At 69.7% G+C, this 55,431-nt stretch carries 52 protein-coding genes and 1 pseudogene (2 of these 53 cut by a window edge); 31 read left to right on the top strand and 22 right to left on the bottom strand.

The features are described from left to right. The 4 genes in view from TMO_RS29450 to TMO_RS11905 are tightly spaced (at most 58 nt apart) and all read left to right on the top strand, a layout consistent with a single transcriptional unit that may run on beyond the window. Positions 1 to 3,119, top strand: partial view of a hypothetical protein gene (locus TMO_RS29450; RefSeq protein ID WP_014745885.1) — the 3' portion only. It extends 1,048 nt beyond the left edge of the window; the window shows 3,119 of its 4,167 coding nt (coding positions 1,049–4,167); its start codon lies off the left edge, out of view; it ends in the stop codon at positions 3,117 to 3,119. Further along, positions 3,116 to 3,916, top strand: coding sequence for a hypothetical protein (locus tag TMO_RS11915; RefSeq protein WP_014745884.1), 801 nt, complete (start codon positions 3,116 to 3,118; stop codon positions 3,914 to 3,916). Before TMO_RS29450 ends, TMO_RS11915 begins: the two co-directional genes overlap by 4 nt. Further along, entirely contained in the window at positions 3,916 to 4,968 is a 1,053-nt protein-coding gene (locus tag TMO_RS31065) for a hypothetical protein (protein ID WP_014745883.1), read from the top strand. Before TMO_RS11915 ends, TMO_RS31065 begins: the two co-directional genes overlap by 1 nt. Positions 4,969 to 5,026: 58 nt before the next feature. Then, entirely contained in the window at positions 5,027 to 5,488 is a 462-nt protein-coding gene (locus TMO_RS11905; RefSeq protein WP_014745882.1) for a hypothetical protein, read from the top strand. A 54-nt stretch (positions 5,489 to 5,542) separates the two neighbouring features. Here the strand turns inward: TMO_RS11905 and TMO_RS11900 are convergent. Beyond that, positions 5,543 to 5,920: pseudogene (locus tag TMO_RS11900) on the bottom strand (acetyl-CoA C-acyltransferase); the annotation flags it as partial. A 109-nt stretch (positions 5,921 to 6,029) separates the two neighbouring features. Here TMO_RS11900 and TMO_RS11895 point away from each other — a divergent pair. After that, positions 6,030 to 6,836 carry an alpha/beta fold hydrolase gene (locus TMO_RS11895; protein ID WP_051045373.1) on the top strand — a complete coding sequence of 269 codons (807 nt, stop codon included), beginning with the start codon at positions 6,030 to 6,032 and terminating at the stop codon, positions 6,834 to 6,836. Here TMO_RS11895 and TMO_RS11890 read toward each other — a convergent pair. Further along, complete coding sequence (locus TMO_RS11890; protein WP_014745879.1) at positions 6,820 to 7,422, bottom strand: TetR/AcrR family transcriptional regulator; 603 nt, start codon at positions 7,420 to 7,422, stop codon at positions 6,820 to 6,822. The two genes, TMO_RS11895 and TMO_RS11890, sit on opposite strands and share 17 nt — an antisense overlap. Positions 7,423 to 7,564: 142 nt before the next feature. Here TMO_RS11890 and TMO_RS11885 point away from each other — a divergent pair, with 142 nt between their 5' ends. Continuing rightward, entirely contained in the window at positions 7,565 to 7,981 is a 417-nt protein-coding gene (locus TMO_RS11885) for a VOC family protein (RefSeq protein ID WP_014745878.1), read from the top strand. Positions 7,982 to 7,989: 8 nt separating this feature from the next. Here TMO_RS11885 and TMO_RS32770 read toward each other — a convergent pair whose 3' ends face one another. The 4 genes from TMO_RS32770 to TMO_RS11865 all read right to left on the bottom strand — a co-directional run bounded on the left by TMO_RS32770 (position 7,990) and on the right by TMO_RS11865 (position 14,719). After that, positions 7,990 to 9,930, bottom strand: coding sequence for a calcium-binding protein (locus tag TMO_RS32770; RefSeq protein WP_014745877.1), 1,941 nt, complete (start codon positions 9,928 to 9,930; stop codon positions 7,990 to 7,992). 232 nt (positions 9,931 to 10,162) lie between these two features. Next, complete coding sequence (locus TMO_RS11875; RefSeq protein ID WP_228382221.1) at positions 10,163 to 11,569, bottom strand: efflux transporter outer membrane subunit; 1,407 nt, start codon at positions 11,567 to 11,569, stop codon at positions 10,163 to 10,165. 5 nt (positions 11,570 to 11,574) lie between these two features. Continuing rightward, on the bottom strand, positions 11,575 to 13,452 hold the full coding sequence (locus TMO_RS11870; RefSeq protein ID WP_051045510.1) for a MacB family efflux pump subunit: 1,878 nt from the start codon (positions 13,450 to 13,452) through the stop codon (positions 11,575 to 11,577). Positions 13,453 to 13,534: 82 nt separating this feature from the next. After that, positions 13,535 to 14,719: an efflux RND transporter periplasmic adaptor subunit gene (locus TMO_RS11865; RefSeq protein ID WP_014745874.1), complete on the bottom strand. Its 1,185-nt coding sequence runs from the start codon at positions 14,717 to 14,719 to the stop codon at positions 13,535 to 13,537. 258 nt (positions 14,720 to 14,977) lie between these two features. On the opposite strand from TMO_RS11865, the gene TMO_RS11860 reads away from it, so the two are divergent. The 3 genes from TMO_RS11860 (at position 14,978) to TMO_RS11850 (ending at position 19,427) form a co-directional block, all read left to right on the top strand. Continuing rightward, positions 14,978 to 15,667, top strand: a complete 690-nt coding sequence (locus tag TMO_RS11860) for a response regulator transcription factor (RefSeq protein WP_014745873.1) — start codon at positions 14,978 to 14,980, stop codon at positions 15,665 to 15,667. Next, positions 15,664 to 17,013 carry an ATP-binding protein gene (locus TMO_RS11855; protein ID WP_014745872.1) on the top strand — a complete coding sequence of 450 codons (1,350 nt, stop codon included), beginning with the start codon at positions 15,664 to 15,666 and terminating at the stop codon, positions 17,011 to 17,013. Before TMO_RS11860 ends, TMO_RS11855 begins: the two co-directional genes overlap by 4 nt. A 167-nt stretch (positions 17,014 to 17,180) precedes the next feature. Further along, positions 17,181 to 19,427 carry a methyl-accepting chemotaxis protein gene (locus TMO_RS11850; RefSeq protein ID WP_014745871.1) on the top strand — a complete coding sequence of 749 codons (2,247 nt, stop codon included), beginning with the start codon at positions 17,181 to 17,183 and terminating at the stop codon, positions 19,425 to 19,427. Positions 19,428 to 19,449: 22 nt separating this feature from the next. Here TMO_RS11850 and TMO_RS11845 read toward each other — a convergent pair whose 3' ends face one another. Both TMO_RS11845 and TMO_RS11840 read right to left on the bottom strand, forming a co-directional pair. Then, complete coding sequence (locus TMO_RS11845) at positions 19,450 to 20,325, bottom strand: hypothetical protein (protein ID WP_014745870.1); 876 nt, start codon at positions 20,323 to 20,325, stop codon at positions 19,450 to 19,452. A 43-nt stretch (positions 20,326 to 20,368) separates the two neighbouring features. Then, positions 20,369 to 21,007 carry a LysE family translocator gene (locus TMO_RS11840; protein ID WP_014745869.1) on the bottom strand — a complete coding sequence of 213 codons (639 nt, stop codon included), beginning with the start codon at positions 21,005 to 21,007 and terminating at the stop codon, positions 20,369 to 20,371. A gap of 159 nt (positions 21,008 to 21,166) precedes the next feature. Here TMO_RS11840 and TMO_RS11835 point away from each other — a divergent pair, with 159 nt between their 5' ends. Next, the gene (locus tag TMO_RS11835; RefSeq protein WP_014745868.1) at positions 21,167 to 22,624 is read left to right on the top strand and encodes a GNAT family N-acetyltransferase; all 1,458 of its coding nucleotides are present in this window, start codon (positions 21,167 to 21,169) and stop codon (positions 22,622 to 22,624) included. Between the two features lie 7 nt (positions 22,625 to 22,631). On the opposite strand, the gene sbnB is transcribed toward TMO_RS11835, so the two are convergent. Both sbnB and sbnA read right to left on the bottom strand, forming a co-directional pair. Then, positions 22,632 to 23,669: a 2,3-diaminopropionate biosynthesis protein SbnB gene (gene sbnB / locus TMO_RS11830; protein ID WP_014745867.1), complete on the bottom strand. Its 1,038-nt coding sequence runs from the start codon at positions 23,667 to 23,669 to the stop codon at positions 22,632 to 22,634. After that, positions 23,666 to 24,649, bottom strand: coding sequence for a 2,3-diaminopropionate biosynthesis protein SbnA (gene sbnA, locus TMO_RS11825; RefSeq protein WP_014745866.1), 984 nt, complete (start codon positions 24,647 to 24,649; stop codon positions 23,666 to 23,668). The genes sbnB and sbnA overlap by 4 nt, the downstream gene beginning before the upstream one ends. A gap of 286 nt (positions 24,650 to 24,935) precedes the next feature. Between sbnA and TMO_RS11820 the strand changes: the two genes are divergently transcribed. Further along, positions 24,936 to 26,387 carry a GNAT family N-acetyltransferase gene (locus tag TMO_RS11820; RefSeq protein WP_014745865.1) on the top strand — a complete coding sequence of 484 codons (1,452 nt, stop codon included), beginning with the start codon at positions 24,936 to 24,938 and terminating at the stop codon, positions 26,385 to 26,387. A gap of 2 nt (positions 26,388 to 26,389) precedes the next feature. Here the strand turns inward: TMO_RS11820 and hutC are convergent, their stop codons facing one another. Next, entirely contained in the window at positions 26,390 to 27,124 is a 735-nt protein-coding gene (gene hutC / locus TMO_RS11815) for a histidine utilization repressor (protein ID WP_014745864.1), read from the bottom strand. Continuing rightward, positions 27,121 to 28,386 (bottom strand): imidazolonepropionase, encoded by a 1,266-nt coding sequence (gene hutI / locus TMO_RS11810; RefSeq protein ID WP_014745863.1) that lies wholly within the window; start codon positions 28,384 to 28,386, stop codon positions 27,121 to 27,123. The genes hutC and hutI overlap by 4 nt, the downstream gene beginning before the upstream one ends. A 96-nt stretch (positions 28,387 to 28,482) precedes the next feature. On the opposite strand from hutI, the gene TMO_RS11805 reads away from it, so the two are divergent. Genes TMO_RS11805 through hutG form a run of 3 tightly spaced genes read left to right on the top strand, consistent with a single transcriptional unit; the run spans position 28,483 to position 32,212 of the window. After that, positions 28,483 to 29,850 carry a formimidoylglutamate deiminase gene (locus TMO_RS11805; protein WP_014745862.1) on the top strand — a complete coding sequence of 456 codons (1,368 nt, stop codon included), beginning with the start codon at positions 28,483 to 28,485 and terminating at the stop codon, positions 29,848 to 29,850. Continuing rightward, positions 29,847 to 31,403 (top strand): histidine ammonia-lyase, encoded by a 1,557-nt coding sequence (gene hutH, locus TMO_RS11800; RefSeq protein ID WP_014745861.1) that lies wholly within the window; start codon positions 29,847 to 29,849, stop codon positions 31,401 to 31,403. The genes TMO_RS11805 and hutH overlap by 4 nt, the downstream gene beginning before the upstream one ends. After that, positions 31,400 to 32,212: an N-formylglutamate deformylase gene (hutG, locus tag TMO_RS11795; RefSeq protein WP_014745860.1), complete on the top strand. Its 813-nt coding sequence runs from the start codon at positions 31,400 to 31,402 to the stop codon at positions 32,210 to 32,212. The genes hutH and hutG overlap by 4 nt, the downstream gene beginning before the upstream one ends. Positions 32,213 to 32,228: 16 nt before the next feature. Here the strand turns inward: hutG and TMO_RS11790 are convergent, their stop codons facing one another. Beyond that, positions 32,229 to 33,662, bottom strand: a complete 1,434-nt coding sequence (locus TMO_RS11790) for an FAD-binding oxidoreductase (RefSeq protein WP_014745859.1) — start codon at positions 33,660 to 33,662, stop codon at positions 32,229 to 32,231. Positions 33,663 to 33,747: 85 nt separating this feature from the next. Between TMO_RS11790 and TMO_RS11785 the strand changes: the two genes are divergently transcribed. Then, positions 33,748 to 34,179, top strand: coding sequence for a DUF1489 family protein (locus tag TMO_RS11785; RefSeq protein ID WP_041604938.1), 432 nt, complete (start codon positions 33,748 to 33,750; stop codon positions 34,177 to 34,179). Here TMO_RS11785 and TMO_RS29440 read toward each other — a convergent pair. From TMO_RS29440 to TMO_RS11770, 3 genes are read right to left on the bottom strand one after another with little or no spacing between them, the layout of a single operon-like run. Then, positions 34,157 to 35,503, bottom strand: coding sequence for a sensor histidine kinase (locus tag TMO_RS29440; protein ID WP_014745857.1), 1,347 nt, complete (start codon positions 35,501 to 35,503; stop codon positions 34,157 to 34,159). The two genes, TMO_RS11785 and TMO_RS29440, sit on opposite strands and share 23 nt — an antisense overlap. Positions 35,504 to 35,544: 41 nt before the next feature. Further along, positions 35,545 to 36,588, bottom strand: coding sequence for an L-threonylcarbamoyladenylate synthase (locus TMO_RS11775; RefSeq protein ID WP_014745856.1), 1,044 nt, complete (start codon positions 36,586 to 36,588; stop codon positions 35,545 to 35,547). An 11-nt stretch (positions 36,589 to 36,599) separates the two neighbouring features. After that, positions 36,600 to 36,860, bottom strand: a complete 261-nt coding sequence (locus TMO_RS11770; RefSeq protein ID WP_014745855.1) for a hypothetical protein — start codon at positions 36,858 to 36,860, stop codon at positions 36,600 to 36,602. Positions 36,861 to 37,057: 197 nt separating this feature from the next. Here TMO_RS11770 and parA point away from each other — a divergent pair, with 197 nt between their 5' ends. Next, positions 37,058 to 37,684, top strand: a complete 627-nt coding sequence (gene parA, locus TMO_RS11765) for a ParA family partition ATPase (RefSeq protein ID WP_014745854.1) — start codon at positions 37,058 to 37,060, stop codon at positions 37,682 to 37,684. Between the two features lie 4 nt (positions 37,685 to 37,688). On the opposite strand, the gene TMO_RS11760 is transcribed toward parA, so the two are convergent. The 4 genes from TMO_RS11760 to TMO_RS11745 all read right to left on the bottom strand — a co-directional run bounded on the left by TMO_RS11760 (position 37,689) and on the right by TMO_RS11745 (position 40,653). After that, on the bottom strand, positions 37,689 to 38,291 hold the full coding sequence (locus TMO_RS11760; RefSeq protein WP_014745853.1) for a RecX family transcriptional regulator: 603 nt from the start codon (positions 38,289 to 38,291) through the stop codon (positions 37,689 to 37,691). Then, on the bottom strand, positions 38,288 to 39,112 hold the full coding sequence (gene cysQ / locus TMO_RS11755; RefSeq protein ID WP_014745852.1) for a 3'(2'),5'-bisphosphate nucleotidase CysQ: 825 nt from the start codon (positions 39,110 to 39,112) through the stop codon (positions 38,288 to 38,290). The genes TMO_RS11760 and cysQ overlap by 4 nt, the downstream gene beginning before the upstream one ends. 93 nt (positions 39,113 to 39,205) lie before the next feature. Next, the gene (locus TMO_RS11750) at positions 39,206 to 39,916 is read right to left on the bottom strand and encodes a phosphoadenylyl-sulfate reductase (protein ID WP_014745851.1); all 711 of its coding nucleotides are present in this window, start codon (positions 39,914 to 39,916) and stop codon (positions 39,206 to 39,208) included. A gap of 77 nt (positions 39,917 to 39,993) precedes the next feature. Beyond that, a complete protein-coding gene (locus tag TMO_RS11745; protein ID WP_014745850.1) occupies positions 39,994 to 40,653 on the bottom strand; it encodes a bifunctional precorrin-2 dehydrogenase/sirohydrochlorin ferrochelatase in 660 nt (219 codons plus the stop codon). A gap of 234 nt (positions 40,654 to 40,887) precedes the next feature. On the opposite strand from TMO_RS11745, the gene TMO_RS11740 reads away from it, so the two are divergent. The 4 genes from TMO_RS11740 (at position 40,888) to TMO_RS11725 (ending at position 43,490) form a co-directional block, all read left to right on the top strand. Further along, the gene (locus TMO_RS11740) at positions 40,888 to 41,880 is read left to right on the top strand and encodes a 2-hydroxyacid dehydrogenase (RefSeq protein WP_014745849.1); all 993 of its coding nucleotides are present in this window, start codon (positions 40,888 to 40,890) and stop codon (positions 41,878 to 41,880) included. Positions 41,881 to 42,031: 151 nt separating this feature from the next. After that, entirely contained in the window at positions 42,032 to 42,727 is a 696-nt protein-coding gene (locus TMO_RS11735; RefSeq protein ID WP_014745848.1) for a fumarylacetoacetate hydrolase family protein, read from the top strand. A gap of 73 nt (positions 42,728 to 42,800) precedes the next feature. After that, positions 42,801 to 43,052 (top strand): type II toxin-antitoxin system prevent-host-death family antitoxin, encoded by a 252-nt coding sequence (locus TMO_RS11730; RefSeq protein WP_014745847.1) that lies wholly within the window; start codon positions 42,801 to 42,803, stop codon positions 43,050 to 43,052. A 123-nt stretch (positions 43,053 to 43,175) separates the two neighbouring features. Then, a complete protein-coding gene (locus TMO_RS11725; protein ID WP_228382220.1) occupies positions 43,176 to 43,490 on the top strand; it encodes a hypothetical protein in 315 nt (104 codons plus the stop codon). 14 nt (positions 43,491 to 43,504) lie between these two features. On the opposite strand, the gene TMO_RS11720 is transcribed toward TMO_RS11725, so the two are convergent. Then, on the bottom strand, positions 43,505 to 45,430 hold the full coding sequence (locus TMO_RS11720) for a potassium/proton antiporter (protein ID WP_014745845.1): 1,926 nt from the start codon (positions 45,428 to 45,430) through the stop codon (positions 43,505 to 43,507). 191 nt (positions 45,431 to 45,621) lie between these two features. Here TMO_RS11720 and TMO_RS11715 point away from each other — a divergent pair, with 191 nt between their 5' ends. Next, on the top strand, positions 45,622 to 46,881 hold the full coding sequence (locus tag TMO_RS11715; RefSeq protein WP_014745844.1) for a threonine/serine dehydratase: 1,260 nt from the start codon (positions 45,622 to 45,624) through the stop codon (positions 46,879 to 46,881). Positions 46,882 to 46,892: 11 nt separating this feature from the next. On the opposite strand, the gene TMO_RS11710 is transcribed toward TMO_RS11715, so the two are convergent. Further along, entirely contained in the window at positions 46,893 to 47,840 is a 948-nt protein-coding gene (locus tag TMO_RS11710; protein WP_014745843.1) for a hypothetical protein, read from the bottom strand. A 227-nt stretch (positions 47,841 to 48,067) separates the two neighbouring features. On the opposite strand from TMO_RS11710, the gene TMO_RS11705 reads away from it, so the two are divergent. The 10 genes from TMO_RS11705 to TMO_RS31670 all read left to right on the top strand — a co-directional run. After that, a complete protein-coding gene (locus TMO_RS11705; protein WP_014745842.1) occupies positions 48,068 to 48,589 on the top strand; it encodes a DinB family protein in 522 nt (173 codons plus the stop codon). Positions 48,590 to 48,785: 196 nt separating this feature from the next. Next, a complete protein-coding gene (gene terL / locus TMO_RS11700; protein WP_014745841.1) occupies positions 48,786 to 50,192 on the top strand; it encodes a phage terminase large subunit in 1,407 nt (468 codons plus the stop codon). A gap of 38 nt (positions 50,193 to 50,230) precedes the next feature. Then, positions 50,231 to 51,616 (top strand): DUF4055 domain-containing protein, encoded by a 1,386-nt coding sequence (locus TMO_RS11695; protein ID WP_014745840.1) that lies wholly within the window; start codon positions 50,231 to 50,233, stop codon positions 51,614 to 51,616. A gap of 12 nt (positions 51,617 to 51,628) precedes the next feature. After that, entirely contained in the window at positions 51,629 to 52,213 is a 585-nt protein-coding gene (locus tag TMO_RS11690; protein ID WP_014745839.1) for a hypothetical protein, read from the top strand. Positions 52,214 to 52,246: 33 nt separating this feature from the next. Next, complete coding sequence (locus tag TMO_RS11685) at positions 52,247 to 53,224, top strand: major capsid protein (protein ID WP_014745838.1); 978 nt, start codon at positions 52,247 to 52,249, stop codon at positions 53,222 to 53,224. A 22-nt stretch (positions 53,225 to 53,246) separates the two neighbouring features. Further along, positions 53,247 to 53,708, top strand: a complete 462-nt coding sequence (locus TMO_RS29435) for a DnaT-like ssDNA-binding protein (RefSeq protein ID WP_014745837.1) — start codon at positions 53,247 to 53,249, stop codon at positions 53,706 to 53,708. Continuing rightward, positions 53,705 to 54,094, top strand: a complete 390-nt coding sequence (locus tag TMO_RS11675; protein ID WP_014745836.1) for a hypothetical protein — start codon at positions 53,705 to 53,707, stop codon at positions 54,092 to 54,094. Before TMO_RS29435 ends, TMO_RS11675 begins: the two co-directional genes overlap by 4 nt. Continuing rightward, positions 54,094 to 54,522, top strand: coding sequence for a phage tail terminator-like protein (locus TMO_RS11670; RefSeq protein ID WP_014745835.1), 429 nt, complete (start codon positions 54,094 to 54,096; stop codon positions 54,520 to 54,522). The genes TMO_RS11675 and TMO_RS11670 overlap by 1 nt, the downstream gene beginning before the upstream one ends. 15 nt (positions 54,523 to 54,537) lie before the next feature. Beyond that, positions 54,538 to 55,329, top strand: coding sequence for a hypothetical protein (locus TMO_RS11665; RefSeq protein WP_014745834.1), 792 nt, complete (start codon positions 54,538 to 54,540; stop codon positions 55,327 to 55,329). 13 nt (positions 55,330 to 55,342) lie between these two features. Then, positions 55,343 to 55,431 carry the 5' portion of a hypothetical protein gene (locus TMO_RS31670; RefSeq protein WP_014745833.1) on the top strand. The gene runs 64 nt beyond the window's last position, so 89 of the gene's 153 nt are visible here — the first part of the coding sequence; its start codon is at positions 55,343 to 55,345; its stop codon lies off the right edge, out of view.

Genomic DNA, 55,431 nt, shown 5'->3' with positions numbered 1-55,431 from the left:
GGGTTGCCGGTATCCGGCTCGCGGCCATCTCCGTAGACAATCCGACCCGCATTCGTGTGCCCTACACCCACCGATCGAGCCGGGTTCTGGCCATGTCGGCCACCCCGTGGGGTGGCGCGGCTGAACTCGCCGCCGCCGGTTGGACGGCCGAAGCCTCGGCTCAGGGCACCTATGCGGGCGGCTGGCTCTGGTCGCGCCAGGGCGGTGGCTGCGCGCCGCTGGTGATCGATCGATCGGTGGCCTATGCGACCCAGCTGATCGCGGTCGTGGAGATCGAGGCCGGGTGGCCGTCGGCCGACATCGACGGCACCGCCGATCTGGCCCTCCCGCCGGTGCGGGCTGACCACCTTCGCGCCGAGCACTATCGGCCCCGGCCCGACGGTCAGATCGTCGCCGTCTACTACGAGACGTGGATGGACGCGCCGGCCAGCGACGCGCCGGCCGATCTCGACGCCATGCGGCTGATGGCGATCCCGCCCGAGGTCGACATCGTCTACCTGCACACCGCGCTGCCGCAGTGCACTTACAGCGGACTGGACGATGACATCCAGACGACCGTCGGCATCCTGTGGCCGGGGCCGGTCTCTCTCCTCAAGGCGGCCCTTGACCGGTTCCGCGCGAGCCATCCTCGGACCAAGATCATGCTCGTCGTGATGCAGTTGGGGCCCGGCTACACGTGGCTGCCTGAGCCCTATGACCCGGCCGGCTTCGGGGGGCAGACCGAGGCTCACATGGCCGCCCTGCGCCAGCTCGTCGATGATCTGGGCCTGGACGGGGTGGACGTGGACTATGAACTGATGTCGCAGGTCAATGACCTCGCGCACCACTGCTGGACCGATGAGGACGGCGTGCGCCGCTGCTATACCGACGCCGAGCTGGTGGAGGTGATCAAGCGCTTCCGACGCTGGTTTCCGAGGCCCTTTATTCTGTCGTGGGCCGGCGTTCACGTCGGGTGCTACGGCGAGCCGCCGTTCCAGCGAGCCGCGCCCGCAGGGGGCGGCTGGAATGGAGGCTACGCTCTGGCGCTGGCCCGCGATGCGGAGGCTTCAGCCGCCCTCGACCACATCAACATCATGACCTACGACGCGGGCACCGACTACGACCCGGCCGAGGCGTTCGCCGCTTATCGGCATTGGTTCCCGGCCACGACCCTGTTGATCGGCCTGCGGGCTGGCCCCCCGGAATGGGGGCTTGAGCCGCCCTACGAGCACACCGGCGCCAAGAGATCGATCGCCGACTTCCGGGGCTACCTCGCCCACGTCATCGGCGACAATGACGCAGGCGCATTTATCTACGGCTGGAACTGGGATGCTTATCAACCGACGGCGGCCACATATTCGGCTTCCGGCGCCTACGACGATGACTATCCGGACGGCGAGATGGCCGTCGCAACGGCCATCGGCGCACTCGATCGCGGCTACGTGCCGCCCGCTCACCCTCGGACCACCGTCGACAGGGTGGTCACGATCGAGCTTAGGCCCCGGGATTTGACGGCCGAGGCGCCCGCACAGACCCTGCTCGCCCCCTGGGCGGCTCAGGCCTGGGCGACGCTGCCGTCGGCCGATGAGCGGCGGGACGATGGTCTCGCGGTTCTGCGCTTCGCGGACAAGCCGATGACAACCGGGCCGGCCGATCTGCCCGCGCACAGCTGGTGGGATGGCCGGGCGACATCGCCGCTCTCGATCGAGCGAGGCATTCCCATCGCCCCGGAAGCCTCGGATCGGACCTCGGTTGAGCTTGGCCGGGTCGAGCTCGCCAACGCCGACGGCACCCTCGACGACGTGCCCGAGCGCTACGACCTCGGCGGTCGGCAGGTGATCGTGCGGGCCCTTCATCGCGATTTGCCGGGGTGGCGGCACTCAGGTGCCGCGCTGCTGTTCGACGGCCTTGGTGCGGCCTGGGAGGCCGACCGTCAGGCCCTCGCCCTGACCGTCGAGGGGCAGGCAGCTTGGGCGGATAAGCCACTCCAGAGCCGCCTTTATGCGGGCACGGGCGAGGCGGAGGGTGGTGAGGATCTCGCGGGCAAGCCTTTGCCGGTACTCTTCGGCCGGGTGCGCAACATTGAACCCGTCCTCGTCGACCCGATCGGCATCTATCAAGCTCACCACCGGCAGATGCGCAGCGTTCTCGCTGTCAGGGACAAAGGTTTCGCGGTCGAGCCGTCCGGCCTGGATTTTGCCAGCTTCGGCGCCCTCAAGGCCGCAGCGGTTCCGGCGGGTACCTACGCAACCTGTCTGGCTGGCGGCTACCTGCGCCTCGGGACCTATCCACCCGTCGGTGTTCTGACCTGCGACGCCGACGGCGACGCGGTCGGCGGCTGGGCCGCTACCACTGCCGACATCCTGCTGCGGCTGCTGGTCGACCACGCCGCCGTCGATCTTTCGCGGATCGACCTGGAGGCGGTGGCGGGTCTCGCGGTCGCTGTTCCCGGCGTCATTGGTTGGTATCAGGGGACCGAGACCGCAACCGTGGGTGAGGTGATTGACCGGATCACCCGGGCGGCCGGCGCTTGGTGGGGGTCGGACGGCCAGGGGCTGGTCGAGGTGGGCAGGCTCGCACTTCCGCGGGTGACGCCAGATTACGTCCTTGATCACACGATTATATTGGAGACCCCGGAGCGCCTGGACCTTCCTGACAGCATCGCGCAGCCATCGTGGCGCCGCCGAGTGGGGTGGCGGCGCAATTGGAGGGTCCAGGGAGCCGCAGACCTACCAGAGGCGCCGGTAGAACCAGCCCTGCCGCGCGAGTTTCTGAGCGAGGAATGGCGATTGGCGACGTCGGTCGATACCAGCCTTCTCGCCGACCGCCTCCGGGCGATCGACGCCGACGTCATCGAAGCGTGCTTCGACGGGCAGGCCGATGCTCAGGCGCTCGCCGACCATCTGCTCGCACTCTACGGCCGGCCGGCACTGGCGCTGTCCGTGACCGTGCCGCCGTTGCTGGCCGAGGAAGTCGTGGATGGCGCGCCCACTGTTCGGCGGGCTGTTCGTATCGGGTCGACGATCCGGGTGACTTACCCGCGCTATGGGCTTTCCGCCGGCCGAAATCTCGTCCTCGTCGGCGTGTCCGAGGACTGGGCGGCTGGCCGCTGGGTTCTGACGCTATGGGGGCCTTCATGATCTATTCCGGTCAGGGCCGGGGCACCGGCATGATCCTTGACCACCGCAACTGGGCACCGACGGCGAGCGTGACCGCCACGGCGCCGGTCGCCTCCGAACTGCCGCTGTCGCACCTGCTCTCCGAGCCGGTCGCCCGGCCAGCGCGGGTGCTCGCGACCAGCTTCATGCTCGACTTCGACCTGGGGGAGGAGCGGCCGGTCGGCGCCCTGGCGATCGCCGGCGCGACCCTCGCCGCGACGGATACGTGGATCTGGTCCTGCCGCATGGAGCCCGGCGGACCCATCATCTGGCAGACTGACCCGCCCGAGGCGGGTATCCACCCCGCCATCGGCTTCGGCCTGTCTATCCCGGTCCTACCGTCGCCAGTGCTCGCTGCGCGCTACTGGTCTCTATCGGTTTCCGCCCCGTCGCGGGCTGCCCTGGGCTATGTCGATCTCGGGTACCTGTGGATCGGCGCCGGCAGCCGACCGGCCTGGGGCGCCTCTTTCGGGTGGCGGCTCACGACCGAGGACCTGTCGCGGATCACGACCGCTGAGCGGTCTGGCGTCGAGTGGGTCGACCGCGGCCGTCAACGTCGGCGGCTCGAATTTGATCTGATCCTCGACGATGAGGAGCGTGGTGGTGTTCTGGATCGCGATTTCGATGTGGGACAGAGCGGGCCGGTCCTCTGCGTCCCGAACCCCGCCGGCGACTGGGCGCGGGAGGGGCTGATCGGCCGCATCAGCTCCGCCGATCCGCTGACGAAGTCCTATTCGTCATTCTCGGACCGCAGCTATTCAATCAGGGAGATGCTTTGATGCTCGTCGATCGCGGCCTTCAGACTACCGCTACCCAGGGCACGGGCGATCTGGTGTTGATCGCCCCTGACACGGGGCTTCGGCCCCTCACCGCCGCGGGTGACGGCACCCAGATCTTCTATCAGATCCTGACCAGCGCCCTCGCCTGGGAAATCGGCATCGGGACCGTGCACATCGGCCCGCCGGCGACGCTCTCCCGCGATACGGTGCTCGCTTCCTCGATCGGCTCTGCCCGGCTCAATCTGCCCGCCGGCGTCCACAGCGTGTTCAGCGTTCTTCCGTCCGCACACAGTATATATAGGGACGCTGCGGGCACCCCCCGATCTGGCGCCGATGCACTGGCCCTGGCCGCCCGCCAGATCGCGACCTCGTCCGGCCTCGCGGGTGGCGGCGACCTCACCGCCGACCGGTCGCTCTCTCTCGATTTTTCCGCGCTCGGAACCCGCGCGGCCACGGCAGCCGGCGACGAGGTGATCGTCCTCACGGCTGCCGGCGACCACATCCGCATTCCCACCTCAGCCGTGATCGCCGGCCTCGCTCTCGCATCGCGCAGCATCACCGCCGCCGGCCTCGCCACAGGCGGCGGGGACCTCACCGCCGACCGCACGATCGCCGTTCCAGCCGCCACCAACGCTCAGGCCATCGCGGGCACCGCCACCACCGTCGCGATGACACCCGCTGCCACCGCCGCCGCCCTCACCGCCGGCGACCGCCTGGGCGCGTGCTGGACGAGCCCGAACATAGCCATCACCAATGGCGGCGACGACAGCTACAGTCACGGCCTGGGCGCGGTGCCCCGCCTCGTCGCCATGCAGCTCGTCTGCGTCACCGCCGCTCACGGCTATAGCGTCGGGGACGTGATCAATCTGTCCGGCGGCCATATGGCCAGAGGTTCGGGCGAGAGCAGCGGCACGGCGATCTTGACCAGCGCTACCACCATCCGCCTGATCCAGGCCGCCGCCGGGCCGGTCGTGACCTTCATCAGCGCGGGCGGCGGCGTGGTGGACATCAGCAAGTCCAGCTTTCGGATTGTGCTGCGGGCGTGGGCGTAGCAGCCAGCCGGTCAATCGCGGTACGGTAGATCACCACTCACGCACCCGAGAGGCTTCCATGACCCGTCAGATCCTGCTCGTCACCACCGCCCTGACCCTCGTCGCCTGCGCCCAGCAGCCTACCTATTCGCCGTCTCGGCCGACGCCGTCGCAGGCGCTGATCGCTGACTACGCGGCCGACCGCCGCGCGGCAATAGCTGAGATGGCGACCCTGGCTCAGTCCGGCGCGGCCGATCGCACGAGCATGGGCGATGCGGCGTTCGTCACCGGCGTCACCGACCGGCTTCGTCGGGCGGCCAGGGATGCGGAGACTATGCGGATCAAGGATGTCGTTATTGTTGATTACAAAGGCGGTACGATCGTATGCGGTCAGGTGAACGCACGCTCAGGCCTCGGTGGCTATGACGGGTTTCGCCGCTTCGCAGGCACGCCGGCGGCGGTGAGGCTGGAGCAGAGGACCGGACTTGCCGGCGATGACGGGGTAGCGAACGCCGGCATCGATGATGCCTGCGGGCGCTAAGCGAGGGTGACAAATCGGCCCGCAATGCGTGCCAAATCATTTCGCGCGCTACACGCCCTGGGGCACGCGGGTCATGGATTCGACCCCGGCGCAGATGAAGGCCTCGCCCGCGCCGGTCGCGATCTGGCCATGGGCGATGTGGATTGCCGACATCGACGAGCCGCAGAAGCGGTTGACGGTCATGCCGCCGGTTTCGATCGGCAGGCCGGCGAGCAGGGAAGCGATGCGGGCGACATTGTCACCCTGTTCGCCTTCGGGATAGGCGCAGCCCATGATCACGTCCTCGATCAGCCGGGGATCGAGCCCGCTGCGGTCGAGAAGGCCGCGCAGCGTGATCGCAGCCAGATCGTCCGGGCGCATGCCGGCGAGCGCACCCTTGCGGGCGAAGTGGAACGGGGTCCGGACATAGCCGGCGATGACGGTGCGGGTCATGGGGGAGATACCTTCGGATGGGGTGGTGGCCCTTTACGGGAGCGGTTGATGCTGTTAATGATGATGATCATCATGATTGAGTCAACCCGTATCGGAGCCCGTCGTTCCCATGTCGAGCAGCACCCCTGCCACGGCACACTCTGCCGTGCCTGCACCGGCCGAGCTGGCCCGGGCCTTCGTCACCCCCGATCGCAGCCGCGCCCGGCCGGCCTGGGTCGAGCTGCCGCCGGCCCTGCGGGGTGAGCTGGCATTCGACGGCGAGACGCTTGCCCTTTATCAGTGGGGCACTGATGGTCCCGTGGTGGTGCTGGTGCATGGCTGGGACGGCAGCCATGCCGACATGGCCGGCTTTGTGGCGCCCCTGCATGCGGCGGGCTGCCGGGTGGTGGCCTTCGATCTACCGGGACATGGCCGGTCCGGCGGCAAGATTGCACCGATTCCTGTGCTGGCGCAGGCGGTGGCCGCGGTGATCGCGGCGGTGGGGCCGGTGGAGGGGCTGATCGCCCATTCGATCGGTTGTGCGGCCTCTGCCGTCGCCGTGTTGGAAGAGGGCGCCCGGGCGGCGCGGCTGGCCTTTGTGGCGGCTCCGGCGCGCTATCTGGACGGTGCCCGGGCGCTGGCGGCGCAGATGGGTTATGACGAGGCGGCGCGCACCGCGTTCGAGACGGAACTCGACCGCCTGGGCGCCCGTCTTCACGAGATGAACCTGCCGCGCCAGGCACAGGCGGCGACGGTGCCGGCCCTGTTCTTCCATTCGGCCGATGACCGCGTGGTGCCGATCGCGGCGGGACGCGCCTCGGCCGGGGCCTGGCCGGATGCCGTCATGGTGGAGCTGGACGGGCTGGGCCACGCCCGGATCCTGGCCGATGCCGGGGTGATCGCCCGGGCGGTTGATTTCGTCAGGCCGGCCGGCTGATCCCGTCGAGCAGGGCATCGATCGCCGTGGCGATCTCGGCATCGCCGAGCCGGCCCTCGCTCGCCGCCAGCGCCGCTTCGTTGAGCGCGCCCGAGAGCAGCAGCGCCGTGGCCTGAACGGTGAGGCCGGGGCGCAGCCGCCCAGCCTGGGCCAGGGCGTCGAGGCCCGCGATCAGCGTGCCCAGCGCATGGGCGGCATCCACCTCGCGCCAGACCTGCCAGCCGAGCACGGCCGGGCCGTCGATCAGCACGATCCGGCGAATGCCTGGGCGCATACAGGCGGCCACGAAGGCGCGCGATCCCCGGCGCAGGGCGGTGAGGGCATCGGGTGCCGCAGCGGCGGCCGTGTCGATCGCGGCCACCACGTCCTGCTGGGCATCTTCGAGAACCGCCCGGAACAGGGCCGCTTTGTCGGGGAACTGGTGATAGAGCGCGCCGCGGCTGAGCCCGGTGGCGGCGACCAGTTCCGGCGTGCCGGTCGCGGCATAGCCCTTTTCGGCGAAGGCCTTGCGGGCAGCCTGGATCAGCCGGCGCCGGGTTTCTTCCGAGCGCTCGCGATTGCTCCGCCGTCCGTTGCCGCCGGTCATGATCCCCCATCCCCCATCCGGTCCGGAGCTGACGCTACGCGTCCGGGGCGCCGCCCGCAATCGGCATATTTACAAACAGGTTGACTGTTTGTTTAATGAATGCCGGAGTGAGACGCTCCGGCCCGTTCAGGAGGGACAGAGGATGCGCATCGAGAGCTGGTATCCGGTGATCATGACCGATCGCGTGGCCGAGACCGCGGCCTTCTGGCAGACGCATCTGGGCTTCGCGCCGGTCTTCGTCGCGGACTGGTACGTGCATCTGCGCCATGCCACCCATCCCGAGGTGAATCTGGCGGTGCTGGACCATGCCCACGAGACCGTACCGGCCGGATATCGCCGGCCGGTCGGCGGTGTGCTGCTGAACCTGGAGGTCGAAGATGTCGATGCCGAATGGGCAAGGCTGCAGGCAGCCGAGGGGGTCGAAGTGCTTCAGCCGTTGCGCGACGAGGCTTTCGGCCAGCGGCATTTCATCATCCGCGATCCGGCGGGGACGCTGATCGATCTGATCCGGGTGATCCCGACCTCCGACGCCTATGCCGATGCCCGGGGCGAGGGCTGAGCCATTGGTCAGAGAATGAAGTCGGCGCCCACCAGGCTGCCGATGCCGGTGACCAGGATGCTCATATCCGCCGATTTGTCACCGTCGAGGTCGGCATAGACCAGCACGCCGCTGGTCACCACGGCCACCCGCACTTCGCCCCCTTTGCCCGAAAATCCGGCGCTGCCGATATAGGTGAAGGCCTGATTGCCGCTGGTGCCGGTGACGGCATCGATGGCCGAAAGGTCGATCCGATCCCCCTGGGCATGGGAGAAATCCTCGATCCGGTCGCGGCCGGTGGCGGCAACGGTGCTGTCCGATGCTGCGGTGTAGACGAAGCTGTCGCGCCCGGTACCGCCGTTCAGGATATCGGCGCCCTTGCCACCCTGCAGGCGGTCATTGCCGGCGCCGCCATTGACCCGGTCGACGGTCTGCGATCCGATGAAGACGTCATTGCCGGCATTGAGCCAGATCGTCCGGCCATTGGTGATCTTTGTGATGCCGGAGAGGTTGAAGTCGTCATTGCCATCCGTGCCGTTCAGGTCGGCGTCGGCGAAGGCGAGGATTTCGACCGAGGCGGCGGCGTCCAGGGTCAGCGCAGAGGTCTCGGCGCCTGCAACCACCTGCAGGGTATCCGTGCCGCTGCCGCCGCGGATGATGTCGGCGCCGAAATCGCCCTGAACCCGGAAGATGTCGTTGCCGCTGTCGCCGAGCAGCGTGTCATTGCCGCCGCCACCCTCGATGATGTCGTTGCCGGCGCCGCCTTCGATACGGTCGTCACCCTCGCCGCCATGAACGTCGTCGATGGTTCTGGAGCCGGTGAAGACGTCATCGCCATCATTCAGCCAGATCGTGCGCCGGCCGATGATCGTGGTGATGCCGCTGAGGTCGAAATGGTCGTCCTCATCCGTGCCGCTCAGGTCGAAGCCGTTGAACTTCAGGACCTCGACCGATGCGCTGGCCGGCAGCCGCAGGCTGCTGGTCTGTGCACCCCCGACGATCTCGAGCGTGTCGGTGCCGGTGCCACCGCTATAGGAATCCACGCCGAAGGCGCCCTGGACGCGGAAGATGTCGTTGCCATTGCCGCCGTTCAGCACATCGCTGCCGGCGCCGCCTTCCAGGATGTCGTTGCCGTCGCCCCCCAGAAGCCGGTCATTGCCGTTGCCGCCGTCGACCACGTCGCCGGTCTTCGAGCCGTTGAAGCTGTCGGCCCCCGATCCGAGACGGATGGTCTGACGGTTTTCATAGGCGGTGACGCCCGAGAGATCGATGGTGTCGCGTCCGCTGGTGCCTTCCAGCACAGCACCGGTCTCGAAGCGCAGGATTTCGATCGAGGCCGATGCGTTGAGCGACAGATAGCTCAGCTGGGTGCCGCCTGCGATCACCACGCGGTCGGTGCCGGTGCCGCCCAGGATCTTGTCCTGGCCGGTCCGTCCCTGCAGCACGATGCGGTCATTGCCGTCATTGCCGATCAGCGTGTCGTTGCCGATACCGCCTTCGAGGATGTCGTCACCGGCCCCGCCATCCAGGCGATCGTCGCCGGTGCCGCCATGAACGCTGTCGCCGGCGGCCGAGCCGGTGAAGCGGTCATCGCCGTCGTTCAGCCAGATCGTCCGCCGGCCGATCAGGCTGATCACACCCCCGAGATCGAAGACGTCGTCGCCTTCCGTGCCGGTGAGGTCGAAACCGGCGAAATCGATCCGCTCCACCGACGCCTTGGTGCCGAGCACGAAGCTGGCGGTGCTGACCCCGTCGGTCAGCCGGATCGTATCGGTACCGGCACCGCCCCGGAAGGTGTCGGTGCCGGTCGCGCCCCAGATCAGGAAGGTGTCGTTGCCGTTGCCACCGTCATAGAGATCATTGCCCTCGCCGCCATCGAGGATGTCGTTGCCGTCGAGCCCGTAGAGCGTGTCGGCGACATCGGTGCCGGTGAGCCTGTTATTGCCCGAGGTGCCGCGGATGGTTGCCATGGATCTGCCACTTCATGTGAGGCGACGGGAACGTCGGTCGCCATCCTGCGGCAGGCCGTCTGCAAAGTAAATCGCGGAGAGGGTCAGGAAGAAATCTCTCTTGCAACGCAGCTGCCAAGGGGGCGGAAGACTTGCGGAATAAGCGCGGTCCGGCGCTCGGCCGGCGCAGTCGAGGCCAGGGATGAGCGTACGGTAACTCCGGTGTTTTCTGGTTTGGAAACATGACCTCAGGTTATGATGCGGCGGGCGTGGCCGATCCGCCGAGGGCCTGGTAAAGCGTGATCATCGCCCGGATCTCCTCCAGCCGGTTTTCAAGCAGGTTGAGTTCGGCGGTGCGGCGGGTTTCCTGGGAGTCCAGCCAGGACTGGAGGTCGACGGCCCCCGCCCGGTAGCGGGTTTCGTAGATCTGTTCAGCGGCTCGTGCGGCATCCAGGGCCGCCTGAAGACGGAGATCGCGTTCGGCACGCCGCTGCCGGGCCGACAGGGCGTTTTCGGTGTCGGCGAAAGCCTGGTAGAGGGTCTGGCGGAAATTGACCACTGCGGCTTCGTAATCGGCTTCGGACGTGCGGATGGTCAGGTCGCGCTCGGTCCAGTTCAGGAAGGGCAGGGTGAGACCCAGGCCGAGCGTTGCCACCGGGTTGGCGAGCAGGTCGCGGAGTGCGACGCTGCTGCCGCCCAGGCTGCCGGTCAGCGAGAAGGTCGGCAGATAGCTCGCCCGGGTGGCGTCGATATCGGCCAGATTGGCGCGCAGCCTGAGTTCCGCCGCCCGGATGTCGGGCCGACGGGCCAGCACGCCGGCGGGCAGCCCGGCCGGGATCGCCGGGAGCATGCCGTCCGGCAGGCGGTCGCGGGCCAGATCCACCGGCTGGGGCGGGGCGTCGAACAGGATCGACAGCGCGTTGTCGTTCTCGACCTGGCTTTGCAGGATCAGCAGCCGCGCGGCTTCCTGCGATTCGACATTCTGCCGGGCCTGGAGCCGGTCGAGATCCGAGACCGCACCCGCCCGCCAGCGCACGTCGACGATGTCGGCGATCCGGCGCGCGTAGTTCAGGCTGGCATCGGCCAGGGCCAGGCGCTGGGTGAGATAGACATGGGTCCAGTAAAGCTCGGCCGTGGTGGCGGCCAGGCTGAGGGCGGTCGCCTGGCGGTCCTGTTCGGTGGCGGCGGCCTCGAAACGGGCGGCATCGAGCGTGCGCCCCAGCCGGCCCCAGAGATCCAGCTCCCAGCTGACCGTCAGGCTGGTGGAATAGCTGGTGGCGCTGGTGTCGTCGGCAAGCTCGCGGTCGCGCGAGACCTGGGTGGACGAGCCGAGCCGGGGCAGGGTGTCGTCTTCCGCCAGCCCCGCCTGAAGCTGGGCCCGGCGTACCGCGATCGCCGCGGCGGCGAGGTCGTTGTTGCGGGCGAAGGCCCGGTCGATCAGCCGGTCGAGTTCGGGTTCCTGAAAGACCGTCCACCAGGCATCGGCCCTGACCGATGCGGCATCGACGGTCTTCGGCAGGGCTTTGTCGGCGGGACTGCCCTGCTGCCAGCCGGACGGAAGCTGAAGGGCCGGCCGGTCGTAGGACGTTTCCATCAGGCTGCCGCAGCCGGCAAGCGCGGTCGCGACCATGAGGGCGAGGGGGATGCGGAGAGAGGTCATGAAGGTCATTCCCGCGCCAGGGCCTCGACCGGATCCAGCCGTGCGGCGGAGCGGGCGGGCAGGAAGCCGAAGATGATGCCGATCAGGGTGGAGCAGGCGAAGGCGGCGATGATCGAGGTGCCGGAATAGATCATGGCGACACCGTTCTGCTCCAGCAGTGCGCCGATGCCGAAGGCGAGGCCGACGCCCAGCGCACCGCCCAGCAGGCAGACCAGAACCGCCTCGATCAGGAACTGGCGCAGGATATCGCCCTGGCGCGCGCCCACCGCCATGCGCACGCCGATTTCGCGCGTCCGCTCGGTGACCGAGACCAGCATGATATTCATCACGCCGATGCCGCCGACGATCAGCGAGATGAGCGCGATCATCGAGACCAGCAGGGTCATGGTCTGGGTGGTGCTCTCGATCGTCTGGCGGATGGTGTCGGTGTTCATCATGAAAAAGTCCTGCACGCCGTGGCGGCGGGTCAGCAGCGCCTGGATGTTGCGCTCGGCCACGTCGCTCGCCACCTCGTCGGAGACGCGGACGGTGATCCGCTGCAGATAGTTCTGGCCCAGCACCCGGTTCATGGCGGTGGTGTAGGGGATCCAGACATTGAGCGAGTCGGAGCTGCCGAAGGCGCTGTCCTGGGTGTTGGCGACCCCGATCACCCGCACCGGCACGGTGCCGAGGAAGATGACTTCGCCGATCGGGTCGACGCCGTGCTTGAACACCTCGTCGCGGGTCTTGGTGTCGATCACCGCTTCCTGGGCGCGGCGCTCGACACTGGTGTCGTTGAAGATCTGGCCGTCGGCCATGGTATAGCCGCGCACCCGGAAGAATTGCGGCCCGACGCCCGAGACCGAGGCGGTGAGCGAGACATTGCCATAGCGCAGCGTTGCGGAACTTGAGACCTGGGGGGTGACGCTGTCGACATAGGGCTGGCTTGCCAGCGCCTCGGCATCCGAAGGCAGCAGGGTGCGTACCCGGCCGGCACGCATGTCGCCGAAGCTTTCGCCCGGCATGACATCGATGGTGTTGGTGCCGATCGACGAGATGCTTTTCAGGATTTCCTGCTGCGAGCCTTCGCCGAGCGCCACCACCGAGACCACCGAGGCGATGCCGATGATGATGCCGAGCATGGTGAGGAAGGTGCGCAGGCGATGAGCCACCATCGCCCGCAGGGCCATGCGGAAGGCTTCGAGATGACGGGCGATGCCGAAACCGCCGCGTCGGCCGGCCGGTGCCAGGCGGTCGCCGGTGGGCGCACCGGCATCTTCCTTGCGGCGGTCGGCGATGATCCGGCCGTCGCTGATCTCGATGATCCGGTCGGCGATCGCCGCCACCTTGGCATCATGGGTCACGATGATGATGGTGTGGCCCTGCTGATGCAGTTCGCCCAGCAGCTTCAGCATCTCTTCGCCGCTGCGGCTGTCGAGCGCGCCAGTGGGTTCGTCGGCCAGGATCACCCGGCCGCCGTTCATCAGCGCGCGGGCGACGCTGACCCGCTGCTGCTGGCCGCCCGACAGCTGGCTCGGCCGGTGGCCGGTCCGGTCGCCGAGGCCCAGCCGGCCCAGCAGGTCCAGCGCCCGCTCCCGCCGGCTGCGCCGGTCGCCGCCGGCATAGACCGCCGGGATCTCGACATTCTCGACCGCCGTCAGGGTCGAGAGCAGGTGGTAGCGCTGGAAGATGAAGCCGAAATGCTCGCGGCGGAGTTCGGCCAGTTCGTCGGGCTCCAGCTCGCGGGTGTCGCGGCCGGCGATGCGGTAGGAACCGGCGCTCGGCCGGTCCAGGCAGCCCAGAATGTTCATCAGCGTCGACTTGCCCGAGCCGGAGGCGCCGATGATCGCGACCATCTCGCCGGCCTCGATGTCGAGGTCGACGTCCTGAAGCACCGCAACCATGCGGTCGCCGGCCGGGAATTCGCGGCGCAGGCCGCGGACCCGGAGCAGGGGTTCCCTGGCGGTATCGGTTCCGGTCACGGGCTCAGAACCCCATCGGGCCACGGGGGCGGCGCGCCTGCATGTTGGTGCCGACGGTGGCGGTGTTGGTGGCGACCACCCGCTCGCCCTCTTCAAGCCCGGTCAGGATCTGGGCCTGGACGTTGTTGTCGATGCCGACCGTCACCTTGCGGGAGGTGACGGTGCCGTCGGCACCCAGCACCTGAACCATATAGCTGCCGTCCGCGGCACGGGTCCCGAGCGCGGAAGACGGGATGGTGAGCGCATCAGGGGCCCGGTCGATGATGATCGAGACCTGAGCGGTCATGGAGATCCTGAGCTTGCCGTCGGGATTGGGCACGTCGAACAGCGCATCGTAATAGATCGCCGTGCTGGACGAGGACGACGAACTGCTGGAGGAGGACGAAGAGGTGGTGGAGCTGGAGGTGGTGGCGACCGATTCCGGCGCCGGATAGACCGAACGCAGCTTGCCGGTGTAGCGCCGGCCCGGCTCGCCCAGGATGGTGAAATAGACGTCCTGGCCGGGCAGGACCCGGGTCACGTCGGCTTCCGAGACCTCGGCGGTGACGGTCATGGTGTCGAGCTGGGCCAGCATCACGATGGTCGGCGCGCTCTGCACCGCGTTCACCGTCTGGCCTTCCTTGGCGACCACGGCCACGATCGTACCCTCCATGGGTGCGGTGATCCGGGTGTAGCCGAGATCGACCTTGGCCGTGTCGACGGTGATTTCGGCCTGGGCGATCTGGGCTTCCAGCGCGGCGAGTTCGGCGTTTGTGGTGGCGAGCGTCGCCTCGGCGTTTTCGTAATCGGCCCGGGCACCGGCGCGGCCGGCCAGAAGTTCGCGTTCACGCCTGAAGGCGAGTTCCGCCTGTTTCAGCGCGGCCTGTTTGGCGCGATACTGGGCACGGACATTGGCGAGGGCCGCCTCGGCATTGCGCAGATCGTTCTGCTGGTTGAGCGAATCGATCTCGGCGATCAGGTCGCCGGCCTTGACCTTGTCGCCGACATCGACCGCGAGCGTCTTGATCTGGCCCGAGACCTGTGCACCGACGCTGACCATGTTGATCGCTTCCAGCGTGCCGTTGGCGAGCACGGTGTCTTCCAGATCCGCCCGGTGGACGGCAACGGTCGGCGGTGGCGCCGGCGGCGCCTCGGGGAAGGCGTAGCGCCAGATGCCGTAGCCGGCAGCGGCGAGGACGAGGAGGAGCACGGGCAGCCGCAGGGCGCGGAGGCGCCGAGCGAAGCCGGAGGCGGGACGACCGGAGGACGGGGAGGACACGGGATGAACGGCTCGATCCTGGGTGACGCGGAAGAAGTCGGGCTAGAGCATAACCGAGCGGAAGGCCGCCGTCGGTAAGGCCTGTGTGGATGATACGTAAAACCCCGGTAAAACCGACGCGAGCCCCCTCACGCCCGGTCGCGGACCGGTATATCTTCGGCGCAACGTCATGACGGCACAGAGGGATCCATGTCCGGCCCGCGCATCCTGATGATCGACGACGATGCCGAACTCGGTGCCATGCTGACCGAGTATCTGGCCGGCGAAGGTTTCGACACCACCCTCGTCACCACCGGCGATGCCGGGCTGACGGCGGCACTCGGCGGCGGCTATGCCGCCGTGCTGCTCGACATCATGTTGCCGCGGATCGGCGGGCTGGATGTGCTGCGCCGGCTGCGCGCCGCCAGCCGGGTACCAGTGATCATGCTCACCGCCCGCGGCGACGATGTCGACCGGGTCGTCGGGCTGGAACTGGGCGCCGACGATTACGTGCCCAAGCCCTGCTATCCGCGAGAGCTGGTCGCACGGCTGCGCGCGGTGCTTCGCCGCAGCGAGGCAGCGGCGCTGGTGGCGCCTGCCTCGATCGAGGCGGGGCCGATCCGGCTTGAGACCGAGGCCCGGCGGGTGATCGTGGCCGGCGAGATCGTGGATCTGACCGCCACCGAATTCAATCTGCTGGAACGGCTGATCCGCGCCGGCAACCGGGTGGTGGCCAAGGACGAGCTGTCGCGCGAGGTGCTGGGCCGGCCGCATGAGACCTATGACCGCAGCATCGATGTCCATATGAGCCATCTGCGCCGCAAGCTGGTCGAGCGCGGGGTCGACGAGACCGTGCTGGAAACCGTGCGCGGGGTGGGTTACCGGGTGAATCGTGCATGAGCATGCCCGTCCTGGCGGCCGTGAGGGGTCGGCTGTTCTGGAAGATCCTGTTCGGCTTCGGCGTGACCTTCTTCCTGATGGTCCAGACGCTGTGGGTCGCGATCCAGTTGTTCGACGATCCGCCCCGGCCGATCATGCGCCTGTTCGAGGACCGGCTGGCCCCCGTGGAGGTGGCCTCGGCGGCGGCGGCGCTGGAAACCGGCGGCCTGCCGGCCCTGCAACGCATGGTCGCGGCCTGGCCCGCGGATGAGCGGGCGGGGCTGATGGTGCGGCCGGCCGATGCCGGCGCCGTGCCGGACCCGGCGGTGCTCCGCCGGGACGACGTGCTGATCCGCCATGCCCTGGCGCCCGACGGCACGGTTTGGCAGCTGTCGCGCGACCTGTCGGACCTGCGGATACCTCCGCGCCCGGGCGGCCCGTTCAAGATGCCGCCCGAGATCATCTTGCTGGGGGTCGTCGGCGGTCTGGTGTTCAGTGCCGCCCTCGCGCGCTATCTGATCCGGCCGATCCTGCGGCTGCGCCGGGGCTTCGACGATATGGCCGGCGGGGATCTCGGCGTGCGGCTGGGCCCGGCGATGGGGCGGCGGCGCGACGAGCTGGCCGATCTCGCCCGGGATTTCGACGTTATGGCGGCGCGGCTGGAACAGACGGTGGCGGCGCGCGACCGGCTGCTGCACGACGTCTCTCACGAGCTGCGCTCACCGCTTGCCCGGCTGCACATGGCGGTGGGGCTGGTGCGCCAGTCGCCCGATCGGGTGGCGGTGACGCTGGACCGGCTGGAGCTTGAAACGGCACGGCTCGACACGCTGGTGGGCGAGTTGCTGACCCTGTCGCGGGTGGAAAACGACGCCCCCCGCCGCGAGGATTATTTCGATCTGCACGGGCTGGTGGCCTCGGTGGTGGCCGATGCCCGGTTCGAGGCCGGGCCCGCCGGGGTGACGGTGGAGAGCCATGTGACGCCGGCGGCAAGCCTTGCGGCCGGTGCGATGCTGATCAAGGGCAGCGCCGAGCTGATGCGCCGGGCGGTGGAGAACATCATCCGCAATGCGCTGAAGTTCTCGCCCGCAGGCGGGGTGGTGAGCGTGTCGGTGGATGTCGACGAGCGGGCACATCGCCACGTGCTCAGGGTCCGCGACCGGGGGCCGGGGGTGCCGGCGGAAATGCTGGGCTCGATCTTCGAGCCCTTCGTGCGCGGCCCCGACGGCAGCCGCGGCCAGGGCTATGGCCTGGGCCTCGCCATCGCCCGGCGCACGGTCGAGGCTCATGGCGGGCGGATCGCCGCCGCCAACCGGAGGAGCGGCGGGCTGGAGATGACGGTGACGCTGCCCTGGACGATGACCGCCTGACCGGGATCGCTTCCCTGACCGGGATCGCTTCACCGGGATCGCATGACCCGTTCGTTAAATGTCATTGCACCGTCATGCGCATGTCATCGCCACCCTATACCTCTTGGCGAATTGGTCGCCCCGGTTCCGGGGGGCCTGTCGTCAATCGGTTCGGGAGCGCGCGTTCCATGACCATCCGTCGCAAGCTGACGATCGGCTTTGCCGTTCTGCTGGTTCTGGCCGTGGCCGGCTTTGGCGCGGCGGTGGTGGCGCTGGACCGGGCTGGAACCGGGCTTGCCGCCTATAAGGACGATGTCGGCGCCGCCCGCGCCATGGCCGCGGCCGAGGGTGACCTGGCCGCCGCCGGCGCTGCCGCCGATCTGCTGGTTGCGACCGGCGATCCGGCACGGCTGGAGGCGTTCCGCAGTCATGTCCGCTCGGCTGAAGAGCGGATCGACGCTCTGGGACCGGCGGCGGAGCAGGTGGCGGCCGCAACCCGGGCCTTCGCCCGGGCGGTCGAGGAACTGGCCGAGGTGGAGATCGCCCGTGGTGCGCTGTGGCGGGACCGGATGGAGCCGGCCTTCAGGACCTCGGAAGGCGGGCTGACCGACATCATCCGCGAAAGCTATATCGATCAGGACATTCAGTCGGCTTATCAGGCGGCGGTGATCCAGCGCTTCCTGCTGACGGCGCGGGAAGAAGCGGGCCTGTTCATGGCATCCGGCGACATGGCCCATGCCGACGCGATGGATGCGGCGCTGGCCGAGACAAAGCGGGCGGTGTTGTCGCTGGAACTGAAGATGATGCATCCGGGGCGGCTGGAGACGCTGTCGAAGATTTCCGGCCTGCGCAACGATCTGGCCAAAGGGGCAAAGACCCTGCGCGAGCTGGTGGGGCAGGTCGCCGAGCGCCGGACCGAGGCGGTGGAAGTGCTGGGGCCCAGCGCCGCGCAGCTTCTGGCCGACACCCGGCGCAGCCTGACCCAGACCGCCGATGCCCGCGGTGCCGCCGAGGCGGCGGCGACCGCCGATACCCGTTTTGCGATGATCGGGCTGGCCGTGGCGGCGGCGGTTGCGGCCCTGCTTGCCGGGCTGATCATCGGCCGGGCGGTGACGAGGCCGATCGGCGGCATGCGCAAGGTGCTGGCCCGCGCGGCGGAAGGCGATCTGACCGCCGAGCATGACGGCGGCCGGCGCAATGACGAGGTCGGCGCCATGGCCCGCGACCTGGACCATATGCTGGCCCGGCTGCGCGGCGATCTGGGCCGGGTGCGCGATGTCGGCGCCTCGCTGGCGGTGCGGTCGCGCGATCTGGACCGGATGGGTGGCCGGCTGGGCCAGGCCGCAGACCAGACCGAGGGGCGCGCGGCCGCGGCCCGCGACTCGGCCGGTCAGACCATGAACGTGCTGTCGGGGCTGGGCTCGATCGCGGAAGAGCTGTCGGCGAGCGCCGCCGCAGCATCGGATGCGGTGCAGCGGATCGTGATGGCCAACCGCAATCTGGACGGCCATGCCCGGTCGGTGACCGACGCGATGCGCGCCGCCGTCGACGAGGGCCGCGAGGTCGGCCGGATCGTCGCCGACGGCGCCGAGGCCGCCCTGGCCGCGACCCGATCGGTCAACCGGCTGGACGAATCGAGCCGGGGCATCGGCTCGGTCAATCAGGTGATCCTGGACATCGCCCAGCAGACCCACATGCTGGCCCTGAACGCCCAGATCGAGGCGGCCCGCGCCGGCGAGGCCGGGCGGGGCTTTGCGGTGGTGGCGGGCGAGGTGAAGCGCCTTGCCGCCCAGTCGGCCGATGCGGCGGAAGAAATCGGGGCCAAGATCGTCGCCAGCCAGGCGGTGGTGGGCGAGGTGGTCGCCGCCATGGCCGATCTGGAAACCCGCATCGGCCGGATCGAGGCCGGCATGGCCCGGATCGCCGAAGCCGTCGGTCGGGCCGACGGAGCCGCGGTCGCGATTGCCCAGGCTGTGGCGGAACAGGCGGGTGCCGCCGACGAGATTGCCGGCAGCAGCGCCGAGGTCGCCCGGGCGGCCGGCGAGGTGGCCGAGGCATCCGCCCAGGCCCGCGATGCCGGCGATGCGGTGCTGCGCGAGCTGGAGGCGCTGGGCGCTGCCTCGGCCGAGAACCGCATGGCCGCCCGCACCAGTGCCGTGGCTGCGGCCGAGCTGATCGGCGATGCCGACCAACTGGCCGAGATGGTGGCCGGCTTCCGGATCGATGACCGCGACCTGTCGGTGGCGGCCGAGGCCGCGCCTGCCGAAGTGGCCGAGGTGCGGGGTGCTGAAGCCGACGCCGTGGAGCTGGTGGAACCGGCCGGTGCGGCACAGAGGCCCGCCGGCCGGCCCGTGGTGACCGGGCCGTCGCGGCCCCGGCGCAGCAGTGGCCGGACGATCCCGCTGAAAGCGGCAGCGATGCCCGACCGGGACTGACCCTGAAGACCGTTGCGCCGGATCAGTGCAGCCGGTAGCCCTGAAGCAGGGGTTGCGAGCAGAGCTGGTCGATCTGGTGCGCCTCCAGCGTCTTGGAGCGGAACTGTGACGGAACGTCCCGGCCGACCCGCCGCGTGACGCCGGTGAGCGGAACGCCCTCGAAGATCGTCTGATTGGCGATGATCGCCTGCCAGCGATTGCGCAGGCACAGCCGCCAGGCGATCCGGCCCGCCAGCCGGCCGAAGGCGGCCGGATCGCTGGTGTGGATCAACCGGCCGAAGGGTTCGAACCAGCGCCGGCGCACGGTCTTGAACATGGCATAGACCGGCGGGCCATCGGGATCTTCGATCGCGACATGGTGGCAGTCGCGCAGGTCGCGATGTTCCGACAGGATGCGGAGCGAGGCGGGATCGATCCGGTCCGGCACCAGCCGGTTGCCGACCCGATACTCGGGCCGGCCCAGGCTGGTCGGCAGTGGATAGAAGGCGACCACACCGGTTTCCAGATCCTTGAAGCCGAACCGCGCACCGATGTCGTAGACCGTCTGGGTCGGTGTGTGGTTGACGATGGTGCGCTTGCGCATGCCGATCACCGGCAACAGCAGGTTCAGGCTTTCGTCGCGATGACTGTCGCGGACATACCAGCTGTGGATTTCGCAGAAATCCTGGGGCTGGCCGTCGATCTCGCGGGTGGTGAACAGGGTGCCGAGGAAGCCGGTCACCTCGTTGCCGTCTTCCATCAGGAAGCCGTAATAGCCCTCATTGCCGCCCCAGACCGGGCGGAACATGCGCCGCCGGGCATCGAGCGGCAGGTTGCGGGCATTCAGGGTCGATGACCGCAGCAGTTTGTAGACCGCAAACATGTCGCTTTCGACCGCGCGCCGGATCCGGACCGCCATGCGCTTGGACCTCCCTTGGGCGAATGCCGGCGCCGGCCGCGGCTCAGCGGACGTCGACGGCGAGCTTGAGACCGAACAGCACCAGCACCCCGCCGGTCACCCGGTCGAGCCAGGCGACCACGGCCCCGCGCCTCAGAACCGAGGCGAGGCTGCGCGTGGCGAGGGTGAGGGCCAGGAACCAGAGCAGGCCCTCGACGGCATGGATGCCGGCGAAAGCGAGGCTCCAGGTGAGCACGTCGCCGCCTGCCGGGATGAATTGCGGCAGGAAGGTGACGTAGAACACGCCGACCTTGGGGTTGAGCAGGTTGGTGAGCAGACCGCGCATGAACCAGCCCTGGCCGCGGCCGCGTGGCACCGCCGTTGCGGCGGTGGCGTCGAGCGCCGCGCCGCCGGTGCGGGCGCCGCGAATCATCGAGATGCCCATCCAGATCAGATAGGCGGCCCCCACGATCCTGAGTGCGTCGTAGGCGAGCCTGGACACCGCCAGCACGGCACCCAGCCCGACCGCGGCGATGGCACCCCAGGCGAGCACGCCCATGCAGATGCCGGCGCCTGCCTGCATGCCGCGCTTCGGCCCTTCGACCGCAGCCGTGCGCAGCACCAGCGCCGTGTCGAGGCCGGGGGTCAGGGTCATCAACAGGGCGGCCAGGGTGAAGGCCAGGGTGGCATCGATCGGCGTCATACGGATGGGGCTCCGGGCGGAAAGCGCGAGGGGACCGATCGATGATAGCCGCGACCTCTGACGACAGCACGTCGTTTTGTTGATCAACTTAAAGTAGATATGGCCTACAATCTCCGGCAGGTTTTGCAAGGAACGCGACCATCACCGGGGAGGCGTGCCATGACCCTGATCGATCTGCCCGTCACCGGGCGGGCGCCGGAAGCCGCGAGGATGGCGAGTCCGCCGGTCCGGGACCCGGAAGCGACGGCGGGGCTGCCGCCGCCCCATGCCGTGGCGGGCCGTCTTCATGTCGGGGCGGCGCGGTTGAACGGGCGGCTGGCACGTGATGCGACCGGCAGTTGGTGCTTCACCGCCGATGGCGACCACCTGCCCGAAGCGGTGGCCGGGCGGCTGGCCGATCCGGCGACGGCGGTGGCGATGGTGCCGATGGTCGACCGGCGGGTGCTGCGCCGGCTGCGGCTGGGGCCGCTCAGGATGGCGGTCGCCTCGGTCGATGCCGGGCGGGGCCTGGTACGGCTGACCGCGGCGCTCTGCGGCCCAGTGGTCGAGCGGCTGCCGCGCCCGGAAGAACCACTGCCGGCGATGCTGGATGGGCGCAGCCTGAACCGGCGGCGGTTGCCGGCCTGTATTACCGCCATCGGCCCCTACGAAGCGGTGGCGGAGGTGACCGGCCCCGCCGCCCTGCTGGTGCCCGGAACCGTGATGACCCTGACCGTGGCGCGGCCCTGGGCCACGCCTTTCCGCCTGCGTGGCCGGATCATTGCGGTAGAGGCGGGCGCGGGCGATGCCGGGGCACGGATCGTGCTGCGCATGGCCGATCCTGCCTCGGTGGACCGGGCGGCGGTGCTCGCCACCTGCACCGCGCCGGGTTTCGGCATCCATGCGCTCTGGACCTATGGGCTGAAGCCCCGTGGGCTGATGCGGCATCTGCGGGTGGTGCCGGTGGCGGGGCTGGCCGACATGGCGACCGTCTACAGGCTGCGGCGGGACGCCAACCAGTTCTATGGCCGCAGGCCCGATGCCCATGACCCGGAGGCCTGGGCCGATCCGCTCGATGCCTGCTCGATCCTGTTTCTGGGCCTGCTGGGCGACAAGCCGATCGCCACCGCCCGGCTGGTGGTCAATGGCGGCGACCGGTCCAGAAGCGAATTGCACGCCCTGGTGCCGGTGCCGGAGGAATTCTGGGAGGGCGGCTTCGTCGAGGTGTCCCGGCTGGTGGTGCATCCGGATTTCCGCGGCAACCGCATCCGGCTCGACATGTTCCGGGAGGTGGAGCGGCTGGCCCTGGGGCTGGGGGTGCGGTATCTGCTGTTCGACGCCATCCCCAAGCTTGCCCCGCTTTACGAGGCGGTGGGCGGCCGCCGGCTGCCGCTGACCAAGAAGCACCAGGACAGCGACGAGATCGAGCAGGTGATGTATGTCGACATGCGCGCGATTCTGGCCCGGGTGAACCGGTTCTCGGCGGTCTGGCTGGCGGGGTTCGGCGGCACGCTGGGCCGGCATCTGGAGATCGCAGGGCGCGAGCCGACCGATGTGATCCTGGGCCCCGCCCGCCGCAGCCCCGCCGCGGCGGTGATCCGCGGCATGGGCCGGCTGCTGGCGCGGGCCGGAGGGTGAGAGACAGTCAGAGGCCGAGGGTCGCGGTGCGCGGGAAGAAGTCCGGCACAACGACCCCGCCGCCCTGGTCGGTGACCGTTTTCCAGACATCCAGACCCAGGGCGAGGTCCAGGATGCCCATGCCGAAGGGGGAGAAGATCCGGGGACGGCTGCGGTCGGGCATGATCCGGCCACGCACCGCATCGGCGATGGTGCCGGCGACGAAGCCGCGATCGCCGCGGGCCTTTTCGACCAGATGCAGCGAGGTATCGGCCTTGAGCGCGTGATCGACATCGTCGACCAGGTTCCAGGCCGAGAGGATCACCTCGGGCCCCAGATCACGCAAAGAGATGTGAAGCACCGTCGGGGCATGGGCGAAGAGCCCGGCATCGAGCACATGCGGCCGGCCGGCGGTGGTGGCGAAAATCACCAGATCGGCCTGGCTGATCGCCGCGGCGATGTCGGCGGTGGCCCGGGTGGGGATCCGCCGACGCAGCCCGATCGCATCGGCGAAGGCCGTCGCCCGGGCGAGGTCGAGATCATGGGCGACCAGTTCGCCCGCCTGCCAGCCGGTGGCGAACAGCATGTCGGTGATGGCGCGCGCGATCGGCCCGGTGCCGATCACCGCCACCTGCCGGGCCCGCTTTTCAGGACCATGGAGCAGTTCGGCCCCCAACACCGCCGAGGCGGCGGTGCGGGCGGCGCTGATGATCGAGCTTTCGAGGCAGGCGAAAGGATAGCCGGTCTCGGCATCGTTCAGGACCAGCACCGCCGAGGCACGGTCGACGCCGCGAGCGAGGTTGCCGGGAAAGCTCGCGATCCACTTGATACCCGAGACCGGGTCATCGCCGGCGATCGCGGCCGGCAGGGCGATGATCCGGTCGCCGGGCCGGTCGGGGAAGCGCAGGAAGTAGCTGTCGGGATTGACGGTCAGCCCGGCGTCGTGGGCCAGATAGGTGTCGCGCACCAGGGTGACCAGATGATCGGGACGGGCGGCAAGGGCCCGGCGGACGGCCTCGGCACCGATCACGGTGAAGGGGGCCGGCTGAAGCATGCGGTCGGTCATGCGGCAAGGGCCTCGGCAATGTCGGGGGGAAGGTCGGCATAGCGGCTGCCGATCCAGGCGGCGTCGTAGAGGGTGGCGGCATAGCGGTCGCCCAGATCGGGCGAGAGTGCGACCACCGTGGCACCGGGCGGGATGGCGCCGGCGGCGGCATGGCGGGCGATGCCGGCCAGCACGGTGCCGGTGGAGGCGCCGATCAGGAAGCCGTGGCGGCGGCGGAAGCGCCAGCAGGCGGTGACGGTTTCGGTCTCGGGCACGATCACCTGTTCGTCCAGCATGGTCGCTTCGAAAAGCGGTGGCTGCTGGCTGGCGCCGAGCCCCGGCAGATAGCGCCGGCCCGGCGTCTGGCCGAAGGTCACCGACCCGACGCTGTCGACCCCGATCACCCTCGTGTCGGGTGCGTTGATCCGGAAATATTCCGCGCAGCCCATGGCCGTGCCGGCGGTGCCGACACCGACGAACAGGAAATCCGGCCGGTCGACCCGCCGCCGCACGGCAGGGCCGGTCCAGCGGTGATGGGCCCATTTCGCGGCCGGATTGCCGTATTGATTGGTCCAGACCCAGCCCGCATGGCGGTCGAGCAGGGCGGCGATCCGCCGAAGCCGTGTGCCCAGATAGCCGCCATTCTCGTCGGTTTCGGTCACCGGCTCCATCCGGCCGCCGGTGGCCTCGATCATGTCGCGGGTGGCGGGGGATATGTTGGGGTCAGAGACGCAGACGAACCCATAGCCGAGCGCCCGGCAGACGATGCTGAGTGCGAGGCCCAGATTGCCCGACGAACTTTCAACCACCGTGGCGCCGGGCTTCAGCCGCCCGGATCGTTCCATATCGGCGATCATCGCGAGTGCGGTCTTGAACTTGATGGACCCTGCGGGGTTCAGCCCTTCGATCTTGAGCAGGATGTCGACACCACCACCCGCATCGATGCGGACCGGTACGAACACGTCGTCCTGGATCAGGGCTGCGAGGTCTTCTATGTGCATGGCGAACCCTCCGCCGAGGCGCAGGTGGTCGCGGCCGTCCGCGAAGGATGCGCGGACCGTGAGAAATCATGCCGCGTATTGCGGGAAAGAATATCATTCAATGGTTGATTATCAATCGCCAAACAACCCCGCGCCCGGATGCGGAGGGGACGGCGCCGCGGCGGAAACCGATGGAATTTGTCTCGTATCGCAATACGTAATTTTGATTATCAACCGAAAGTGATTATAATTTACAATCAAAAGTATCGTTATTCAAAAGGTTCAGCCGCGGCTGGGGAGGCGCGCCATGACCCTGATCGATCTGCCCGTCAGTGATGCAATGGCCAGGCCTGCGGCAGAGGCGCCGCCACCTGCGCCATCCCCCATCGCGGCGGCCGGTTTGTCGCCGCCGCATGCGGTGGCCGTCTGCCTGCATGCCGGACCGGACCGGCTGAACGGGCGCCTTGCGTGGGATGCCGCGGGCGGCTGGTCCTTCGTGGCGGCCGGCGGGCATCTGCCGGAGGATGTGGCGGAGCGGCTGGCCGATCCGGCCACGGCGGTGGCGGTGGAACCCAGGGTCGACCGGCGGGCGATCCGTCGGCGGCGGCTGGGGCCGCTCCGGCTCGGCTGCCTCTCGGTAGAGGCCGCCCGGGGCATCATGCGGCTGGATGCCGCGATCCCGGCGTCGGTCGTCGATCACCTGCCGCGGCCGGCCGAGGCCCTGCCGGCGATGCTGGACGGCCGGAGCCTGAACCGGCGGCGGCTGCCGGCCCTGGTCACGGCCATCGGCCCCTACGAGGCGCTGGCGGAGGTCACGGGCCCGGCCGCCCTGCTGGTGCCGGGCACGCTGATGACCCTGACCGTGGTGCGGCCCTGGGCCGATCCTTTCCGGCTGCGCAGCCGGATCGTGGCGGTGGAGAGTGGGGCTGAAACCGTGCGCGTCCTGCTGCGCATGGCCGATCCGGCGGCGATCGACCGGGCGGCGGTGCTGGCCGCCTGCACCGCGCCAGGCTTCGGGATCCAGGCGCTCTGGACCCATGGGCTGAAGCCGCGCGGGCTGATGCGGCATCTGCGGGTGGTGCCGGCGGCGGGTGCGGCGGATATGGTAACGGCTCGCGCGCTCCGGCGCGATGCCAACCAGTTCTACGGGCGCCGGCCCGAGGCGCGCGATCCGGCGGACTGGGCCGACCGGCTGGACGGCTCGTCGATCCTGTTTCTGGCATATCTGGGCGACAAGCCGATCGCCACCGCCCGGCTGGTGGTCAATGGCGGCGACCGCTCGCTGAGCGAGCTGCAGGCCCAGGTGCCGGTGCCGGACACGTTCTGGGAGGGCGGTTTCGTCGAGGTCTCGCGGCTGGTGGTCCATCCGGATTTCCGCGGCAACCGCATCCGCTACGACCTGTTCCGCGAGGTGGAGCGGCTGAGCCTGTCGATGGGCGTGCGCTTCATGCTGTTCGATGCGATTCCGCGCCTGGTGCCGATGTATCAGGCGGTGGGCGGCAAGCCGCTGCCGCTGACCAAAAAGCACCCCGACAGCGACGAGACCGTCCGGGTGATGTATGTCGACATGCGATCGATCCTGGGCCGGGTGAACCGGTTCTCGGCGGTGTGGCTGGCCGGCTTCGGCAGCACGCTGGGCCGGCATCTGGCGATCGAGGGGCGGGGCCCGACCGATGCCATCCTGGGCCCGAAACGACGCGGCGTCGGGGCGGCGGTGATCCGCAATATGGGCCGGCTGCTGGCGCGCGCCAGCGGCTGACCTCAGAAGCCCGCCGCCAGCGGCATGGTGCCGGGACCGGCCCGGAAGCGGGTGCCGAGGCGGAAGCGGGTGCCCGGATGGGTGAGGATCGCGAGCGTGACCACGCCGCGATCCACCCAGGTGCGGCGGGTGAGCCTGAGGCAGGGATCGTTGCGGGCGATGCCGAGCCGGGCGGCGATGGCCTTGGGGGCGGCGGTCGCCTCGATCACATGTTCGACATCCGGCGCGGCATGGAGGCCCGACAGATAGGCGGTGGGGGTGATGCGGGTGAAATCCTGGGCCGGATAGTCCGGCGCCAGAACCGGGTTCACCCAGCGCTCTTCATGCTGGATCGGCACGTCGTTTTCGGTGTGCAGCACGATCGAATGCCAGAGCCGGGCGCCTTCGGGCAGGTTCATCTGCCGGGCGAGGGCGGCATCGGCCGTCACCTCGTCCAGCACCTCCACCCGCGCGGCATGGCGGTTGCCGCGGGTGGTGATCTCGTCGGCGATCGACCGCAGCTCCACCACCGAAACGCCCGGGCGGCGCTCGGCCACGAAGGTGCCCACCCCCTGAACCCGGGCGAGCAGGCCCTCGTCGGTCAGCTCGCGCAGGGCCCGGTGCACGGTCATCCGGCTGACACCGAATTCCTCCAGCAGGCGGTTTTCCGACGGCAGCTGGCTGCCTTCGGGCCAGTCGCCCTCGATGACCCGGGCACGGATCGCCTCTTTGATCCGGCGGTAGAGCGGCTGGGTCATGCGGCGGCTTCCCCTGCAAAGCCCATGCGCGGATCCCGCGGCAGGCCGCCCCGGACCACCTGAATGCAGGGGTTGAAGCCGACCATATAGGCCAGCTCGGCCGGCGTGCCGATCCGCCAGAGGGCGAGGTCGGCGCGCCGGCCCGGGGCGATGGTGCCGCGATCTTCCAGCCCCAGCGCCCGTGCCGCCACGCGGGTGACGCCGGCCAGCGCCTCTTCGGGCGTCAGGCGGAACAGGGTGCAGGCCATGTTGACCATCAGTAGCAGAGAGGTCACCGGCGAGGTACCGGGGTTGCAGTCGGTGGAGATGGCGATCGGCACGCCGGCCGACCTGAGTTCCAGGATCGGCGGCAGCTGCTTTTCGCGCAGCATGTAGAAGGCGCCGGGCAGCAGCACCGCCACCGTGCCGGCGGCGGCCATGGCGCGCACGCCGTCGGTCCCGAGATATTCCAGATGATCGGCTGACAGCGCGCCGAATTCGGCGGCGAGCACCGCGCCCTTTTGGTCGCTCAGCTGTTCGGCATGCAGCTTGACCGGCAGGCCGGCGGCGCGGGCCGCATCGAACACCCGGCGGGTCTGGGCGGTGGAGAAGGCGATCCGCTCGCAGAAGGCATCGACCGCATCGGCAAGCCCGGCCTCGGCAGCGGCCGGGATCATCTCGCGCACCACCAGATCGACATAGGCCTCGGCATCGTCGGCGAATTCGGGTGGCAGGGCATGGGCGCCGAGCAGGGTGGTGCGGATCTCGACCGGGCGGAGGCGGCCGAGGGCACGGGCGGCGCGCAGCATGCGCAGCTCGGTATCAGTCTCAAGCCCGTAGCCGGACTTGACCTCGACCGTGGTCACACCTTCGGCGAGCAGCGCATCCAGCCGGGGCAGGGCATCGGCGACCAGCCGGTCCTGATCGGCGGCACGGGTGGCGGTGACGGTGGAAAGAATGCCGCCGCCGGCCTTTGCGATCTCTTCGTAAGAGGCGCCGTTGAGCCGCAGCTCGAATTCCCGGGCGCGGTTGCCGCCATGGACCAGATGGGTATGGCAGTCGATCAGCCCGGGGGTCATCCAGGCGCCGCCGGCATCGATCACCTCGGTGGCGAGCATGGCCGGCAGGCCGGGCAGATCCTGCGCCGGGCCGACCCAGGCGATGCGGCCATCCTTCACCGCCACCGCGGCATCGCCGATCGCGCCATAGGGCTCGTCGCCCGGGACCATGGTTGCCACATGCAGGTTCACCCAGATCCGGTCCCAGCGGGTCGCCGTGGTCATGGCCGTCGTCTCCATCTCGGTCGCGTTGAGAACGATCTTGTCAGACTTGTCTAAGCTTGTATAGGCTTGTCTATGTCGAGACCGGAGCGGAGCCCGATGCAGAGACTGTTCCTGAAGACTGCCCGCCTGCCCGAGGGCTGGGAACGTGATGTTCTGGTCACCATAGATGCGACCGGGCGGATCGCCGGCATCGAGGCCGATGCCGTGCCACCCGCCGATGCGCTGCGGCTGGACGGCCATGCCGTCCCGGGCATGCCGAACCTCCACGGCCATGCCCATCAGCGCGCCATCGCCGGCTTTGGTGAGCGGGCCGGGGCGGAGGGGGCCGACAGTTTCTGGAGCTGGCGCGCCGCCATGTATCGGGCGCTCGACCGGATGACGCCCGAGGATTTCGAGGCGGTGGCCGCCTGGGGCCAGGTGGAGATGCTGAAGGCGGGCTTCACCGCGCTGGGTGAGTTCCACTACCTGCATCACGATCTGGACGGCAGCCCCTATGCCGACCCTGCGGAGATGAGCCTGCGCGCCGTCGCCGCGGCGCGCGAGACCGGCATCGCGCTGACCATACTGCCGGTGCTTTATGCCGCGTCGGGTTTCGGCGGATTGCCGCCGACCGAGGGCCAGCGCCGTTTCATTCTGGATGCCGATCGTTTCCTGGCCCTGGTCGCGCGGCTGGAGGCCGAAGCCGCGGCCGATCCGCATCTGGTGGTCGGCATCGCCCCGCATTCGCTGCGCGCCGTGCCGCCGGCCCTGCTGGCCGAGGTGCTGGCGGCGCGGCCGACAGGCCCCGTGCATATCCACATCGCCGAACAGCCGCGCGAGGTGGCCGACTGCCTGGCCGCCACCGGCGCCCGGCCGGTCGACTGGCTGTATGATCATGCCGCCGTCGACGAGCGCTGGTGCCTGGTGCATGCGACCCATGTGACCGTGGACGAGCGCCGCCGGATCGCGCAGAGCGGTGCCGTGGCCGGGCTCTGCCCGGTGACCGAGGCCAATCTGGGCGACGGCATCTTCCCGGCCGAGGCCTTTATGGCCGAGGGCGGCTGCTTCGGCATCGGCACCGACAGCCATGTCTCGATCGGGGTGGCCGAGGAATTGCGGCTGCTGGAATACGGCCAGCGCCTGGTGAGCGGCCGGCGCACCGTGCTGTCGGGCGGCGCCGGCAGATCGACCGGCGAGACGCTGTATCTGACCACCGCAGGCGGGGGCGCCCGGGCGCTGGGGATCGAGGCCGGGCGCATCGCGCCGGGGGCGCGCGCCGATATCGTGGTGCTGGACGCCGCGGATGCCTCGATGATCGGCCGGCGGCCCGACAGCGTGCTCGACGGCTGGATCTTCGCCGGCAATCGCCCGCTGGTCACCGATGTTTTCGCCGGGGGCCGCCATGTCGTGGCGGGCGGCCGGCATCTCCACGAGGACGCCATCGCCCGCCGCTTCCGGGCCGCGCTCGAAAGGCTGCATGCATGACCGAGACCACAGAGACCCTGGTCCTGGCGCCGGGCCGGATCCCGCTCGACGATCTCCGCCGGATCTGGGCGGGGCGGCCGCATCTGGCGCTGGACGATGCGGCGCCGGCGCGGATGGCGGCCTCGGCCGCGATCGTCGGGCGCATCGCGGCCGGCGAGGAGGCCGTCTACGGCATCAATACCGGCTTCGGCAAGCTGGCGCAGAAGCGCATCGCGGCCGGCGACCTCGTCCGGCTGCAGCGCAATCTGATCCTGTCGCATGCAACCGGCGTCGGGGCACCGCTGGCGGCACCGGTGGTGCGGCTGATCCTGGCGATCAAGGCGGCGAGCCTGGCGGTCGGTGCCTCGGGCGTGCGGGGGGAGCTGGTCGAGGCGCTGCTGGCGCTGCATGCGGCCGACGTGCTGCCGGTGATCCCGTCCAAGGGCAGTGTCGGTGCCTCGGGCGATCTGGCGCCGCTCGCCCATCTCTGTGGTGTGCTGCTGGGCATCGGCGAGGTGATGGCGGGGGACGAGCGCCTGTCGGCAGCCGAAGGGCTGGCCCGTGCCGGGCTGGCGCCCATTGAGTTGGGCGCCAAAGAGGGTCTGGCGCTGATCAACGGCACCCAGGTCTCGACCGCGCTGGCGCTGGACGGGCTGTTCCGGATCGAGCGTTGCTATCGCTCTGCCCTGGTTTCGGGCGCGATCGCGGTCGAGGCGGTGATGGGCAGCCACCGGCCCTTCGACCCACGCATCCACGCGCTGCGCGGCCAACCCGGCCAGATCGATGCCGCCGCGGCCTATCGTGATCTGCTGGCGGCGAGCCCGCTCAACGCCGCTCATCAGGGGCCCGACTGCCATCGGGTGCAGGACCCGTATTCGCTGCGCTGCCAGCCCCAGGTGATGGGGGCGGTGCTCGACCAGATGCGCATGGCCGCCCGCACACTGACCATCGAGGCGAACGGGGTCACCGACAACCCGCTTGTGATGACCGATACCGGCGAGGTGATCTCGGGCGGCAATTTCCACGCCGAGCCGGTGGCGATGGCCGCCGACCAGCTGGCGATTGCGGCCGCCGAGATCGGCGCGCTGGCGGAGCGGCGGATCGCGATGCTGATCGATGCGTCCATCAGCGGCCTGCCGGCCTTTCTGGTGGCCGATGCCGGGCTGAATTCGGGCTTCATGATCGCCCATGTGACCGCGGCGGCGCTGGCTTCGGAGAACAAGACCCTGGCCCATCCGGCCAGCGTCGACAGCCTGCCGACCTCGGCCAATCAGGAAGACCATGTCAGCATGGCGACCTTTGCCGCACGGCGGCTGGGCGACATCGCCGACAACGTGTCCGAGATCGTGGGCATCGAGCTGCTGGCGGCGGCCCAGGGACTGGAATTCCACCGGCCGCTCCGCGCGGCGGCCAAGGTCGAAGAGGCGGTGGCGCGGATCCGCGCGGTGGTGCCGTCTTACGAAACCGACCGCTATTTTGCGCCGGACCTGACCGCGGCCGGCATGATGGTGCGCGAGGGCCGCTTCTGCGACCTGACCGAGGTGAGCCTGGAGAGGGAGGGCATGGCGGGATGACCGGCGAGACGATGGTGCACGAGGTCTATACCCTCCGCCGCGGCGGTTCGGCCCTGGTGGTGAGCATGCCTCATTGCGGCACGGGGTTGTTCGACGGGCTGGAGGCGCGGCTGACGCCCGAGGCGCTGGATCTGGCCGATACCGACTGGCATATCCCCGAACTCTATGACTTCGCGGCCGAATTCGATGCCACGATCATCGCCGCCCGGCTGTCGCGCTATGTGGTCGACCTGAACCGGCCGTCCTCGGGCGAGAGCCTGTATCCCGGCCAGGCGACCACCGGGCTCTGCCCGACGACGCTGTTCGACGGCCGGCCGCTCTATCTGGCCGGTGCGGAACCGGACGCGGCCGAGATCGCCGGGCGGGTGGCCAGCTATTGGCAGCCCTATCACGCGGCGCTGGCGGCGGAACTCGACCGGGCGAAGGCCGCCCATGGCCGGGCGCTGCTCTGGGATGCCCATTCGATCCGGGGCGTGGTGCCGCGGCTGTTCGAGGGGCGGCTGCCGGATCTGAACATCGGCACCGCCCGCGGCGCAAGCATGAGCCCGGACCGCAGGGGGCGGGTCGCCGCGGCGGCGGCGGCCGCCGCCGGTCCGGCCGGCTATACTCATGTGGTCGATGGCCGCTTCGTCGGCGGCCATATCACCCGCAGCTATGGCCGCCCGGACCAGGGCGTGGAAGCGATCCAGATGGAACTGGTCCAGGAGACCTATATGGAGGAGAACGGCCCGCCCTTCAGCTTCCTGCCCGAGCGCGCGGCCCGCATCCGGCCGGTGCTGAAGGCGGTGATGGCGGCCTTCATCGGCTGAGGGCCGCCTCGTCGCATCAGTCCCGCGACAGCACGCGGCCGGGGGACATGATGCCGGCCGGGTCGATGACGTCCTTGATCGCCCGCATCAGCCCGACCTCGACCTCGGAGCGATAGCGGGTGAGATCGCCGGTCTTGAGCCGGCCGACGCCGTGTTCGGCCGAGAAGCTGCCGCCCAGCTCCGCCACCAGATCATGCACGGCGGTGGCGACCTCGTGCCAGTGGGCCAGGAAATCGGCATCGGTCATGTCGACCGGGCGGCTGACGTTGAAGTGGATATTGCCGTCGCCCATGTGGCCGAAGGGGCAGAGCCGGGCGCCCGGGATCAGCTCTTCGACCAGGCGGCCGCCGCGGCGGATCAGCGCCGGGATGGCCGAGACCGGCACCGAGACGTCGTGCTTGATGCTGGCCCCCTCGGGCTTCTGGGCCTCGGACAGACCCTCGCGCAGCGACCAGAAGGCGTTGCGCTGGGTTTCGGACTGGGCGATGGCGGCGTCCTCGATCGCGCCCTCTTCCAGTGCCTCGCCGAGCAGACCTTCCAGCAGATCACCCAGCGGGATGGGGCCGGCCAGTTCGATGAGCACGAACCAGGGCCCGGCGGCATCGGGCAGCGGGTCGCCGAGGCCCGGAATGTGGCGGAGGGCGAAGCCCATCGGCGTCGCATTGATCAGCTCGAAGGCTTCGAGGAGATCACCCGCATGGGCGCGGGCGCGGGCGAAAAGGTCGAGCGCCGCCTCGGGCGAGCCCATGGCGACGAAGGCCGCCGCCCGGTGGCGCGGCATCGGCACCAGTTCAAGGGCGGCCGCGGTGATGATGCCGAGCGTGCCCTCGGCGCCGGCGAAGAGCTGGCGCAGCGCATAGCCGGTATTGTCCTTGCGCAGCCGGCGCAGCCCGTTCCACACTTGGCCATCGGGCAGCACCACCTCCAGCCCCAGCACCAGATCGCGCATGCTGCCATAGCGCAGCACATGCACGCCGCCGGCATTGGTGGAGATCAGCCCGCCGATGCGGGCACTGCCTTCCGAGGCCAGGCTGAGCGGGAACAGCCGGCCGGCCTCTGCGGCTGCGGCCTGAACATCGGCCAGAATGCAGCCGGCCTCGGCCACCATGCTGCCGCCTGCGGCATCGACATCGCGGATCCGGTTCATGCGCGCGAGGCTGATCAGCAGTTCGTCGCCGGTTTCGGTCGGCACGCCGCCGCCGACCAGGCCGGTATTGCCGCCCTGGGGAACCAGCGCGATGCCGGCTTGCGACGCGATCGTCACCACGGCTGCAACCTCTTCCGTGGTTGCGGGCATCACCACGGCAGGGGTCCGGCCCGTCCAGAGGCCGCGCCATTCCTTCAGATGCGGTTCCATCGCCGCCGGATCGTCACGCCAGCCCTTCGGCCCCACCACGGCGCGGATGCGGTCCAGGATCTCGGGCGAGGGGCGGTTCAGCGGTGCGGACATGGGGGAGCGGCCTTCCGGATCGGGAGAAGAGGTGCCGTGTGGCAGCCTCTGGCGTAGCGGCAGAGGACGGCATAGAGTGCGCGCCATGACGCTGCATCTTCTCAAACTCGCGGTCGGGGTCAACTCGGTCGAACATCTGGCCGAACTCCAGACCGCCCGGCTGGCAGAAGCCCGCGCCGCGGGCCGGCCGCCGCTGCTTGTCCATGTCACCCGCCAGACGCCCAAGGAAACCGCGGCCCTGCTGGATGGCGGCTCGCTCTACTGGGTGATCCGCGGCCTGGTCTCAGCCCGTCAGCGGCTGGTGGCGCTGGAGCCGGTGCAGGGCACGGATGGCGTGCGCCGCTGCGCCCTGGTGCTGGACCCCGACCTGGTCGAGACCGAGACCCAGCCGCGCAAGCCGCATCAGGGTTGGCGCTATCTGAAGCCCGAGGATGCCCCGGCCGACCGCCGCAGCGGCAGCGCCGAAGGCGGCGACCCGAAGCTTGCGGCCGAACTCAGAGCCCTGGGTCTGCTTTGACCGGATCCGTTCCGACCGGCCTGACCATCGCCCGATGGGGCAGGGTGACGGTGATCGTGGTGCCGAAGCCGGGCGTGCTGTCGATGGTGAGCCCGCCGCCATGCAGTTCCGCCAGCGCGCGCGACAGCGGCAGGCCGAGGCCGGTGCCGTCATGGCGACGGGTGAGGCTGGAATCGATCTGGCCGAAGCGCGACAGCGCGATCGGGATCTGATCGGCGCTCATCCCGATGCCGGTATCGGCGACCATCATCCGGATGCAGGCCGGCGCACCCGGCACGGCAGGCACGTCTTCCAGGATCAACCGCACCTCGCCGCCGTCGGGGGTGAATTTCACCGCGTTCGACAGCAGGTTCAGCAGGATCTGACGCAGGCGGCGGCGGTCGCCGGTGATCATCGGCATCCGCTCCGGCAGGTCGGCGGCAAGGATCACCCCGGCCTTTTCGGCCCGCGGCGCCACCATGCGCAGCGTTTCGGTGGCGAGGCTCGTGGGGTCGACCGGCTCGATGTCGAGCGGCAGGCCGGTGGCGTCGGCCTTGGCGACGTCGAGCAGGTCGTTGATCAGCGACAGCAGATGTTCGGCCGAGGAATGGATGTCACCGACATATTCCAGGTAGCGGGCATGGCCGACGGGCCCCAGCATCTGAGAGAGAATGATCTCCGAAAAGCCCAGAACCGCATTCAGAGGTGTGCGTAGTTCGTGGCTCATATTTGCAAGGAAGGCGGTTTTGGCGGCGTTGGCCCGCTCCGCCTCTTCGACCGCGCGGTCGAGTGCACGGTTGTGCTCGGCCATGCGGGCGACCAGCCGGCGCATCACGTCCAGCGCCGAGCCGACCCCCAGATAGCGACCCTTGGCGGTGACCACGAAACCGGCCGAGAAGGCGCCGCCGCCGACGGCGGTGATCTCGGCCCCCAGCGCTTCGATCCCGGTGCCTTCATCGACCACCAGCGGATCCGGCGCCATCAATTCGCGGATCGGGCGGCGGGCATACAGATCGCGGATGAAGGGGCGGGCGAATTCATAGAGCAGATGGGTGCGCCCGACCAGGCCGATCGGCCGTTCCTGGCCATCCACCACCGCCAGGGCGGGCAGGGTCGGATCCCTGAGGAAACGGTCGACCACGTCCATGCAATGGATGGTGGCAGGGATCGGCGCGGCGCGCAGTGCAATCGCCCCCGCCCGCCAGTCGCCCGGTGCCGGCAGGTCGCCGACGGCCGCCCCGGCTTCGCCCGGTGCGGCGAGCGCGAGCGCAATCAGCCGGTCGAGATCCTGCTCCCTGGATTGCCGCATCACTGCTCCGCCGCTGCGATCGAAAAGATCGCTCACCTTAGAACCTCTCCGTGTCGGGGTGATGACGGCATGACCGGTCAGTCACGAGGCGCGGCCGCACGTCCCAACCGGTCGGCGAGGGCGGCCAGGATTTCACCATCGGGGTCGGCTGGGGACACCTGCAGGGGGGCGACCGCAATGCCATCGACATCGAAGCCATCGGCGGCGCGCAGTAGCGCGTAGAGCCGCCGGGCGGCCTCGCGCGGGCGGGCATCGGCCGACAGCTGCAGCACATGGGCAAAGCCCGGCGGCGGCGGGCCATAGGCGAGCAGCACCTCCCGCCGGCCGGGAAGCGGCGCCGTTGCATCCAGCCGCACCGCATGACCGGGGGCGTAGTGGCTGCCGAGCATGCCGGGCGAGGGGAGGGCCGAGAGGCCGTCATCTGCCGGCAGATCGCCGCCGTCCGCCGGATCGGCCAGATCGTCGGCGCCGAGGGCGGCCCGCAGCATCGAGGTGGTGATGGCGCCGGGCCGGAGCACACGGATCCGGGGGCCTGAGAGATCGATCACGGTGGATTCGACACCCACCGGGCAGGGGCCGGCATCCAGCACCGCGGCGATACGCCCGTCCAGATCGGCCAGCACATGATCGGCGGTGGTGGGGCTGACATGGCCCGACCGGTTGGCGCTGGGGCCGACCATCGGCACGCCGGCCGCCCTGATCAGCGCGCGCGCGGCCGACAGTGCCGGAACCCGAACGGCGACCGTGGGGCCACCGGCGGTGGCGGCATCGGCGATGCGGCAATCTGCCCGGCGCTTCATCACCATCGTCAACGGGCCGGGCCAGAACAGCCCGGCAAGCACCCGCGCCCGATCGTCGGCGCGCGCCACGATCAGCCCCTGTTCGGGATCGGACGCATGGACGATCAACGGGTTGCGGGCTGGCCGACCCTTGGCGGCATAAACCCGGGCGACCGCTGCGTCTGAGGTGGCATCGGCACCCAGGCCGTAGACGGTTTCGGTCGGGAATGCGACGAGTCGGCCGGCGACGACGAGCGCCGCCGCGTCGTCGATGGCGCGGCGGTCTTCGGCACTGACCGGATCGACCGCAACCTTCAGCCGGCGGGTTGGTTCAGGGGACACGGGTGCAGAGGTCAGTCGGGCTTGTCGCCGAAAAGCGCCTTCAGATAGGCATGCTGAAGGTCGGCGATGTGGCGCTGAAGATCGGCAAGATCCTGGCCGATCATCTCGATGACGGCGAGGTCGTTGTCCATCGACTCGCCGCTTTCCTCGGACCAGTGGTTCGACAGCAGCGTCAACGCGTCATGCGCAGCCCGTTCATGGTGCTTGCTGCCATGCCCGAGGGCGTCGATCCGCTCGCGGATGAAATGGAGGCTCTCTTCGGCGCTGAGCATGTGGTTGTCTCCGCACGAGGGCGGGCACCGGAACCGGCCGGCGCCACAGGGTCGGTATCCGCCGACTATGCCGGTCCGGGGCGCGCGACGCAACCGCGCACGAGGCTTGCGGCCAGCCGTCGCAGAGGTCACGCTTCAGCTCGGATATCGGCGGGTGAGTGCAACGCCGGATGAGGAACGTATCGGGGAGACGGGAGATGATCCTGACCATCGCACAGCAGAAGGGCGGCGCCGGCAAGACGACGCTGGCGGCGCAGCTGGCGGGATGCTGGGCGGCACGCGGCCGCCGGGTGGCGGTGGTGGATATCGACGATCAGGGCAGCCTGGCCCGCTGGGCGGGCTGGCGGGCGGAGCGCAGCCCGAACCGGCCGGCGGTGACCATGCGGGCCCTGTCGGGCTGGCGGCTGGATGGCGAGCTGGCGGGGCTTGGGCGCGAGCATGACGTGGTCATCGTCGACACCCCGCCCGAGGCCGAAAACGATGCCCGCCGCGCGGTGCGTGCCGCCGATCTGGTGCTGGTCCCGGTGCAGCCCAACCCCTTCGATGTGGGCGCGACCCGGCCGACCCTGGACCTGGTGCGGGCCGAGCGGCGGCAGGTGCTGCTGGTGCTGAACCGGGTGGCGCCGCGTGCGCGCCTCGCCCAGGCGATGATCGATGCGGTGGCAGCGCTGGGCGCCCCGGTGGCGACCACCCGTTTCGCCAACCGGACGGGCTTTGCGGCCTCGCTGCTCGACGGGCTCGCGGTCTCGGAGACCGAACCCCGCTCGGCGGCTGCCCAGGAGCTGGAGGCACTTGCCGACGAGATAGAGCGCAGCCTGGGCTGAACCTTCAGTCCTCTGCGGCACTGCCCGGCCGGCGCCGGTCGGGCAGGGCGTCGGCATCGGCCGCCCAGTCGTCCAGGGCATCGACATCGACCGCATCGATCACCCGGCGGGCGAGATCGGGGTAATAGCCGGCACGGGCCATGGCGGCGATGTCGCGCTGGCGGGTGCCGTCGCGGGCGGCTGCGGGTCGCCAGGGGCCCAGCCGGCGACGGCGGGCATAGGCGATGGCGCCGATCCGGTCGTCGGCGCCGCCTTCATCCTCGGCCATGTCGGAGAGCACGCCCTCGATCCGCGCAGGTTCGAGCCCGCGCAGCGACAGGTCGCGGGCGATGCCGGCGCGCGGCCGGCCGCGATTGCGCAGGCTGCGGGCGCGGAGCCGGGCATAGGCATCGTCATCGACCAGCCCGGCGGCGGCGACCTTGTCCAGCGCCCGGGCCACCATGGTGTCGAGCGTTTCGGGCGGCAGGGCGGCGGCTTCCTGCCAGCGGGTCAGCCGGCTGCGGGCGCGGCGTTCCAGATCGGCCCGACTTGCCGGATGGCGGCCGGCGCTGGCGGTGAGGGCAGAGACCAGACGGGAGAGCAGGCGGGTGTCGATGTCGCCGGTCATACGTCCGCCGCCTCGCCGGTGGTCCAGGGACCGCGGGCGAGGAAATGGGGATTGTCGAGCCCCGGCTTGCCATAGGTAAGCGGGGGGCCTGCCAGGGTGTCGACATGGCCGCCGGCCGCCAGGAGCACGGCATGGCCGGCGGCGATGTCCCATTCCATGGTGCGCCCCAGCCGCGGATAGAGATCGGCCTCGCCCTCGGCGATCAGGCAGAGTTTCAGGCTGGAGCCGGCCTGGCGGCTGCGCTCCACCTCGTGAGCCGCCAGCCAGTCGCGGGTGCGCGGATCCAGATGGCTGCGGCTGATCAGCGCCACCGGGCCATCGGCGGGCACGGCGCGCACCCGGATCGGCCGGCGGCTGCCATCGGCTTCCACCACCACGGCGCCATCGGGACAGCCGGCATAGATCCTGCCGGTGGCCGGCACGCCGACCACGCCCGCAATCGGGCGGCCGTCGACCACCAGGGCGGCGTTGACGGTGAACTCGCCATTGCGCGACAGGAATTCGCGGGTGCCGTCGAGCGGATCGACCAGCCAGAAGGCGGCGGCGGGTGCGCCGGCGGCAAGCTCCGCTTCGGTGACGGCTTCCTCGCTGATCACCGGCAGATCGGGGGTGAGGGCGGCGAGCCCCCTGGTCAGCACCTCGTGTGCCGCCAGATCGGCTGCGGTCACCGGGCTTTCATCGGCCTTGGTCCAGCGTTCGACGCCGGGGCCGTAGAGCGCCATGATTGCCTCGCCGGCACGGCGCGCAAGATCGACCAGCGCATCGAGCGGCGGCAGGGCGATGCCGGCGTCGGTGCGGTCGGCAGGCAGGTCGGTCGGCATGGGGGCAGGGCTCCGGTCTTCAGGATGCAGGGCGTGGGCCGATCATCGGCGCCCTGCCGGCCGCGGTCAACCGGCGCGGCCGACCGGAGACGTTCAGATGCCGGCGCCGTCGGACATGGTGTGGATGCCGCATTCGGTCTTGGCCCGGCCCGACCAGCGGCCGCTGCGCAGATCGTCGCCCGGCCGGGTGCGGCTGGTGCAGGGGATGCAGCCGATCGAGGCGTAGCCCTGGGACTCCAGCGGATGACGGGGCAGGTCGTGGGTGTCGAAATAGCCCAGGATCTGGTCGCGATCCCAGAAGGCGAGCGGATTGAGCTTCACCCGCCGGCCGTCGCGTTCCACCGGCATCACCTCGGCGCGGCCGCCGCCATGATGGCGCTTCAGCCCGGAAATCCAGCCGTCGACGCGCGAGAGCGCCTTGGCGAGCGGTCGGACCTTGCGGAAGGCGCAGCAGGCATCGGGGTTGGTGATCCAGAGCTCGTCTTCCGGATCCTCGCGGGCATGGTCGACCGGATCGGGGGTCTCGGACTGGACATTGCGCAGGCCCAGCCGGTCGATCAGCTGGTCGCGATAGGCCAGCGTCTCGGGAAAAAGCATGCCGGTTTCAAGGAAGATGACCGGCAGGTCGCGGTCGACCCGCGAGACCATGTGCAGCAGCACCGCAGCCTCGGTGCCGAAGGACGACACCAGCGCGAGGCGGCCGCCGAGCGGGCCATAGGCAGCGGCGGCGATCAGTTCGATCCCGTCGAGGCGACCCAGGCGGAAGTTCAGCTCGTCGTAGAGCGCATTCTCGATCACGGCCATGGTGATCAGGACCTTTCGCGGTCTTTTCTCGTTCGTCCGGCCCTGACCTCCGTCCCCGGCCTTCGGGGGGGGAAGGGTCAGGCCTTCACACGGCGGGGATGGTCGGTCGGGGTGGTTGCAGCAGTATCGGTTTCGTCGGAACGCGGTGCTGCGCCGCCGAGGGGCAGCCAGCGTTCGCGCCGGATCATCTCGTCGGTTGCGGATTTCACCGCGGCGGGGGGCGTGCCGGCACCGCGCAGCGCCATGCGCAGCCGGCGGATGGCGGCCGTTCTCTCGGCCCATTCGGGCCCGATCAGCCGGGCGAGTTCACGCTTCATGGCGATGGCGAGGCTGGGGCTGGCGCCGGCGGTGGAGATGGCGATCGCCAGATCGCCGCGGCGCAGCACCGACGGCACCTGCAGGGCGCAGAGCGGTACCACGTCCTCGACATTGACCAGCACCTTGTACGCCTCTGCCCGGTCATGAAGCGGCCGGGCGGTCTCGACATCGAGATCGGCGACGAACAGCACGCGCAGATCATCGAGTTCGGCATCGCTCGGCAGCCGGTCGACCACCACGCCACCCAGCGCCTCGGCCCGGGCGATGAAATCCGCGGGCGCATCCGGTGCGTAGACACGCGGATGAATGGCGCCCGCCTCTATGATCATGGCGAGGCGGGTGAGCGCCTTCTCTCCATGGCCGGCCACGGCGACGGGCAGGCGGCGCAGATCGAGCGAAACGGGCAGCAGCGCGGTCATCGGTCTCCTCCCCACGCCGGTTCCGGCGGGCGGGATGATAAAAACGGATCCGATCTGTTGAATGCGGATCAGCATGTTGAAAAGCAATGTAGGTCCGGTGGATCCCATAAACAACACATATTTACAGAGTAGTTTTCAAGAACAACAGAATCATGATGTTAAACACGGGGTGGCGGAGCCCGACAGGCTCGGGATATGCTGCGGACCGTTCCTCAGATCCGGGAGAGTTGCCCCATGTCCGCCCCTGCCGATCGTCCGGTCCTGGTCGTCACCCGCCACCTGCCCGACGCGGTGGAGGAGCGGGCGGCGGGCGATTACCGCGTGATCCGTCTGGCCGAAGACCGGCCGATCCCGGCCGCAGAGCTGGCGGCGCTGGCGGCCGACAACACCGCCCGTGGCATTCTGCTGACGCCCACCGAGCGCATGGACCGGGCGGCGATCGAGGGGCTGCCCGCCTGCGTCGAGGCGATCGCCACCTTCTCGGTCGGCTATGACCATATCGACCTTGCGGCGGCGAAGGCGCGCGGGCTGCAGGTGTTCAACACCCCCGACGTCGTGGCCGAGGCGACGGCCGATATCGCCATGCTGGTCATGCTGGGGGCGGCTCGCCGCGCCTATGAAGGGCAGCGCATGCTGCGCACCGGCGGCTGGTCGGGCTGGTCGCCGACTTTCATGCTCGGCACCGATCTTCGCGGCAAGCGGCTGGGGCTGGTCGGCTTCGGGCGTATCGGCCAGGCGACGGCACGCCGGGCGAAGGCGTTCGGCATGACCATCCATTATCATCAGCGTCGCCGGCTGGATGAGGCGGCATTGGGTGCCGATCTTGCCGACGCCGTCTATCATGACAGCCTGGACGATCTGGTGGCGGTGGCCGATGTGCTGTCGCTGCACTGCCCGGCGACGCCCGAGACCATCGGCATGATCAATGCCGAGCGGATCGCCCGCCTGCCCGAGGGGGCGATCCTGGTCAACACCGCGCGGGGGCCGCTGGTGGACGACGCGGCGGCGATTGCGGCCCTGACGTCGGGCCGGTTGCGGGCGGCGGGGCTCGACGTCTTCACCGGCGAGCCGCAATTCGATCCGCGCTGGGCCGAACTCGACAACGCCTATCTGTTGCCGCATATGGGCACCTCCACCGTCGAGACCCGGGCCGCGATGGGCTTCCGGGCACTGGACAATCTGGATGCCTTCTTCGCCGGCGCGACGCCGCGCGACCGGCTGGCGTAACTTTCGGACGCAAAATCACCGGAATATATCACAAACGCTTAACATGGACCGGGTGCGGACGTATCTTTCTCGCCCCGGTGGCGAGGGCGGCCTGCACCCGCACCCATGACCCTGCGCCCCGGGACGAGATCGATCCAAGGGGGGAGGGAGCATGACCTACGGTCTGGCGGTGGCATCGTGGGAGGCACCGACATTGCCGATTCGCGGCTCGGCGATCCGGTTTCCGGTCCGCCGCGTGTTCTGCATCGGTAAGAACTACGCGGATCATATCCGCGAGATGGGCGGCACCGATGTGAGTGCCGAGGCGGCGGTGTTCTTCATCAAGCCGGCCGATTGCGTGGTCGCAGACGGCGCAAAGGTCGCCTATCCGCCGATGACCGCCAACCTGCATCACGAGGTGGAGCTGGTGGCGGCCATCGGTCGCGAGGGGGCGAATGTGCCGGCCGATCAGGCGCTGTCGCTGGTCTACGGCTATGCCGTGGGCGTGGACCTGACCCGGCGCGACCTTCAGAACGCCGCCCGCGACCGTGGCGGCCCGTGGGACATGGCGAAGAGCTTCGACCAGGCGGCGCCGGTGGGCGCACTCGCCCGCGTCGAGAGCTTCGGCCATCCGCAGCGCGGCCGGATCTGGCTGGAAGTCGACGGCCAGATGCGCCAGCAGGCCGACCTCAACCAGATGATCCGCACCACCGCCGAGGTGATCGCCGAACTGTCGCGCTATATCGCGCTCAAACCCGGCGACATCGTCTTCACCGGCACCCCCGCCGGTGTCGGCCCGATCGCCCGCGGCCAGAAGGTCCGCTGCGGCATCGAGCATGTGGGTGAGCTGACCTTCGACGTGGTGTGACCTGCCGTCGCGACCTTGCACGCAGGGGCGGATGGCCACATCTTCTGTGTGGGCGAGAGAGCGGAGGTGCGTCATGTCCAGCATTGTGACAGCGTCCGAGATCCGGAAGGACTTCGATGCCTGGCACGACCGGGCACTGACGGAGCCGGTCCGCGTGACAAGGCAAGGTCGCGAGACGGTTGTGATCATCTCGGCTGCGACCTATCACCGTCTGAAGCAGGCAATGCGGGGCCACGTGTCGGCCGAGGAGTTGACCGACGAGGAGTTTGCCGCCCTCGAGGCGGCGGAAATCCCGGAAGCGTTGCGCTACTCGCTCGACGACTGACGGATGCCTCTTCCTGATCCCGTACCGGGCCTCGTTATCTCCTACGTCTTCCTTTGGCGTCATCAGCGTGATGGCGGTGAGGAGGAAGGCCGGAAAGCGAGGCCCTGCGCGGTGGTCATGACGATGACCGACGAGGACGGAGACAGGCGTGTATATGTCGTGCCGATCACGCATACCCCGCCGGACGATGATCCTCATGCGGTGGCGTTGCCTTTGAAGGTCAAGCAACGGCTTGGCCTGGATGATCAACCCTCCTGGATCGTGACGCGAGAACTCAACTGGTTTGTATGGCCCGGCTATGATCTCCGGCCGGTCCGGCGCGACCGGTCGGACGTCTTTGCCTGGGGCATGTTGCCTGTTGAAATTTTCGAAGCCGTTCGAAGCGGCATAGGCCGGCATCGGCGGGACCGCACGCTTAAGCTGACACCTCGCCTGTAGAGGGGCCCCGGCTGTCACCTGCGCCTGAGCATCCGCCGCAGGCGCTCCGCCAGGCCGCGGCGGGTGCTGTCGGCGGGCCGGGCGGCGACGGGGGTGGCGGTGGTGCCGCGGCTGCGGTCGCGCAGGCGGCGGACGGCCCGGGCGGGCCCCGGGCCCAGATGGCGGGCGGCGCGGACCAGCGTCGGCCAGTCGGGCAGGAAGGGGACGCGGGGCGCACGGCGCTTCAGCCCGTCGAGATCGAGGCCGACCTTGGTGACGCGGCCGGTCTCGTCACGTTCGCGCACGATCAGGGCGACATTGCCGAGGAACACCACATCGCCGACCACGGGCGCCCGGTTGAACTGGCGATCGATGAAATCGGCCAGCGTCTCGCGCAGCGCCTCGGCCGGCACCGGCACGCCATAGGCATCGCCCAGTCCCGACAGACGGGCCTCGCCATTCAGGGTGAATGCACCGAAGAAGGCGGCATCTTCTTCCGCCCGGCCGCCGAAGACCGCATCCAGATCCGGCAGTTTCCAGGGCGGCGCCAGCAGATAGAGCGTGTCGCCGACAGCCAGGCGGAAGCCCGGCGCAGGGGTGGTCAGGGTCTTTTCCCGCACCAGAAGCAGCGGCTGCGCCCAGGGCGGCAGGCGCGGATGGCGATCGACCAGCGGGCTGTCGTCCTCGATCGCATAACCCACGATCTCGTGGTCGGGCAGTTCGGGCAGCGAGATTTCGATGCGGTCGATCGGGCCGGATTTCGACGGGATCTCCAGCTTCAGCCAGCGGGCAAGCGGGGTGATCGTCCAGCCCTGGATGGTGAGCGAGACCACGACGACCCAGAAGGCGATGCCGAAATAGAGCGGGCCGACATCGAGCCCGGCGGCCGTGGGAAAGAGGGCGAGAACCATCGGCACCGCGCCGCGCAGGCCCACCCACGAGATGAAAGCCTGTTCCGCCTTCGAGAAGTTGAAGGGCAGCAGCGACACCCAGACGGCGATCGGGCGCACCACCAGCATCAGCACGAAGGCGAGCGGCAGGGCGAGCGGCGCGATCGCGATCAGCCCCGATGGCAGCACCATCAGCCCCAGCATCAGGAACATCACGATCTGGGCGAGCCAGGTGAGCCCGTCATGGAAGCGCATGATGTTGTGGAAGCCCTGAAGCTTCCGGTTGCCGAGCATCAGCCCCATCAGATAGACGGCAAGGAAGCCGCTGCCGCCGAGCACCGCGGTCAGGCCGAAGGTGAAGAGGGCGCCCGCCAGCGCCAGCAGCGGATAGAGGCCCGAGGCGAGGCGCAGCCGGTTGATGGCCAGTCCCAGCACATGGCCCGCGACCAGGCCGAAACCGGCGCCGAGGCCCATCTGCAGGACGAAGATGCCGGCGAGTTCGACCACACCCAGGCCGTCGCCGCCTGCGGCACCGGCGACCAGCAGTTCGACCAGGCCGATGGTGAGGAAGACCGCCATCGGATCATTGCTGCCGCTTTCGATTTCGAGCGTGGCACCGACCCGTTCCTTGAGCACCAGTCCGCGGCTGCCGAGCAGGAAGAACACCGCCGCGGCATCGGTCGGGCTGAGGATTGCCCCCAGCAGCAGGCCGGCCATCAGGCCCAGCTGATCGAACAGCGCCCAGCCGATCAGGCCGGTGAGGCCGGCGGTGATCAGCACGCCGATGGTGGCGAGCGATGTGGCGGGCCAGAGGGCCACGCGGAAATTCTCGCCCTTGGTCTTGAGGCCGCCGTCGAACAGGATCACCGCCAAAGCGAGCGAGCCGATCAGGGCGGCGGAATCTATATCGGCGAAGACGATGCCGCCCAGACCTTCAGGCCCGGCGGCAAGGCCGAGCAGAAGAAAGACCAGCAGCAGCGGCATGCCGAAGCGGGAGGAGACCAGGCTGGCCCCGATGCTGATCAAAACGAGGGCGGCGCCTACGAAGATCAGCTGGTTGGCGAGTTCCATCGGCGGTCCTCCACGCGTCGAACAGGGGGACGGCGCTGCCGCGGCGCCACCACCATTCCGCTTATAATCACGGCGGATCATCGAAGGTGTGAGCTTTTTTCGCCGGAGCCTTGCGGAGCGGGCCGATAGTCGGCGCAGGGCCGGGCGTGATATATGCTGGGGCCTCCTGTCCCGCTTCAGACGGCGATGCCATGCCCTTCGACCCGGACCGCCCGACCTCGACCACGGCTGCTGCGTCGGCCTATGCCCCCGGTCCCAAACCTGCCGCGCGGCCGCTGAGTGCGGCGGCGCGGGCGCGTGCCGGCGTGCCGCTGGAACCCGCGCTGAACCTCTGGGGCGGGCTTCGTCGCCCGGAAGAGGCGGTGGATCTGCCGGTGATCGATGCCGACCGCGCCGGCACCGTTCTCCTGCCCCCCCGCGCCCGGCCGAGCCTGCAGCAGATCCAGGCGTCGAACTGGCCGACCCTGTCGGTGCTGCGGCGGACCTGGATCCGCATGCGATCGTCGATGATCGAGACGCCGCTGCTGCGCTCCGCCCGCGTGGATGCCGAGTTGGGCGGGCGGCTGCTGGTCAAGGCCGAGGTGCTGCAGCATACCGGTTCGTTCAAATATCGCGGTGCCTATAACCGGCTGGAGCTGATGTCGCCCGAGATGCGGGCGCGCGGCGTCGTCGGCTATTCCTCGGGCAATCATGCCCAGGGGCTGGCCGCGGCGGCGCGGGAATTCGGGGCGCCTGCCGTGATCGTGATGCCGGCCGATGCGCCGCGCACCAAGATCGAGGGCGTGCTCGCCTATGGCGCCGAGATCGTGTTCTACGACCGGCTGTCGGACGATCGGGTGGGGATCACCCGCCGGATCGGCGCCGAACGCGGCATGACCGTGGTCTCGGCCTATGACGATCGCGACGTCATCGCGGGGCAGGGCTCGATCGCGGTCGAAATGCTGGATCAGGCCGAAAGCCTGGGGCAGCGGCCCGATGTGGTGGTGGTGCCCTGCGGCGGCGGCGGGCTGGCGGCGGGTACGGGGCTTTGCCTGCAGGCGCTGCCCGACCGGCCGGCGCTGGTGATCGCCGAGCCTGCCGGCCATGACGATACCGCCCGATCGATCGCCGAGGGACGGCGGATCGGCAACGTGCCCGGCGTGCGTACGATCTGCGATGCGCTGGCAACCCCCATTCCCGGGGCGCTGACCTTTGCGATCAACGCCCAGGTGGTCGATGCCGCCGTGGCGGTGACCGATGCCGATGTGGCGCGCGCCATGCTTTACGCCTTTGCGCGCTTCAAACTGGTGGTGGAACCGGGGGGCGCCGCAGCCCTTGCGACGGTTCTGGCCGGACGGGTGCCGGTTGCCGGGCGGACGGTCATGGTGGTGCTGACCGGCGGCAATGTCGATCCGGACACCTTTGCGAAAGCGCTGACCGAGGCCCAGGCGGATCGTGGCCAGCCCATCTGAAGCGCAGTGGCCTAGAACCGCGCATCGGCATCGACACAGTCGAAACGGGCACCATGGCGCGGCTGGCGCCCGCCGTCATCGATCAGGGTTGCCACCGCCAGATCGACCGGATCATCGGGCAGATCGGGGGCGGGGGCCCAGCGGGCGGCGAGCATCGGCTGACGTGCGGTTTGGGCGCAGTGGCGGGCTGCAGCCTGCCGGGCATCCGAGAGGCTGTCACCGCGTGGATCATAGAGTACGGTGATCGTGTCGGGCGAGGCCCGCCGCCGGCCGGTGTAGAGGCCGCGATCGCCGTCTCGGATCAGGTAGACCCGGTCGGTGGCGGTGACGTAGCGGGCGCCGTCCAGCACCCGCACCCCCAGCACCAGTTCGGTAGAGGGGGTGGGCCGCTCCGCCCAGTTGGCGAGATCGGCGGCGAGGCCGGCGCCGATCAGCCAGCCCGGATTGGCGACGAGATCCACGCCCTCGCGGCCGGCCTTTTCGAGCAGGTAGACGCCGGTGGCGAGCAGGGTGTAGTGGCCGGCTTCCAGCAGGCTGCGGGTATCTTCGGCATCGTGACCGACCGCGGAGATCCTGGTTTCGACCCGAAGCAGGCCCATCGACGCATCGGCCGGAGGCAGATCGAAACCGGGGGCGGATGCCTGGACCAGAGGGGCCGCATCGCCGGGCGGTGCCGACCAGACCGCGAAACCCTGGCGGATGAAGGCCGCGGCAAGCAGATCGGGCAGCCGGTCGGCGAAGGCGCTTCGGCGGTCGGGTGGGGCGATCACCAGCCGTGCGCCGGGCGGCAGTCCTGCCCTGATCTGCAGGGCGGCATCTTCGGCGATGCCGCGCCACTGGGCCGCGCGCTCGACCACCGGGCTCGGGGTGGCCGGCAGCTCCGGTGCATCACTGCCGGCACAGCCGGAAAGAGCCAGCATCAGCAACAGCAGCAGTGCCCGTCCCGTCCCTCGATGCATGACATGCCCCCGGATCACCGCGTAAGGCGAGATTAGAGGATATGCGCGCAAAGAGGCAAGATCATTCGATGATATGCGCGTGTTGGTGATAAATTCCGACGTTATATCTCGTTAGAGATGTTTTCCTTTCGCGATTTTCTTCGACCCCGCCATATCCCTGCGCGTGTCGGCGGGTCATGATGGCAGCCATGGTTCCGCCGCCCACCGCCAGTCGGAGTTGTACCCTTATGGACATGCCCAGCTATTTCGGCATCCTCGCCCGCTACAATGCCTGGGCCAATCTCAGGCTCTATGACGCGGTGGCTCGCCTGCCCGTAGTGGAGTTCGAACGGCCGCGGGCGGCGTTCTTCGGCAGCATCCGCGGCGTGCTCAACCACATGATGGTGGTCGACGAACTGTTCCTGGCCCGGCTGAACGGCACCACGGCGCCCGACCGGCCGCTGAATGCCCAGCCCTGGGCCCATTTCAACGAGTTGCGCAATGCCCGTGCCGGGCTGGATCAGCGCATCCTGGGCACGATCACCGCCCTGCCGCTGTCGCGCTTCACCGAACCCTTCACCTATACCACCACCCGCGGCGACCGGTTCTCGGACCAGCTGGCCCTGTTTCTCGGCCATTGGTTCAACCATCAGACCCACCATCGCGGTCAGGCCCATGACATGCTGACCCAGACCGAGGTTGCACCCCCGCCGCTTGATTTCCTGATCTTCCAGCGCATCCATGGGTTGTCCGAGGCAGCCGCCGGCTGACCCGGTGGCTGCGGCCGTGTTGCCACAACTTCCCATGCAACCATTGGCCGATTTTGATGTAACAATTTCACCATGATGGCGAGTTGCCCGCGGCGATGCGGGCAGTTTCCCGCCATCTTCACCCTGTTCTTCCACAATAGCCGGAGACGCACATGACGGGTTTTCTGCGGCCGCCCAGAGGTTGTCCCCGAGGGTGATGATCCCCGGGGACGAGCTGGAGCCGATTGGCAGGAGCCACTTCCCCAGCTTCATTGCCCGATGTTTCCGCACCGTCGACCCAGGCAGCAGATTTCTCGGCAACTGGCATATCGACCTGATGGCCGAGTATCTGGAGGCTGTGCGCCGGGGCGAGATCCGGCGGCTGATCGTCAACGTGCCGCCGCGCTCGCTCAAATCCCTGACGATTTCCGTGGCCTATCCGGCCTGGCGTCTGGGACATGATCCGAGCCTGAGGGTCATCGTCGCTTCCTATGCCCATGAGCTGGCCCGACGCCATTCGCTCGATACCCGCGAGGTGATGAAGAGCGGCTGGTATCAGAGCCAGTTTCCCGAGACCCGCATCAGTCGTGGCCGCGATCGTGCCCAGCGCTTCACCACCACCGCCAACGGTTTCCGCTTCGCAACCTCGATCGGGGGCATGCTGACCGGCGATGGCGGTGATCTGCTGATCGTCGACGATCCGCATGATCCGCGCCGCGCCCAATCGGCCGCCCTGCGCGAGGCCGCGCTGACCTGGTTCGATCAGACCCTCTCCACCCGGCTGAACGACAAGCGCCGGGGGGCGATGATCGTGGTGATGCAGCGTCTGCACGAGGCCGATCTCTCGGGCCATCTGCTGGCCCGTGGCGGCTGGAGCCATCTGTCGCTGCCGGCCGAGGTCGAGAGCGTTCAGCGGATCCATTTCGGGGCCGTGCAGACGCTTCGCCGACCGGGCGTGCCGCTGCACCCCGAGCGCGAGGGACGGGACGAACTGGCCGAGGCCCGGCGCATGCTGGGCCAGGCAGGCTATGCCGCGCAGTATCTGCAGCGACCGGCACCGGCCGCGGGCGGGCTGATCAAGGCTGCCTGGCTGCGGCCTGCGGCCAGGCCAGATCCGGCACGGGGCCGGCGGGTGCTGCAGAGCTGGGACACCGCCTACAAGGCGGACGCGCTCAACGATCCGAGCGTCTGCCTGACGGTCATCGAGCATGAGGACGGGCTGCATCTGGCGGAGGTGTTCCGCGAGCGGCTGGAATATCCGGCGCTGCGGCGCGAGGCGGCCCGCCTGGCCGCGCGCTGGCGGCCCTCGGTGATCCTGGTCGAGGACAAGGCATCGGGCCAATCGCTGATCCAGGATCTGAAGGCCATGCCCGGTCGCCTGCCGGTTCAGGCGGTGCGGCCGGTGGCCGACAAGCTCACCCGGCTGGCGGTGACGACACCGCGGCTGGAGGCGGGCGGCTTCACCATCGAGGCGGGGGCGGTCTGGGCCGATGATTTCGTCCGCGAGGCGACGATCTTCCCCAACGCCGCCCATGACGATCAGGTCGACGCGCTGAGCCAGCTGCTGTCCTGGCTGGATGCCGAGCGCGGGCGTGTGGTCCGCCTCAAATTGGGCGGTCTTTGAGGCCAGCCCCCTTTTCAGATATGTCGAGGACAAATCCGATGACGACATTCGGACCGGGCCCGCCCGGTGCGCCGGGCGCGGCCGACCGCGTCCATCCGGCCCATGCCGCCCGCCGGGCCGCCTGGGCCCGCTGCCGCGACGTCGCGGCGGGGCAGGAGGCAGTACATGCCGCCGGCGAATGCTATCTGCCGCGGTTGGACGGCCAGAGCGAGACGGCTTATCGCGGCTATCGCGACCGGGCGCTGTTTTACAACGCCACCGCCCGTACCATCGACGGCCTGAGCGGTCTGGTGTTTCGCAAGCCGCCCGAGATCGAGGCGGCACCGGGGCTCGCCCCCGTGATCGCCGATCCGACCGGTAGCGGCGACGGCTTCAGGCGCCTGGCCGAGCATGTGGTGGCGGAACTGCTGACCACCGGCCGGATCGGTCTGCTGGTGGATCATCCGCCCGGCGAGGCGGGGGGGCCCCAGAGCAGGGCGGCTGCGGCCGCGGCCGGGCGGCTGCCCTATCTGGTCCCCTATCCGGCCGAGGCGATCCTGGACTGGCGGCTCGATCGCGGCCATGGCCGCGCGGGCAGGCATCTGGTTCATGTGCTGCTGGACGAGGGCGAGGACGAGGCGGGCATCCGGCGCCGCCGGAGCCTGGATCTGGACCCCGACGGCATCTATCGCCAGCGCCTTTGGGCCAGCGGCGGCGGCGAGCGGCCGAGCCTGGTGGCCGAGATCGAGCCGCGTGCCGCCGGCCGACCGCTCGGCCGGATTCCCTTCCTGTGCATCGGTCCGCGCGGGCCGGGGCTGGAGGTGGCGCGGCCGCCACTGCTCGATCTGGTCGAGGTCAACCTCTCCCATTACCGCACCAGCGCCGATCTGGAGCATGGTGCCCATTACACCGGTCTACCGACCGCGGTGGTCACCGGCCAGCGCTTCGACGGCACGGAACCGCTGGCGATCGGCGCCGGCGAGGCCTGGGTGCTGGAGGCGCCCGAGGCCAGGGCCTTCTTTCTGGAGTTCCGCGGCGAGGGGCTGGGCGTGCTCGAACGCCTGCTCGACCGCAAGGAGGCCCAGATGGCCGCGCTCGGCGCCCGCATGCTGGCGCCCGAGAAGAAGGTCGCCGAGGCGGCGCTGACCGCCGAAATCCACCGGCAGGGCGAGAATTCGGCCCTGTCTGCCCTTGCCCAGGCGGCCGGGGACGGGCTTGGCCGGGCGCTGGACCTGGCGAAGCCGTGGCTCGGCATCGAGCCCGCGACGCCCACGCGCGTGGCGCTGAACACCGACTACTGGCCCCGGCCGATGGCCGCCGACGAACTGACGGCGCTGGTCGAGGCATGGCAGAGCGGGGCGATCGCCCGCGGCGAACTGCGCCGGGCGCTCACCCGTGGCGAAATCCTGCCGGCCGGCGCCGCATCCGGCACCGCCGGAGTTTAAGGACATCCGATCATGACCGACCAGACCCGGGAGGCACCGCCGGTGCCGCCCCAGGACACCCGCTTGCCCGAAGCTCCCCCCATGCCCGCGGAGCCCCGTCTGGCCGAGAGCGGCGAGACCGCTTCCGAAGAAGCCGCGGCCCTGGCCGCGCTGCGCGCCCGGCTGGATCGCCGGCACCGCGCCGAACTCGCCAGCCTTGCGGCCGGCATGGAGCGCGAACGCGGCGAGCTGCACCGCCTGCTCGTCGATCAGGGGCTTGAAACCGCGCTTGCCCGCGCCGGCGTGGCGCCGGCGCTGGTTGCGGGGGCCGCGGCCCTGCTCCGCCCGCTGATCGAGGTGGCGGGCGACGAGGGTGCCCGTCTGCTGACCGCCCGGCTTGCCGACGGCAGCACGCGGCCGCTTGCCGACTTCGTCACCGACTGGGCCGCGGGCGAGGGGGCCGCCTATCTCGCCGCCCCCGACAGCCATGGCGGCGGTGCCCGCCCCGAACCCGGTGCCGGCCGCCATCGCCGCCGGGCCGATCTGGGCGGGCCGGCCGAACGCGCCCGCTTCATCCGCGAGCATGGCCGTGCCGCCTATCTCGACCTCGATCCCTGATCTTCAGCCCCTTCACACGAAAGACGTCACGACATGACCATCGGTACCCGACAGGACTTCCGCATCGCCCCCGAAGAATTCTTCGGCGGCATGGTGGAGGTCGTGGAACAGAACGCCGACGCCTTCAACGCCGCCTCGGGCGGGGCCATCCGGCTGGTGCCGGAACGCCGCCGTGGCCATTACGCGGCTGAAAGCTTCATCTCGCGCGTGGCCTCGCTCGTCACCCGCCGTGACATCGATGCGGTGACGGATGTCGCCGACACGCCGCTTGCCCAGGCCGAGACCGTCGGCATCAAGATCAACCGCCGGATCGGCCCGGTCGCCAACACCCTGGACAGCCTGCGCAAGCTGGGCCGCGATCCGGGAGAGATGTCCTTCCTGCTTGGCCGGCAGATCGGCAAGGCGGTGGCCGTCGACTATGTCGACACCGCACTCAGGGCCGCCTCTGCGGCGCTGTCGGGGGTGGCCGCGCTCGATCTCGACGTCTCGGGCGAGGCCGACCCCGGTCTTGCCCATGGCACGCTGGTCCGGGCCATGGCCCGGCTGGGCGATGCCGGCGGCCGCATCTCGTGCTTCGTGATGCACTCCAAACCCTATTACGACCTGATGGCCCAGAGCGTTGCCGACAAGGTGTTCGAGGTGGCCGGGGTCACGATCTATCAGGGGACGGTCGCAAGCTTCGGCCGGCCGACCCTGGTGATCGACAGCCCGGCGCTGGTGACCCCCGGCACGCCCGACCGCTACCGGGTTCTGGGGCTGGTCGAGGATGCGATCGAGGTGGCCGAAAGCGAGGAGCGCTCGATCGTCTCGGACGTGATCACCGGGCTCGAGAACCTGGTGATGCGCATCCAGGGCGAATACGCCTTCAACGTCCGGCTGCGCGGCTTCGCCTGGGACGTGGTGGCCGGCGGCATCAACCCGACCGATGTGGCGCTGGAGCAGAAGACCAACTGGCAGGTTGCGGCGGCCGACGTCAAGAGCCTGGCCGGCGTGCGGCTGACGGTGGCCTGAGGCACGAAGGGAGGATCGTGCGATGACCGTCGCCACCTATGCCGACCTCGCCCTGGCCGATGCCCATCACGCCGCCCGCGGCCGGGTCGTCTGGGCCGATGCCGATGCCGGCCGCCGCCTGGCGGCACTGGTCGAGGCGACGGCCCATATCGATGCCTTCTACGATTTCGTCGGCTGGCCTGCCGATCCCGGCCAGCCTCTGGCCTGGCCGCGTGTTGCGACCGGGATCGGGCTCGACGGCGTCGCCGTGCCGGCCCCGGTGGCACAGGCCTGTATCGAACTGGCGCTGGCGGCGCTGGACCGGCCGCTCGCCGAACAGGCGGCCGGCGGTGCCGCCCGGCGGCTGACGCTCGGCGATGTCGCGATCGATTACGGCGAGACCCCGGGCGAGGCGGCGGGTGCCGGCGGTGCGCTGGCGCTTGCCGCCCGTCTGCTGGCGCCGCTGGCACCGTTGCGGCACCGCCGCCGGCTGGTGCGGACATGACCCGGATCGATGCCGTGCTCGGCCGGATGCTGGGCGACCTGCTGGCGGGGGCGGGCGGGCTTGCGCTCGACTGCGCGCTGGATCGGGTGACCGCCGCCTTCGACCCGGCGAGCGGGACGACGACCGAGACCCGCACCCGGCTGGCGGCCGGGCGGCTGATCTGGGGGCGCGATCCCGTTGCCGCCGGGCAGTTGCCTGATCTTTCGGCCGCATCGGGCCCGCGCCGCCCGGCCCTGGTCGAAGGTCTGGGCGTCGCACCCGCCCCCGGCGACCTGATCGTGATCGGTCTCGTCGACTGGCGGGTGGGTGAGGCGATCCGCCCGGTGGCGGTGCTGGACCTTTGGCGGTTGCAGCTCAGCGCGCCGGCCGGCGGGGAGGGCGAGTGATGACCTCGCTTGCCCCGGATGTGCAGACGCGGCTGCGTGCTGCTTTCGATGCCCGGCTGGGGGCGGCGGCCGCCACGGCCGGCCTGCCGGTGCGGTGGCCCAACACCCGCGGCGGCCCTCCGCCCGCCGCGGGTGCCTGGCTGGTGCCGTCCCCGGGGCCGATGGAAGCGGCGATCGCCGGTACCGGCGGCCATGCCGCGCTGACCGGCCGCCAGACCGTCGAGGCGGTGGCCCCGCCCGGCACCGGCATGGCGGCGCTGGATGCCGCCGCCGATGTCGTGCTGGCGGCCTTCCCGCCCGGCGCGGCGCTGGAGGCTGGGGGCGGGGTCGTGGCCGGCCTGACCGGTCTCAGCCGTGCCGCCCTGGCGCTGGATGCAGACGGCGCCAGGCTGACCCTGGCGGTGTTCTGGCGCATCGACGGCGCTTAAGGAGGGGGAGACTACATGCAGATCCGATCCCCGGCGCCGCTGGCGGTGCGGCTGGAGACGATGACCGGCGCCGGCCTGGTGCCGGTGGTGACGGCGTTCGGTCTGGAGATGGCGCGGCCCGTCCGCACCGGTGCCGATCCGGCAGAGCCCGGCCAGCCGGTTCTGGCCGGCGGGCCGGTTGTGCCGACGCTTGAACTTGAGATGCCGGCGAGCCTTGCCCTGCTCGACCTGCTGGTGCCGTCGATGGGCGGGGGGCCGGCCCTGAGCGTCCTGATTGCTCCGGCTGCCGGCGGGGTTGCGAGCCGGATCACCGGCGCCCGTCCGGCGCGACTGACGCTCGACCTGGACGAGGCCGGCCCGCCGCGGCTGGGGGTGCGGCTCCGCGGGCTCCCGGCTGAACCCGAGACGGTTGCGGCATTCGGGCTGGCCGACACCTCGCCGCGGATTGCCCTTGGGGATGTCGGGCTGTGGATCGATGGGGTGGCACTGGCGCCGCTTCGGCGCTGCCGGCTGACCCTGGCAGCCCGGCTTCACGGCCAGACGGCCCCGGATCGACCGGCGCCGGTCGCCTGGCTGGGCGGGGGCGTGACGCTGACGCTCGGCTTCGAGCCCGGAGTGACGGCGGCGACGCTCGCCGGCCACCTCGCTCTGGCCGGGACGGTATCGGCGATCCTGGATCTGGGGCGGGCCGGCGCCGGTCGGCGGCTGGTGCTGCCACCCGGGCTGATCAGCGCCAACGGCTTCGACGGCACGGCCGTCACCCTGGAACTCACCGCGGCCGCACCCCCTGTCTGTACGGAATTCTGAGGAGAAACGAGACATGACCGAGACGGTCGATACCACGCCGCGGCCTGCCGCGGCCGACGAACTTGCCGGCCGGGCCGGACGGCGCGACCGGCTGGAGCCGGG

The organism is Tistrella mobilis KA081020-065, assembly GCF_000264455.2.
GTDB classification, from domain to species: domain Bacteria; phylum Pseudomonadota; class Alphaproteobacteria; order Tistrellales; family Tistrellaceae; genus Tistrella; species Tistrella mobilis.
The sequence above is the reverse complement of the archived record's forward strand: the minus strand, read 5'-3'. Positions and strand labels throughout refer to the sequence as shown.

What these genes read in the sequence shown, in the direction of transcription:
- TMO_RS11915 (WP_014745884.1), top strand. Translation starts at nt 3,116, where the DNA reads ATGATCTATTCCGGTCAGGGCCGGGGCACCGGCATGATCCTTGACCAC.
- TMO_RS31065 (WP_014745883.1), top strand. Translation starts at nt 3,916, where the DNA reads ATGCTCGTCGATCGCGGCCTTCAGACTACCGCTACCCAGGGCACGGGC.
- TMO_RS11905 (WP_014745882.1), top strand. Translation starts at nt 5,027, where the DNA reads ATGACCCGTCAGATCCTGCTCGTCACCACCGCCCTGACCCTCGTCGCC.
- TMO_RS11895 (WP_051045373.1), top strand. Translation starts at nt 6,030, where the DNA reads ATGTCGAGCAGCACCCCTGCCACGGCACACTCTGCCGTGCCTGCACCG.
- TMO_RS11890 (WP_014745879.1), bottom strand. Translation starts at nt 7,422, where the DNA reads ATGACCGGCGGCAACGGACGGCGGAGCAATCGCGAGCGCTCGGAAGAA.
- TMO_RS11885 (WP_014745878.1), top strand. Translation starts at nt 7,565, where the DNA reads ATGCGCATCGAGAGCTGGTATCCGGTGATCATGACCGATCGCGTGGCC.
- TMO_RS32770 (WP_014745877.1), bottom strand. Translation starts at nt 9,930, where the DNA reads ATGGCAACCATCCGCGGCACCTCGGGCAATAACAGGCTCACCGGCACC.
- TMO_RS11875 (WP_228382221.1), bottom strand. Translation starts at nt 11,569, where the DNA reads ATGACCTCTCTCCGCATCCCCCTCGCCCTCATGGTCGCGACCGCGCTT.
- TMO_RS11870 (WP_051045510.1), bottom strand. Translation starts at nt 13,452, where the DNA reads ATGGTTGCGGTGCTTCAGGACGTCGACCTCGACATCGAGGCCGGCGAG.
- TMO_RS11860 (WP_014745873.1), top strand. Translation starts at nt 14,978, where the DNA reads ATGTCCGGCCCGCGCATCCTGATGATCGACGACGATGCCGAACTCGGT.
- TMO_RS11855 (WP_014745872.1), top strand. Translation starts at nt 15,664, where the DNA reads ATGAGCATGCCCGTCCTGGCGGCCGTGAGGGGTCGGCTGTTCTGGAAG.
- TMO_RS11850 (WP_014745871.1), top strand. Translation starts at nt 17,181, where the DNA reads ATGACCATCCGTCGCAAGCTGACGATCGGCTTTGCCGTTCTGCTGGTT.
- TMO_RS11845 (WP_014745870.1), bottom strand. Translation starts at nt 20,325, where the DNA reads ATGGCGGTCCGGATCCGGCGCGCGGTCGAAAGCGACATGTTTGCGGTC.
- TMO_RS11840 (WP_014745869.1), bottom strand. Translation starts at nt 21,007, where the DNA reads ATGACGCCGATCGATGCCACCCTGGCCTTCACCCTGGCCGCCCTGTTG.
- TMO_RS11835 (WP_014745868.1), top strand. Translation starts at nt 21,167, where the DNA reads ATGACCCTGATCGATCTGCCCGTCACCGGGCGGGCGCCGGAAGCCGCG.
- sbnB (WP_014745867.1), bottom strand. Translation starts at nt 23,669, where the DNA reads ATGACCGACCGCATGCTTCAGCCGGCCCCCTTCACCGTGATCGGTGCC.
- sbnA (WP_014745866.1), bottom strand. Translation starts at nt 24,649, where the DNA reads ATGCACATAGAAGACCTCGCAGCCCTGATCCAGGACGACGTGTTCGTA.
- TMO_RS11820 (WP_014745865.1), top strand. Translation starts at nt 24,936, where the DNA reads ATGACCCTGATCGATCTGCCCGTCAGTGATGCAATGGCCAGGCCTGCG.
- hutC (WP_014745864.1), bottom strand. Translation starts at nt 27,124, where the DNA reads ATGACCCAGCCGCTCTACCGCCGGATCAAAGAGGCGATCCGTGCCCGG.
- hutI (WP_014745863.1), bottom strand. Translation starts at nt 28,386, where the DNA reads ATGACCACGGCGACCCGCTGGGACCGGATCTGGGTGAACCTGCATGTG.
- TMO_RS11805 (WP_014745862.1), top strand. Translation starts at nt 28,483, where the DNA reads ATGCAGAGACTGTTCCTGAAGACTGCCCGCCTGCCCGAGGGCTGGGAA.
- hutH (WP_014745861.1), top strand. Translation starts at nt 29,847, where the DNA reads ATGACCGAGACCACAGAGACCCTGGTCCTGGCGCCGGGCCGGATCCCG.
- hutG (WP_014745860.1), top strand. Translation starts at nt 31,400, where the DNA reads ATGACCGGCGAGACGATGGTGCACGAGGTCTATACCCTCCGCCGCGGC.
- TMO_RS11790 (WP_014745859.1), bottom strand. Translation starts at nt 33,662, where the DNA reads ATGTCCGCACCGCTGAACCGCCCCTCGCCCGAGATCCTGGACCGCATC.
- TMO_RS11785 (WP_041604938.1), top strand. Translation starts at nt 33,748, where the DNA reads ATGACGCTGCATCTTCTCAAACTCGCGGTCGGGGTCAACTCGGTCGAA.
- TMO_RS11770 (WP_014745855.1), bottom strand. Translation starts at nt 36,860, where the DNA reads ATGCTCAGCGCCGAAGAGAGCCTCCATTTCATCCGCGAGCGGATCGAC.
- parA (WP_014745854.1), top strand. Translation starts at nt 37,058, where the DNA reads ATGATCCTGACCATCGCACAGCAGAAGGGCGGCGCCGGCAAGACGACG.
- TMO_RS11760 (WP_014745853.1), bottom strand. Translation starts at nt 38,291, where the DNA reads ATGACCGGCGACATCGACACCCGCCTGCTCTCCCGTCTGGTCTCTGCC.
- cysQ (WP_014745852.1), bottom strand. Translation starts at nt 39,112, where the DNA reads ATGCCGACCGACCTGCCTGCCGACCGCACCGACGCCGGCATCGCCCTG.
- TMO_RS11750 (WP_014745851.1), bottom strand. Translation starts at nt 39,916, where the DNA reads ATGGCCGTGATCGAGAATGCGCTCTACGACGAGCTGAACTTCCGCCTG.
- TMO_RS11745 (WP_014745850.1), bottom strand. Translation starts at nt 40,653, where the DNA reads ATGACCGCGCTGCTGCCCGTTTCGCTCGATCTGCGCCGCCTGCCCGTC.
- TMO_RS11740 (WP_014745849.1), top strand. Translation starts at nt 40,888, where the DNA reads ATGTCCGCCCCTGCCGATCGTCCGGTCCTGGTCGTCACCCGCCACCTG.
- TMO_RS11735 (WP_014745848.1), top strand. Translation starts at nt 42,032, where the DNA reads ATGACCTACGGTCTGGCGGTGGCATCGTGGGAGGCACCGACATTGCCG.
- TMO_RS11730 (WP_014745847.1), top strand. Translation starts at nt 42,801, where the DNA reads ATGTCCAGCATTGTGACAGCGTCCGAGATCCGGAAGGACTTCGATGCC.
- TMO_RS11725 (WP_228382220.1), top strand. Translation starts at nt 43,176, where the DNA reads ATGACCGACGAGGACGGAGACAGGCGTGTATATGTCGTGCCGATCACG.
- TMO_RS11720 (WP_014745845.1), bottom strand. Translation starts at nt 45,430, where the DNA reads ATGGAACTCGCCAACCAGCTGATCTTCGTAGGCGCCGCCCTCGTTTTG.
- TMO_RS11715 (WP_014745844.1), top strand. Translation starts at nt 45,622, where the DNA reads ATGCCCTTCGACCCGGACCGCCCGACCTCGACCACGGCTGCTGCGTCG.
- TMO_RS11710 (WP_014745843.1), bottom strand. Translation starts at nt 47,840, where the DNA reads ATGCATCGAGGGACGGGACGGGCACTGCTGCTGTTGCTGATGCTGGCT.
- TMO_RS11705 (WP_014745842.1), top strand. Translation starts at nt 48,068, where the DNA reads ATGGACATGCCCAGCTATTTCGGCATCCTCGCCCGCTACAATGCCTGG.
- terL (WP_014745841.1), top strand. Translation starts at nt 48,786, where the DNA reads ATGATCCCCGGGGACGAGCTGGAGCCGATTGGCAGGAGCCACTTCCCC.
- TMO_RS11695 (WP_014745840.1), top strand. Translation starts at nt 50,231, where the DNA reads ATGACGACATTCGGACCGGGCCCGCCCGGTGCGCCGGGCGCGGCCGAC.
- TMO_RS11690 (WP_014745839.1), top strand. Translation starts at nt 51,629, where the DNA reads ATGACCGACCAGACCCGGGAGGCACCGCCGGTGCCGCCCCAGGACACC.
- TMO_RS11685 (WP_014745838.1), top strand. Translation starts at nt 52,247, where the DNA reads ATGACCATCGGTACCCGACAGGACTTCCGCATCGCCCCCGAAGAATTC.
- TMO_RS29435 (WP_014745837.1), top strand. Translation starts at nt 53,247, where the DNA reads ATGACCGTCGCCACCTATGCCGACCTCGCCCTGGCCGATGCCCATCAC.
- TMO_RS11675 (WP_014745836.1), top strand. Translation starts at nt 53,705, where the DNA reads ATGACCCGGATCGATGCCGTGCTCGGCCGGATGCTGGGCGACCTGCTG.
- TMO_RS11670 (WP_014745835.1), top strand. Translation starts at nt 54,094, where the DNA reads ATGACCTCGCTTGCCCCGGATGTGCAGACGCGGCTGCGTGCTGCTTTC.
- TMO_RS11665 (WP_014745834.1), top strand. Translation starts at nt 54,538, where the DNA reads ATGCAGATCCGATCCCCGGCGCCGCTGGCGGTGCGGCTGGAGACGATG.